Origin of the sequence: Streptomyces sp. NPDC005576 (assembly GCF_042871745.1) — a bacterium.
Classification (GTDB): Bacteria; Actinomycetota; Actinomycetes; order Streptomycetales; family Streptomycetaceae; genus Streptomyces.
Genome location: NZ_JBIAJC010000016.1, coordinates 114,664 through 172,334, shown reverse-complemented (window position 1 = coordinate 172,334; position 57,671 = coordinate 114,664). Strand labels below are relative to the sequence as shown.

The 57,671-nt window shown below is 73.6% G+C and carries 32 protein-coding genes and 1 pseudogene (2 of these 33 only partly in view); 22 read left to right on the top strand and 11 right to left on the bottom strand.

The genetic code is table 11. The features are described from left to right. Window positions 1-371 carry the 3' portion of a BadF/BadG/BcrA/BcrD ATPase family protein gene (locus ACFYPN_RS27075; RefSeq protein ID WP_389301746.1) on the top strand. Its footprint begins 697 nt before the window's first position, so only the last 371 of its 1,068 coding nucleotides appear in the window; its start codon lies beyond the left edge, outside the window; it ends in the stop codon at window positions 369-371. Between the two features lie 133 nt (window positions 372-504). Further along, window positions 505-1,428: a hypothetical protein gene (locus ACFYPN_RS27070; RefSeq protein WP_358761219.1), complete on the top strand. Its 924-nt coding sequence runs from the start codon at window positions 505-507 to the stop codon at window positions 1,426-1,428. Between the two features lie 65 nt (window positions 1,429-1,493). On the opposite strand, the gene ACFYPN_RS27065 is transcribed toward ACFYPN_RS27070, so the two are convergent. Further along, complete coding sequence (locus ACFYPN_RS27065; RefSeq protein WP_389301743.1) at window positions 1,494-2,549, bottom strand: lactonase family protein; 1,056 nt, start codon at window positions 2,547-2,549, stop codon at window positions 1,494-1,496. Between the two features lie 247 nt (window positions 2,550-2,796). Continuing rightward, window positions 2,797-4,269 carry an FUSC family protein gene (locus ACFYPN_RS27060; RefSeq protein WP_389301794.1) on the bottom strand — a complete coding sequence of 491 codons (1,473 nt, stop codon included), beginning with the start codon at window positions 4,267-4,269 and terminating at the stop codon, window positions 2,797-2,799. A gap of 944 nt (window positions 4,270-5,213) precedes the next feature. Here ACFYPN_RS27060 and ACFYPN_RS27055 point away from each other — a divergent pair. From ACFYPN_RS27055 to ACFYPN_RS27035, 5 genes are all read left to right on the top strand, one after another. After that, window positions 5,214-6,230: a zinc-dependent alcohol dehydrogenase family protein gene (locus tag ACFYPN_RS27055; protein WP_389301741.1), complete on the top strand. Its 1,017-nt coding sequence runs from the start codon at window positions 5,214-5,216 to the stop codon at window positions 6,228-6,230. Window positions 6,231-6,299: 69 nt separating this feature from the next. After that, the gene (locus ACFYPN_RS27050; RefSeq protein WP_389301738.1) at window positions 6,300-6,707 is read left to right on the top strand and encodes a cupin domain-containing protein; all 408 of its coding nucleotides are present in this window, start codon (window positions 6,300-6,302) and stop codon (window positions 6,705-6,707) included. A 45-nt stretch (window positions 6,708-6,752) separates the two neighbouring features. Further along, window positions 6,753-7,793, top strand: a complete 1,041-nt coding sequence (locus ACFYPN_RS27045) for an NAD(P)-dependent alcohol dehydrogenase (RefSeq protein WP_358761215.1) — start codon at window positions 6,753-6,755, stop codon at window positions 7,791-7,793. 134 nt (window positions 7,794-7,927) lie between these two features. Next, a complete protein-coding gene (locus tag ACFYPN_RS27040) occupies window positions 7,928-8,410 on the top strand; it encodes an Lrp/AsnC family transcriptional regulator (RefSeq protein ID WP_358761214.1) in 483 nt (160 codons plus the stop codon). A 347-nt stretch (window positions 8,411-8,757) separates the two neighbouring features. Continuing rightward, the gene (locus tag ACFYPN_RS27035; RefSeq protein WP_389301791.1) at window positions 8,758-10,014 is read left to right on the top strand and encodes a serine/threonine-protein kinase; all 1,257 of its coding nucleotides are present in this window, start codon (window positions 8,758-8,760) and stop codon (window positions 10,012-10,014) included. A 33-nt stretch (window positions 10,015-10,047) separates the two neighbouring features. On the opposite strand, the gene ACFYPN_RS27030 is transcribed toward ACFYPN_RS27035, so the two are convergent. Further along, window positions 10,048-11,040, bottom strand: a complete 993-nt coding sequence (locus ACFYPN_RS27030) for an aldo/keto reductase (RefSeq protein WP_358761213.1) — start codon at window positions 11,038-11,040, stop codon at window positions 10,048-10,050. Window positions 11,041-11,173: 133 nt separating this feature from the next. Between ACFYPN_RS27030 and ACFYPN_RS27025 the strand changes: the two genes are divergently transcribed. Both ACFYPN_RS27025 and ACFYPN_RS27020 read left to right on the top strand, forming a co-directional pair. Beyond that, window positions 11,174-11,743 carry a DNA polymerase ligase N-terminal domain-containing protein gene (locus ACFYPN_RS27025; protein ID WP_358761212.1) on the top strand — a complete coding sequence of 190 codons (570 nt, stop codon included), beginning with the start codon at window positions 11,174-11,176 and terminating at the stop codon, window positions 11,741-11,743. Window positions 11,744-11,886: 143 nt separating this feature from the next. Next, window positions 11,887-12,846 (top strand): alpha/beta hydrolase fold domain-containing protein, encoded by a 960-nt coding sequence (locus tag ACFYPN_RS27020; protein ID WP_389301733.1) that lies wholly within the window; start codon window positions 11,887-11,889, stop codon window positions 12,844-12,846. Between the two features lie 43 nt (window positions 12,847-12,889). Here the strand turns inward: ACFYPN_RS27020 and ACFYPN_RS27015 are convergent, their stop codons facing one another. Then, a complete protein-coding gene (locus ACFYPN_RS27015) occupies window positions 12,890-14,707 on the bottom strand; it encodes an SLC13 family permease (RefSeq protein ID WP_358761210.1) in 1,818 nt (605 codons plus the stop codon). A 259-nt stretch (window positions 14,708-14,966) separates the two neighbouring features. Between ACFYPN_RS27015 and ACFYPN_RS27010 the strand changes: the two genes are divergently transcribed. Together ACFYPN_RS27010 and ACFYPN_RS27005 are read left to right on the top strand one after the other, a co-directional pair. Next, on the top strand, window positions 14,967-15,137 hold the full coding sequence (locus ACFYPN_RS27010) for a hypothetical protein (RefSeq protein WP_358761209.1): 171 nt from the start codon (window positions 14,967-14,969) through the stop codon (window positions 15,135-15,137). Between the two features lie 199 nt (window positions 15,138-15,336). Continuing rightward, window positions 15,337-15,990, top strand: a complete 654-nt coding sequence (locus ACFYPN_RS27005) for a DNA starvation/stationary phase protection protein (RefSeq protein WP_358761208.1) — start codon at window positions 15,337-15,339, stop codon at window positions 15,988-15,990. Between the two features lie 207 nt (window positions 15,991-16,197). Here ACFYPN_RS27005 and ACFYPN_RS27000 read toward each other — a convergent pair whose 3' ends face one another. Next, complete coding sequence (locus tag ACFYPN_RS27000; protein WP_358761207.1) at window positions 16,198-16,461, bottom strand: hypothetical protein; 264 nt, start codon at window positions 16,459-16,461, stop codon at window positions 16,198-16,200. A gap of 1,051 nt (window positions 16,462-17,512) precedes the next feature. Here ACFYPN_RS27000 and ACFYPN_RS26995 point away from each other — a divergent pair. From ACFYPN_RS26995 to ACFYPN_RS26965, 7 genes are all read left to right on the top strand, one after another. Beyond that, complete coding sequence (locus tag ACFYPN_RS26995; RefSeq protein WP_389301729.1) at window positions 17,513-18,682, top strand: acyl-CoA dehydrogenase family protein; 1,170 nt, start codon at window positions 17,513-17,515, stop codon at window positions 18,680-18,682. A gap of 76 nt (window positions 18,683-18,758) precedes the next feature. Further along, window positions 18,759-20,420 (top strand): ABC transporter substrate-binding protein, encoded by a 1,662-nt coding sequence (locus ACFYPN_RS26990; RefSeq protein WP_389301727.1) that lies wholly within the window; start codon window positions 18,759-18,761, stop codon window positions 20,418-20,420. After that, a complete protein-coding gene (locus ACFYPN_RS26985; protein ID WP_389301724.1) occupies window positions 20,417-21,361 on the top strand; it encodes an ABC transporter permease in 945 nt (314 codons plus the stop codon). The genes ACFYPN_RS26990 and ACFYPN_RS26985 overlap by 4 nt, the downstream gene beginning before the upstream one ends. Window positions 21,362-21,364: 3 nt before the next feature. Next, window positions 21,365-22,270 (top strand): ABC transporter permease, encoded by a 906-nt coding sequence (locus tag ACFYPN_RS26980; protein WP_358761203.1) that lies wholly within the window; start codon window positions 21,365-21,367, stop codon window positions 22,268-22,270. Next, window positions 22,267-24,162, top strand: coding sequence for a dipeptide ABC transporter ATP-binding protein (locus ACFYPN_RS26975; RefSeq protein WP_389301722.1), 1,896 nt, complete (start codon window positions 22,267-22,269; stop codon window positions 24,160-24,162). The genes ACFYPN_RS26980 and ACFYPN_RS26975 overlap by 4 nt, the downstream gene beginning before the upstream one ends. Then, window positions 24,159-24,935 carry a thioesterase II family protein gene (locus ACFYPN_RS26970; RefSeq protein WP_389301719.1) on the top strand — a complete coding sequence of 259 codons (777 nt, stop codon included), beginning with the start codon at window positions 24,159-24,161 and terminating at the stop codon, window positions 24,933-24,935. Before ACFYPN_RS26975 ends, ACFYPN_RS26970 begins: the two co-directional genes overlap by 4 nt. 80 nt (window positions 24,936-25,015) lie before the next feature. Next, the gene (locus ACFYPN_RS26965) at window positions 25,016-27,958 is read left to right on the top strand and encodes an AAA family ATPase (protein ID WP_389301717.1); all 2,943 of its coding nucleotides are present in this window, start codon (window positions 25,016-25,018) and stop codon (window positions 27,956-27,958) included. On the opposite strand, the gene ACFYPN_RS26960 is transcribed toward ACFYPN_RS26965, so the two are convergent. The 4 genes from ACFYPN_RS26960 to ACFYPN_RS26945 all read right to left on the bottom strand — a co-directional run bounded on the left by ACFYPN_RS26960 (window position 27,892) and on the right by ACFYPN_RS26945 (window position 50,563). Beyond that, a complete protein-coding gene (locus tag ACFYPN_RS26960) occupies window positions 27,892-29,055 on the bottom strand; it encodes an LLM class flavin-dependent oxidoreductase (protein WP_389301714.1) in 1,164 nt (387 codons plus the stop codon). The genes ACFYPN_RS26965 and ACFYPN_RS26960 overlap by 67 nt on opposite strands. A gap of 130 nt (window positions 29,056-29,185) precedes the next feature. After that, complete coding sequence (locus ACFYPN_RS26955) at window positions 29,186-33,196, bottom strand: type I polyketide synthase (protein ID WP_389301712.1); 4,011 nt, start codon at window positions 33,194-33,196, stop codon at window positions 29,186-29,188. An 87-nt stretch (window positions 33,197-33,283) separates the two neighbouring features. Continuing rightward, window positions 33,284-42,061 carry a type I polyketide synthase gene (locus ACFYPN_RS26950; protein WP_389301709.1) on the bottom strand — a complete coding sequence of 2,926 codons (8,778 nt, stop codon included), beginning with the start codon at window positions 42,059-42,061 and terminating at the stop codon, window positions 33,284-33,286. A 168-nt stretch (window positions 42,062-42,229) separates the two neighbouring features. Further along, a complete protein-coding gene (locus tag ACFYPN_RS26945; RefSeq protein WP_389301706.1) occupies window positions 42,230-50,563 on the bottom strand; it encodes a type I polyketide synthase in 8,334 nt (2,777 codons plus the stop codon). A 626-nt stretch (window positions 50,564-51,189) separates the two neighbouring features. Here ACFYPN_RS26945 and ccrA point away from each other — a divergent pair. The 3 genes from ccrA to ACFYPN_RS26930 all read left to right on the top strand — a co-directional run bounded on the left by ccrA (window position 51,190) and on the right by ACFYPN_RS26930 (window position 55,762). After that, the gene (gene ccrA, locus ACFYPN_RS26940; protein WP_389301703.1) at window positions 51,190-52,545 is read left to right on the top strand and encodes a crotonyl-CoA carboxylase/reductase; all 1,356 of its coding nucleotides are present in this window, start codon (window positions 51,190-51,192) and stop codon (window positions 52,543-52,545) included. A gap of 191 nt (window positions 52,546-52,736) precedes the next feature. Then, a complete protein-coding gene (locus tag ACFYPN_RS26935; protein ID WP_389301699.1) occupies window positions 52,737-54,611 on the top strand; it encodes a fatty acyl-AMP ligase in 1,875 nt (624 codons plus the stop codon). Window positions 54,612-54,727: 116 nt separating this feature from the next. After that, the gene (locus ACFYPN_RS26930; RefSeq protein ID WP_358761194.1) at window positions 54,728-55,762 is read left to right on the top strand and encodes a beta-ketoacyl-ACP synthase 3; all 1,035 of its coding nucleotides are present in this window, start codon (window positions 54,728-54,730) and stop codon (window positions 55,760-55,762) included. A 50-nt stretch (window positions 55,763-55,812) separates the two neighbouring features. Here ACFYPN_RS26930 and ACFYPN_RS26925 read toward each other — a convergent pair whose 3' ends face one another. Together ACFYPN_RS26925 and ACFYPN_RS26920 are read right to left on the bottom strand one after the other, a co-directional pair. Continuing rightward, window positions 55,813-56,658 (bottom strand): SDR family NAD(P)-dependent oxidoreductase, encoded by an 846-nt coding sequence (locus ACFYPN_RS26925; RefSeq protein ID WP_358761193.1) that lies wholly within the window; start codon window positions 56,656-56,658, stop codon window positions 55,813-55,815. A 210-nt stretch (window positions 56,659-56,868) separates the two neighbouring features. Next, window positions 56,869-57,366: pseudogene (locus tag ACFYPN_RS26920) on the bottom strand (GNAT family N-acetyltransferase); the annotation flags it as partial. 226 nt (window positions 57,367-57,592) lie between these two features. On the opposite strand from ACFYPN_RS26920, the gene ACFYPN_RS26915 reads away from it, so the two are divergent. Then, on the top strand, window positions 57,593-57,671 hold the 5' end (the start) of the coding sequence (locus tag ACFYPN_RS26915; protein WP_389301694.1) for a maleylpyruvate isomerase family mycothiol-dependent enzyme. It continues 743 nt past the right edge of the window; only the first 79 of its 822 coding nucleotides appear in the window; it begins with the start codon at window positions 57,593-57,595; its stop codon lies beyond the right edge, outside the window.

Sequence of the window (57,671 nt, the reverse complement as noted above, 5' to 3'; positions counted from 1 at the left end):
CCGCGTGCGCGGAGGAGGACGCCGTAGCCAGGTCGATCCTGCGCCGAGCGGCCGCGCACATCGCCGAAGCGGCCGCGGCCGTGTGCCCCGGCGCGGTAATTCCTGGAACCGGGGAACATACCACTGCCTCCGGCGGGGAGACCGTCGAAGTAGCTCTTACGGGTGGCCTGTTCCGCATGGGTGAACCGCTCCTCGGGCCACTGCGCGAGGAGTTGCGGGAGCAGCTGCCGCACGCCGCCCTCGTGTCCGCCGCGGGAGACCCGCTCGCCGGTGCACTCCTCCTCGCACGGGCGCTGGCCTGGTCGGACCTTCGGCTGCCCCACCATCCGACCCTGCTGCACATCGTCGGCGAGGGTTCGGGGGCCGGCTGAGGGGCACGCGTGGAGGGGAGACAGAGCGGGGCAGTTGACGGGTACGTCACTCATCGGACATAAGGGGACAGATAACGCCCAGCTGTACCCTCCCTGAACGAGGGGGCAACCAAAACCAGTAGCATGCGGCGCCATGAGCACCCCCACTGGGCCCGCTTCCGGCCTGCCTGTACGAATGCCGCGACCTCGCCAGTCCGGACGGCACCGCCGCCCGGAGCCCGTGGTCGCACCCGAGGGCGCTGCCGCGCTCGTCCTCGCCGTTCCCGGTACCCCTTCCCCGACCGCCCGCAGCGTGGCCGAGGAAGTCATCAGCATCGCCCGTTCCGAGCTGCCCGGCCTCAACGCGGTCATCGGTTACCTCGAAGGCGATGACGCCGAGTTCCCGGCGCTCTCCTCCGTGCTCGCCCAGTGCGCCGCCGAGCGCGTCGCGGCGTACGAGCGGGCCACCGCCGTCGGGCGCGCGGTTCCGGTTCCCGAGGGGCCGTCCGCCGTGGTGGTCCCCCTGCTCGCGGGACCCGACAGCGCCCTGGTCCGCCGGATACGGCAGGCGGTCATGGAGAGCGGTACGCAGGTCGAGCTGACCGAGGTGCTGGGCCCGCACCCGCTGTTGGCCGAGGCGCTGCACGTGCGTCTTGCGGAGGCTGGTCTGGCGCGGGCCGACCGTGCCCGGCTGTTCACCGTCGCGACCGCCGCCGACGGCATCGTGCTGGCCACGGTGGGCGGCGACGAGGCCGTGAAGGCCGCCGGGATCACCGGCATGCTGCTGGCCGCCCGGCTGGCCGTGCCCGTGATGGCGGCGGCGCTGGACGTGGAGGGTTCGGTGTCCTCGATCGCGGACCAGCTGAAGAACTCCGGCTCCGCCCAGCTCGCGCTGGCGCCCTACCTGGTGGGACCCGAGGTCGACACGGGCCTGCTGGACGCGGCGGCGAAGGAGGCGGGGTGCGCGACGGCGGAGCCGCTCGGCGCCTACCCGGCGATCGGCAAGCTCGTGCTGTCCCTTTACGCCTCGGCTCTGGGCATCTCGCCCGCGATGGCCCAGGGCGTTCCGGCGCTCTGATCACGCGCCCGCACCTGTGCGGTGCGTACCCGCTCCCGGGCGGGTACGCGCCGCTCAGGCGTGTGTCAGACCAGGAGGACGCAGGAGGCGGCCGGTGCGTCGATCGAGCCCGCGTGGCGCGGTACACCGGTCTCCTGGTCCACGGCGAACCAGCTGACGTTCCCGGAGCGCTCGTTGGCCGCGTACAGCCACTGACCGGTGGGGTCGAGCGTCAGATCGCGCGGCCAGTTACCGCCGCAGGGGACGGATGCGACCAGCTGTGCCTTACGGCCCGTCTCGTCCAGGGTGAGCACGGAGATGCTGTCGTGGCCCCGGTTGGCGGTCCAGACGAACCTGCCGTCGACGGAGACGACGACTTCCGACGGGTACGTGCGGTCCGGGTCTCCGGCTGCCTCGTCGGGGAGCACCGGAACCTCGTGGAGCGGTTCCAGCACGCCCGCGGCCGCGTCCCACCGGCAGACGGTGAGGGTCGGCTCCAGCTCGTTCAGTACGTACGCGTGACCGCCCGCCGGGTGGAAGGCCAGGTGGCGGGGGCCCGAACCGGGGCGCAACGCGGTCTCCCCGTGCGGACGCAGTTCGCCGGTGACCGGGTCGACGGCGCCGATGTACACCGAGTCGGTGCCGAGGTCCACGCTGAGCAGCCACTCGCCCGACGGGTCGGGCAGGACCTGGTGTGCGTGCGGCTCCGTCTGGCGTTCGACGTCGGGGCCGCTGCCCTCGTGCTGTTCGACGCAGACGGCGGCACGCAGCGACCCGTCCTCCCGGAGCGGCAGCACGGTGACGCTGCCGGAGCCGTAGTTAGCGGTGACCAGGTGGTTCGCCGCGAGGGTGAGGTGGGTCGGTCCGTCGCCGTTCACCGCGCGCAGGCAACCGCCGATGAGCCGGGGCACCTCTCCCCCGATGTCGAGCGCGGCAGCCGCACCGTCGGAGGCCTCGCTGACGGCGTAGAGGATCGTGCCGTCGGCCGATGCCACGAGGAATGACGGATCGGGGACGGTGTCGGTCGAGCCGACCACCGTGAGCGCGCCGGTCTCGCGGTCCACCTCTGCGACGGTGATGCCCTGGCCGCCGTTGGTGGTGAAAGACCCTATGAACGCCCGCCCGGCGCTGTTGCCGCTCATCGCGCTACCCCTTTTATGCCCGTACCTGGTGTTTAGGTGCGGGCCGTGCGGTCCGCACGGCCGACGGTAGCAGGCGCTCCCGGCCCGGCAGGGCCTGGCACGGGCCGATGGTGCCGCAGGGGCGGGATGACGGAGAGCGCGGCGGGCACCGCCGGAGGAGTCCGGCGGGCCGGCTCCGGACCCGAGGGCCGCCTCGGCGCCGTGTCTCCCCGGGCCGGGGTCGCCGCCCGGCCCGTTCGGGTACCGCTCAGGCGCTCGCCGGCGCCGGCTCGGCCCTCCGGAGCGGCACGGCCAGGTCGAGGAGTGCCTGCTCCAGCGCGTGGAGATGGGCGAAGACCGGTTCGGTGTGTACCGGCGCCGGGGTGGGGTGCGGAGCGTGCCCACGGCGGCGGACCAGAACCGGCGGATCGGTGAGCGCCTCCACGGCGGCCTCCACGCGCCAGCAGGCGGCGGCGAGCCGTGCGTCGTGCGATGCCTCCGGGTCGGCGGCGACGGAGGCGAGTCCGCGCACCTCGCGGGCGCAGCCGTCGAGGAGGGAGAGCACCTGGTGCGCCCGCCTCTTGCGCGCCCTCATCGGGCTCAGTGGATGGACGAGCGGTGCCAGCGAGAGCCGTACGCGGCCGAGGATGGCCTCCAGTTCGGCCACCAGGGGCGCCGGGTCGGCGTCGGCGCCACCGGCGAGCCGGGCCGTGGCCTCGGCGGTGCAGGCGTGCACACAGCGCAGCGCCCGTGCCACCCATGCCTCGGTCACGGAGTGCGTGGTCACCGGCAGGACCAGCAGAACCGCCAGGACGGCGCCCACTGCGCCGATCGCCGTCTCGCCCGCCCGCAGGACGAGCAGCGCCGGGTCGAGCACGCCGAGCAGCCCGTACAGCATGCTCGCCATGACGGTCACCGCGAGCATCATCCAGGTGTACGAGACGGCCGCGGTGTAGAAGATGCCGAAGACGCTCAGCGCGATGACCACCGCTGCCGCGACCGGCCGGTCGTGCAGCGGTACGGCGACGGCGAAGCCGATCCCGATGCCGATCACCGTCCCCAGGACCCGCCTGAAGCTCCGCACCACCGTCTCCCCGCGCGAGGTGGTGGCGACGAACACCCACCAGGTGGCGCCGACGGCCCAGTACCACCTCTGGTCCGACAGCACCTGTCCGGCCGCGAGCGCGAATCCGGCACCGGTGGCCGCCTGTACGGCCTGCCGTGTGGTGATCCGCGCGAGCCCCTTCCCGCCGGCCGGGGCGGGCACCGGCGCCGCTACCGGCATCCGCCGCTCGTAGCACCACGCCCCGAACCGGACGGCCGACGAGGCGGCCACCGAGAGCAGCACGGCTCCGGACAGTTCCGGGACCCGGCTCGGCGCGACGTGCAGGAACTGCGCCATGAAGCAGGTCATGAAGGCGAACACCCCGAGCGAGTGACCGCGCGGCCCCCACCGTCGCGCGTACACCCCGCCCCCCACGGCGGCGAGGAACACCAGGTCCCGGGCGATCGGCACATCGTGCAGGACGGCGGCGAGCACCAGCACCGGCAGGCCGACGACGGGGAGCAGCGCGGTCGTCAATGCCTGCCCGCGCACCGTGGGATCGCCGACCGTGAAGAGTGCGAGCAACGCGGACAGCCCGCCCGCGACGGTGGCGTTCAACGAATGTCCGGTGACCCCGCACACCACGACGGCCAGCCCGATGCCGAGCACGGCCCGGCTCGCGAACCGCAGCCGCATCCGCCCGGGATCCGGTGCCACGAACGCCCTCCTCAGCACGGTGCCCCACCCTTCCGTCTCCACTTGCATGAGCCAGGTCTGCGCGAAGCCGTACGGGGCCGTTCGAGCCTGTACGCGCGCACGAGAAAGGCGCCGCGGTCCCCCTACCGGAGTCCCGCAGCGCCATCGCTCCACTCATTCCACCATTCACCTGACCGACGGTTCAATCGGCGACGGAGTGAGTGGTCCAACGGCTTACCTTTTCGCGGATGTGCTGGGCCATGACAGAGCCAACGGTTCACCACGGGGACGCGGCCAGTCCGGTCGGCCCTGCGGGCGGCGGCATGGCCCTCAGCCGGCGGACGGCCTTCCGCGCGCAGCGGTTCTCTGCGTGGCGGACCGGGACGTGGCGGCCCGGGCCGGTCTGGAGGTGCCCATTCGGCCGGTATGGCCCGAATTCTGACCCGTTACAGCCCTCGCACGAACTGGGGACCTTGGCGTGACCCTGCCCAAACAGGACCGGTTCATCGGGGTGGACAGTGCCCTCAACGCCCGGAAAAGGTCTTGACCACTGGATCGCTGACGGCCGCCCCGCCCGCGCCCGGATCCCGGACCTCTGGGAACTCGCGGTGGCGGATTCTGACCGGTGGGCGGTTCCCGCACACCGCGCGGGAGCCGCGAGGGCCTTGGTCATGTGCCGCAGACCGGTTGCCGACCGCCACGACGTCGGCGGCGACGGTGAGGTGGGGGGTGTACTGCCGGTACACCCCCCACCGGTAACTCGCTCGCCGCGCGGAAAGCGGGTTACCTGGAAAGCGGGGCACTTCCCGGCCGCGGCGCGACGGCGCGGCGGCCGGGTTTCCCCCCATGGACATCGGCGGCGAGAGCGAAGGCGCCGCCGGCGCCCCCCCGGCACGTCGTACGGGCACCAGCGGCCCGTCCCCCCAGCATCTAAGGAATTCCTCATGCGCGGCGCAGTGATTCACGCTCCCGGTGATGTCCGGTTCGAGACCTTGGCCGATCCGGAGATCCTCCACCCCACCGACGCGATCATCCGTACCGCCGTCTCCTGCGTGTGCGGCTCCGACCTGTGGGCATGGCGTGGTCTGGAGCCGATCGGTGCCCCGCATCCGATGGGGCACGAGTACGTCGGTCTCGTGGAGGAGGTCGGCAGCGGGGTCACCTCGGTCAAGCCGGGGCAGTTCGTGGTCGGTTCCTTCGCGACCTCGGACAACACCTGTGCGAACTGCCGCAACGGGTACCAGTCGAACTGCCTGCACCGCGAGTTCATGAGCACCTGCCAGGCCGACTACGTACGCATCCCGAACGCCCAGGGCACTCTCGTCGCCACCGACGAGATCCCGGACGAGAAGTACTGGCCCGGTCTGCTGGCCGTGTCCGACGTCATGGGCACCGGCTGGTGGGCCGCCGAGGCCGCCGAGGTCGAGCCCGGTTCGACCGCCGTCGTCGTCGGGGACGGCGCCGTCGGCCTCTCCGCCGTCATCGCCGCCAGGGAGATGGGCGCCGAGCGCATCATCGCCATGAGCCGCCACGAGAGCCGTCAGAAGCTCGCCCTGGCATTCGGCGCCACCGACATCGTCACCGAACGCGGCGACGAGGGCATCGCGCGCGTCAAGGACCTCACCGGCGGCATCGGCGCCGACAGCGTCCTCGAGTGCGTGGGTACCGCCCAGGCCATGCGCCAGGCCCTGCACTCCGCCCGCCCCGGCGGCAACGTCGGCTTCGTCGGCGTCCCCCACGACGTCACCGTCGACGGCCAGGAACTCTTCTTCTCCCACGTCGGCCTCCGCGGCGGCCCCGCTCCCGTCCGCCGCTACCTCCCCGACCTCATCGAGCGCGTCCTCACCGACCGCATCGACCCCGGCAGGGTCTTCGACCTCGCCCTCCCCCTCGACCAGGTCGCCGAGGGCTACCGGGCCATGGACGAACGCCGCGCCATCAAGGCACTCCTCAAGCCCTGACGGCCCCGGGAGGGCCGAAAGCGAACGCACGGGCCGCACGCACGCGGGCAGTACGGAAAGGGAACGACCATGCAGATCACCCGGAGCTCGATCACCACTGCCAAGGGTCCCGCCGAATGGTTCACCGGTGATGTCTACATCGACGCCGTCGCGGCGGCGCCTGCGCCCTCCCGGGTCACCGCGAACCTGGTGCACTTCATGCCGGGCGCGCGCACCCACTGGCACGTCCACCCGCTGGGCCAGACCGTCTTCGTCACCGAGGGCGTCGGCCTGTGCCAGCGGCGGGGCGGACCCGTCGAAGTCATCCGTCCGGGTGACCGCGTACTGTTCGAAGCGGGCGAGGAGCACTGGCACGGTGCCGCACCCGACCGTCTGATGGTCCACGTGGCCATCAACGAGGGCGACGCCGAACACGCCGTCGTGCACTGGCTGACTCCCGTCACCGACGAGGAGTACACCGCCACCCCGGCCGGCTGACCCGCCCCGAGCCGGCCTACCGCCACCGCAGGACAGGAACACCTCATGCGCGTCAACGCCTACGCCGCCCCCGCCGTCGGGGAGCCGCTGGTGCCCACCACCGTCGAACGGCGTGCCGTCGGGCCCGGCGACGTACTCATCGCCATCCAGTACGCCGGTGTCTGCCACTCCGACATCCACACCGTCAACGGCGACTGGGGCCCCCAGCCCTACCCCGTCGTTCCCGGTCACGAGATCGTCGGAACCGTGGTCGAGGCCGGCACCGGAGTCACCCGCCACCGGGTCGGCGACCGGGTCGGCGTCGGTTGCATGGTCGGTTCCTGCGGCAAGTGCGCCAACTGCCGTGCCGGTGACGAGCAGTACTGCCAGGACGGCATGATCCCGACCTACGCGGGAACCGACCGTGACGGCTCCACGACCCAGGGCGGCTACTCCACCCACGTCGTCGTGGACGCCGACTACGTGCTGTCCGTGCCCGAGAGCCTGGACCCGGCGTCCGCCGCTCCGCTGCTGTGCGCGGGCATCACCACGTACGCCCCGCTGCGTCGCTGGGGCGCGGGACCGGGCAAGAAGGTCGCCGTCGTGGGCCTCGGCGGCCTCGGCCACATGGCGGTCAAGCTCGCGCACGCCCTGGGCGCCGAGGTCACGGTGCTGTCGCAGTCACTGAAGAAGCAGGAGGACGGCCTGCGGCTCGGGGCCGACCACTACTACGCGACCAGCGACCCGGAGACCTTCTCCCTGCTCGCCGGCCGGTTCGACCTCATCGTCAACACCGTCAGCGCCGACGTCGACATCAACGCCTACCTCGGTCTGCTGACGCTCGACGGCACCCTGGCCAACGTCGGCGCGGCCCCGGGCCCCTTCACCGTGCACGGGTTCCTCCTCGGCAGCGCCCGGCGCAACCTCACGGGTTCCATGATCGGCGGCATCGCCCTGACCCAGGAGATGCTCGACTTCTGCGCCGAGCACGGTATCGGCAGTGAGATCGAAGTGATCTCCGTCGACCAGGTCAACGAGGCCTACGCACGCGTCCTCGCCTCCGACGTCCGCTACCGCTTCGTCATCGACACCGCCACCCTCGCCTGATCCACGGGGACGTCCCCACCGAGCGCTGCGCCACCGGCACAGCGCTCGGTGGCTTTTCCGGGCCCGTCCGGTGCACGGGGGCCGGGATAGGCTCGGGGCACCCCCACACACCTCCGAGAAGAGGCAGGCGCACCATGGCGGTGGATGCTCTCGACACCCGTATCCTGCGGCTCCTCATCGAGCAGCCGCGTACCAGCGCGCGGGAGCACGCCCGCATCCTGGGGGTGGCCCGGGGCACGCTCCAGGCCCGGATGGACCGGCTGGAGCGGGACGGCGTGATCACCGGTACGGGTCCCGTCCTCTCCCCCGCCGCCCTGGGCCACCCCGTGCTCGCCTTCGTCCACCTGGAGGTCACCCAGGGGCACCTGGACGAGGTCGGAGACGCGCTGGCGGAGGTCGCGGAGATCATCGAGGCGTTCTCGACCACCGGGGGCGGGGATCTGCTGACCCGGGTCGTGGCGCGGGACAACGGCCATCTGGAAGATGTGATCCAGCGGCTCATCCAGTTGCCCGGCGTGGTGCGGACCCGGACCGAGGTGGCGCTGCGCGAGCGGGTACCGCACCGGGTGCTGCCGCTGGTGGAGTCGCTGGGACGAACGGCCGCCGTACGCGGCTGAGCACCGGCCCGCCGGGTACTGCCCCCCGGGTGCACCGGCCCACCACCGGTCCCGCGCCGAACGGGGGCCGGATGCCGGTCACTTGTCGCCGGTCGTGCCGCCCGAGGCGTCGCGCTCCCGGCCTCTGCCTCGGCGGGCGCCCCGACGGGTACCGGAACTGACCGGCCGTAACATCGGGTCCGCCGGACAGATATCCTGATCATCGCCGCGAGCCCCGCCCCGTCCCGCTCCTCGTGAGCACGACCGTGCGTCGCCCCGGCTGACGCAACGGGCCACAATTCGAGATAGGTGTACAGGTGCTGGTAGCTGATCGGTACCGGTTGGTGTCCCCCATCGGGCGTGGCGGCATGGGTGAGGTGTGGCGGGCGACGGACGAGGTCCTCGGCCGCTCGGTCGCCGTCAAGCTGCTGCTGGGGGACCGGGCCGACTCCTCTTCCACCGCACGGTTCCGGCTGGAGGCGCAGACGGCCGCCCGGCTGAGCCACCCGCACCTGGTGGCGGTCTTCGACTTCGGTACCTGGGAGGACCGCCTCTATCTCGTGATGGAACTGGTCGAAGGGCGCAGTCTCGGCGATCTGCTGACCGCCCAGGAGAGCGTCCACCCCGAGCAGGTGGCGCGCATCGCGGGCGACGCCGCGGCCGGACTCGCCGCCGCCCACCGCCAGGGGGTGGTGCACCGCGACATCAAGCCGGGCAACCTCATGCTGGACGCCGAAGGCTCCGTGAAGATCGGCGACTTCGGGATAGCCCAGTTCGTCGACGATCCCTCGACGGCGCTGACGACGGCCGGTCAGATCGTGGGGACGAGCCTGTATCTGGCGCCGGAGCGGGCGCTCGGCCGGACGGCGGGCGCGGACTCCGACATGTACTCGCTGGGTTGCGTCATCTACCACCTGCTGCTGGGCCGCCCGCCGTTCCGCTCGGACACCGCGGCCGCCACGCTTTATCAGCATGTCGACACGCCTCCGGTACCGCTGCGGGACCAGGGTGTCGACATCTCACCGGCCTTCGACGCCTATCTGCTGGGCCTGCTCGCCAAGAAGCCCGAGCAGCGGCCGACCGCGCAGGAGGCGGCCGACTGGTTCCGTACGGCGGCGTGGCGCGGGAGCCGCGCTCCGCTGGGAGCGGCAGGCGGCGGGGCGCACTCGGCCGTACCGACGGGCGCTCCGGGGGGCGCGGGCGCTCCGGGGCACCGGACGGGGCAGTCCGGGGGGCGGCGACGGGCGGCGCCACCGGTGAATCGGGCGGCCCCCCGGGCGGGGAGCCGCTCCGGCAGCCGTGCGGCGGGCCGGGGTGGAGCGAGTTCCGGCGGTCGCCGACTCACCGCGGGCGAGGCCATCCGGCGGCGCCCCCGGGTGGCCAGCGCGGTGGCGGGCTCGATCGCGTTCGTGGTGGCCGTCTATCTGGGCACAGTGATCTTCGGCCACGACTCCGACCCCGTCGTGACGCCGGGCACCGGTGCGTCGCAGGGGGTCACCCCTCAGGGTGAGGGCTCCCCCGCCCCCGCCGCGTCCGACGCCCAGCACGGTGGGCAGCGGGGCTCGGGCGGCGAGGACGGCAGCGGGGACGGCGACGGGAACGGGAACGGGAACGGGGACGACTGAGCGGTCGTCCCGTCCCCCCAGCCGGACCGCTTTCTACCAGCGGTCGTGCACGCTCGCGCGGATGCGGCGGTCGTAGAGGTCGCGCACCGCGTCCAGGGTGGGCTGCGGCAGCGGGGCGAGCGCGGCCGCGGCGGCGTTGGCACGCGCCTGCTCGACGGAGCGCGCGCCGGGGATGACGCTGGTGACGCCGGGCTGCTGGATGATCCATCGCAGCGCGGTCTGGGCGGGGGTGGCGCCCTCGGGCGCCAGTGCGGAGAACTCGGCGGCGGCCTCGATCCCGGTCGCGTAGTCGATGCCGGAGAAGGTCTCGCCCTGGTCGAACGCCTCGCCGTGGCGGTTGAACGTCCGGTGGTCCTCCGGGGCGAAGACGGTCTCGGCCGTGTAGCGGCCGGAGAGCAGACCAGAGGCGAGCGGCACCCGGGCGATGATGCTGACGCCGGCGGCGACGGCGGCGGGGAGGACCTTCTCCAGCGGCTTCAGCCGGAACGGATTCAGGATGATCTGCACGCTCGCCACGCCGGGGCGGGCGATCGCGGTGAGGGCTTCCTCGCAGGTCTCGACGCTGACCCCGTAGGCGGCGATGCGCTGCTCCGCGACGAGGGTGTCGAGCGCGTCGAAGACGGCGTCGCTGGAGTAGACGCTGGTGGGCGGGCAGTGGAGCTGGACCAGGTCCAGGGTGTCGACGCCCAGGTTCGCCCGCGAACGGTCGTTCCACGCGCGGAAGTTGTCGAGTACGTAATTCTCCGGGACCTGGGCCTCGCGGCGGCCCATCTTGGTGGCGACGAAGACGCCGGCGTCCGGCCGGTCCTTGAGATAGCGGCCGATGAGCTGTTCGCTGCGGCCGTCGCCGTAGACGTCCGCGGTGTCGAAGAAGGTGACGCCCGAGTCGACCGCCGCGTCGAGCACCCCGAACGCGTCCTGCTCGCGTACCTCCCCCCAGTCCCCTCCGAGCTGCCATGTTCCCTGTCCGACGACCGATACGTCACGGCCGGTCCTGCCGAGAGTGCGCTGTTCCATGGAGCTCATGTTATTGCCCGCCGCCGGGGACGGGTCCGGCACGGGGGGCACGGGGGGCACGGCCCGCCATGCGGCCGTGGGGACGGGGCGGCACAGTGGAGGGAGGAGTGGAACGGCCCGGGGGCGACGGAGGGAGTTCAGCATGCAGGACGAATCCGTACCGTCACTGCCGCGCTTCGTCGTGCAGATCCACGCCGCACGGCGCATGCACTTCGACTTCCGGCTGGAGGTCGACGGCGTACTGCGGTCATGGGCGGTGCCGCAGGGGCCCTCGGACAACCCCAGCGACCGGCGACTGGCGGTCCCCACGGAGGACCACGCGCTGGAGTACCGCGAGTTCGAAGGGGTGATCCCGCCGGGCGAGTACGGCAGCGGCACCGTGATCGTCTGGGACCAGGGCACCTATGTGCCGCTCGGCCACGACGAGCAGGGGGTGCGGGTGCCGTTCGCGGAGTCCCTGGAACGCGGCCACGCCACCTTCCGGCTCTACGGCGAGAAGCTTCGGGGCGAGTTCGCGCTGATCAGGTTCCGGACGGGCCAGGAGGACGCGCGCGGTCAGGAGGCGTGGCTGCTGATCAAGGCCAAGGACGAGCAGGCGGTGCGCGACCGGCCCGGCACCCCCGACCCGTACCACGCACGCTCCGCCCGGACCGGGCGTACCCTGCACCAGGTGTCGGCCGCGGAGGCCGGGCAGGGCCCCGCCCCGGGTTGAGCCTCCGGGCACCGCCCGACCGGCGCGGGTACGGCGACGACTACTGTGGGACACGCCCGGCGGCCCGGGGCGCACGCCTCGTCGAACGGCCGGCCGGCAACCTGCCCCGCCGTCCCGGCCGATCACCCGAGGAAGACCGAACCGTGCCCACGCCCTTCCCCTTCGAGCTCCTCGCGCCGCCGAACCCGCTGACCCTGCCGCTGCCGCCGGCGGCTCACCCGTCCCCCGGTGTCCGCCTGGTGCGCGGAGTGCCGTACGGAGTGATCGACGGGGCCCGGCCGCTGGAGCTGGATCTCTGGCTGCCCGAGAACGCCCCCGGTCCGTGCCCGGTGATCGTGTTCGTCCACGGCGGGGCCTGGCGGCAAGGCCTCCGCGACGACATGGGCCCTCTCCTGAGGGACGCCGTGCAGGACCCCTTCGCCCGATTGGTGGCGGCCGGTTTCGCCGTGGCGTGCGCGGACTACCGGCTCAGCGGTGAAGCCGTCTACCCCGCCCAGCTCGACGATCTGCGCACCGCCCTCGGCTGGCTGCACGCCCGGTCCCGCGAACTTGGCACGGACTCCTCGCGCACCGTCCTGTGGGGGGCGTCGGCGGGAGGTCATCTCGCGGCCCTCACCGCACTCGCGGGTCCGGCGGGCACCGCCGTCCCCCCGGTGCGGGGGTGCGTGGTGTGGTACGCCCCCACCGACCTCGCCGCGCTGGTGGAGGACTGTCCGCCGGGCCGCTTCGACCCCGGGTCCACCGCCTCCTTCGAAGCGCTGTTGATCGGGTCGGCCCTGGACGCGGCACCCGACCTCGTCGCGGCCGCCGGCCCGGCGAAGCGGGTCACGCCGGACGCGCCGCCCTTCCTCGTCCTGCACGGTACGGAGGACACGCTCGTACCTGTCGCCCAGGGGCGTCGGCTGGCCGCCGCGCTGCGCGAGGCCGGGGTGCCGGTCGACTTCCGGGCGATCGACGGCGCAGACCACCTGTGGGTGGGCCTCGACGGGGACCGGATCGAGGAGTGCTTCCTGACGTCCCTGCGTTTCGCACGGTCGGTGACGGTCCAGCAGACCAACGGCGCTGAGGAGAACGGCCCGGACCGGGCGCCCCGAGCAGGCTGAGCCCGCGTCCCCTCACCCGTGGCACCCACCGCGCGCCCTGCCGTCACAGCGGCCACACCCGGGGCACCACCGTCAGTGCCACCACCAGGAACCAGAGGACGACCGGCAGGCCGAAGCGCCAGTAATCGCCGAACCGGTAGCCCCCCGGCTCGTACACCATGAGATTGGCGGCGGTGGCCACCGGGGTGAGCATCGCGGCCGCGGCGGCCACCGCGACCACCATGAGGACGGGAAGCACGGAGACCCCGACCTCCTGGGCGGCGGCGGTCGCTACGGGAATGACGATCAGTGCGGTGGCGGTGTTGCTGACGAACTGTCCGAGCACGAGCGTGACGAGGAAGAGGCCGCCCAGCAGGGCGTACCGGCTACTGCCCGCCATGTCCACGATGAGGCGGGCGACGGAGTCCGCGGCACCCGATTTCATGATCGCGGTGGAGAGCGGGAACATCGCTCCGACCATCACCACGGTCGGCCAGGACACTCCCCCGTACGCCTCGTGCACCGAGACGACCTTGAGGAGGATCATCGCCACGGCCGCGAGCAGGGCGGCGACGGCCGGCGAAACCAGCCCGGAGGCGAGCAGGATCACCATCGCGGTCATCACGGCGAGGGCGCGCCGTCCGGCCGGCCCCACGGGGGTGTTCTGGCGCCGGACCGCCGCGGGTGAGTCGACCAGCAGCAGGTCGTCGGAGTAGGTCGCCGCGGTGCCGCTGAGCGCCGGCCAGGACCCGTGCAGGAGAAGGGTGTCGCCCGCGCGCAGCGTGACGCTGCCCGGGTCGGCGTTCTGTCCGTCCCGGTGGACGGCGAGCACCACGATGTCCCGGGCCTCCGTCAGCAGGCCGGGGAAGACCCGCGCGCCGACCAGGGCCGAGCGCGGTGAGATCAGCACCTCCGCCAGCCCGACCTCCCGGTTGACCAGCGCACCGGCCCGCTGCTCGCCCAGCCGGGCCCGCTGCGGGACAAGACCGTGGATCTCCGCGAAGGCGTTCAGTTCCTCCGGCGTTCCGCGCACCACGATCTGGTCCCCCGCGGCGAGGGCGTCGGTGGTCCGCAGTTCCTGGTCGTCCGAGCCCCCGCGCAGCGCCCCCAGCACGACGAGGTCACCGCCCCCGGTGTCGAGCGAGGGAAACGTCTTCCCGACGCACGACGATCGTGGGGACACCACCAGGCCGCCGAGGTGGTCACCGAGTCCGTAGTGCGCGACGAGGGTGAGGGTGTGGTTGCTCAGATCCGGCGGAAGCGCGGCCGGGCGCCGGGAGGGCAGCAGCCGGTCACCGAGGAAGACGGCCGCCACGACCGTACCGGCGACCAGCGGGACCCCCACCCAGAGAAAGGAGAAGAAGCCGAAGCCCCGGCCGCTCGCTTCCTTCGCCGCGTCGGAGACCAGCACGTTGATCGGGGTGCCGGTCAGCACCAGCATCGATCCGGCGTGTGCGGCGAACGCCAGCGGCATCACGAGTTTGGACGGCGGCATGCCCACCCGGACCGCCAGCATCACGACGACCGGCAGCAACGCGGCGACCGCGCCGTTCATGGTGATCAGCGCCGACAGGGCGGCGACGGAGACCAGCGTCAGCGCGACCAGCCGCCGGCGGCTCCTCCCGGTGCGGGCTGCGAGCAACTGCCCCGCCCTGGCCGTCACCCCGGTCACTTCGAGGCCCGCGCTCACCACGAAGAGCGCCGCCACGAAACCCACCACCGGGTCGCCGAATCCACTGAAGATCTGGGCGGGCGTCAGCACTCCGATGCCCACGAGGGCCAGCGCGGAGCCGAGTGCGACCGCTTCGACAGGCAGCCGGTTCAACGAGAACAGCACGATCACGGCCGCCAGTACCGACAGCACCAGCGAGGAATCGCTCATCGGCGAGTAAACCAGTAGATATCGGCCACGAGGCGAACGTACTGCACGAGGTTCTCCCCTCGCACCGAGCGGCGGGGCGCGGCCCGCCGTGGGCGGCGCGAACGGGGCGGCGCGGCTCCCCGGCCCCGACGGCGCCGTGAAGGTGAAGTGGCCTGTCTGAGAACGGCGTCAGGGGGCACTAGAGGTCGTGTCCCGCCCGGAGAGGGCGGGCTTCCGCGGACCCGGCCCCGCCGCCGTCCCCTTCCGAGAGGAACCTTCCATGCTCGCCATCATCGCAGCGGTCCTGTTCTTCATCTCCTTCCTGATCAACGCCGCGGACATCGCCACGAACGACGTCTTCTCGTCCGGCAACGTCATGCTGCTCGGCCTGGTCGCCCTCGCCCTGCACGTCGCGGGGATCGGCGCCGGCTGGTCCGCCCGCCGCCGCTGATCCCCCACGGCACCCCCCGCGCAGGACGGGCGCTCCCGCCGGCCCCGCGGGGCGCCCGCCGGTCCGCCGGGCCCGGGCCTGGGCCGACCGATACCGTCTTCGGGGCCCAGTCCAGTGGAACAGTGCCGCGAGGGGAGTGAGAGGCGGGAATGCGGGGGCAGACGTGAGGCCGTAGACCGTCCGGCGAACCAGGAGCGACATGCCGTCCAAGACCCCTTCCCCCGAGTACACCGTCCCCGGCCTCAGCACCGCGGAGGGCGCAGAGGTGATCGACGCGCTGAAGCTGCGGCTGCACGCGCTCAACGACTTGGCCCTCACCCTCAAGCACATCCACTGGAACGTGGTGGGCCCGCACTTCATCGCGGTCCACGAGATGCTCGACCCGCAGACCGTCGCCGTACGCGAGATGGCCGACTCGGCGGCGGAGCGCATCTCGGCTCTCGGGGGTGAGCCGCAGGGAACACCGGGCGTGCTCGTCGCCGAGCGCACCTGGGACGACTACAGCATCGGCCGGGCCGATGCGATCGCCCACCTCGGTGCCCTGGATCTCGTCTACACCGGGATCATCGAGAGCCACCGGGAGGCGGTGGAGAAGGTGGGTTCCATCGACCCGGTCACCGAGGACCTTTTGATCGAGCACCTGCGCGGACTGGAGCAGTTCCAGTGGTTCGTCCGTGCCCACCTCGAAACCAGCGCCGGCACCCTCAGCACCGGCGGTGCGTCCACCGAGAAGGAGGCCGCCCGCGGGACCGGTGCGGCGAAGCGGGTGCCGGCCGCCAAGACGGCGACCGCCAAGCCCGCGCCCGCCAAGCGCACCACCAAGAAGGCCGCACCGGCCAAGCGCGCTCGCTGACCGCACGCGTACGAGCCCGGCACGCCGACGCCGCCCCGCCCTCAGTCTTCCGGCGGGGCGGCGTCGGCGTTCCCCGCGCGAAACCCGCGCCCAGAAGGGCCGGCTCGGGCAGCGGGCGCCATGCCGGAGCGGCCGGCGCCCGCGCCCGTGAACGCGGACGGGGCCCGCCCCCGTCATGGGAGCGGACCCCGTCCTGTGCGGTACGGATCAGTCGTTGTCCAGGTACTCGGCCCAGAAGAAGCCGCCCTCGACCGAGGCGGCCTCGCGCTCCTCCGAGGCGTAGGTGATGCCGTACGGGCCACCGAGGTTGAGGTACTCGGCGTTCTCACGAGAAGCATCGGCCTGGAAGTAGCCCGCGGCGACCTCGACGGACTCACCGCCGTTGTCGTTGCCGTGGGCGGCGGCAGGACCTGCGGCCATCAGCCCGGCAGCGGCGACGGTAGCCACGGTGATCGCGATACGGCGAAGCATGTGTACTCCTGTGGGGGTCGTGACGAGTGGTGCGTTCACCGCATAATCACCCTTTTCGAACACCACCGAAAGCTGTCGCGCGGGGTATGCACCTGAACGGATGGCGGCCTTGATCCACATGCGCGCACCCTGCCCCTGATCGGCCCAGCGCGCGCCGGTTCACCCACCCCGCACGGAGGTGGGGAGCAGCCGCGCGTCGAGAGCATCGCGGGCGTGGGGCACGGCGATGCGCCTCGGGGGTGGTCCGGCGGATCAAGGCGGGGCGCCTTACCGGCCCCTGCCCGCCGCCCCCGCCCACCGGACGGCTCCGCCACTCGCAGGAGACCGCTCCGCCGCGGTCCGGGCCCCCACCCGGAACCAGCCAGGAGGCACGAGCTCCCGTCCGCGCCGTACGCACCACCACGCCGGACGGCCGGGGCGGGGAGAGGGTCTGTCCCGGTCGGTATTCGTGCCGTACCGTTCCGCCCGCCCACCCCTGCCGGGCCTGCGGAAACAGCGGTGGCGGCGGAGGCACGACACCGGCTCCCACTCGGCGGGCCCGAGCGGATCGTCATCGATAAGTGCACACGATCGGTCCCGATCAGTATTCGGCATTGGACGCAGAGTGCACTGTTCCTGCATGCTCAGTGCCATGTTCAGGCCTGAGATGGTGAGCGATTCCAGCCGGTACCCGGCCGGCGCTGCCGCATGCCATCACGGTCTCAGCGAACACCTGACGCCACGTCTGACCCAGTGCCGAGTCGTGGACTTCGGAAAGGTCTGGTCGACCAGCTGTCGCTGAGCCGACGCGTGGGTCCTGCCGGACTCCGGTGAACACCACCTCCTCCCGCACGACCGCGCGCCTTCGCGTGCCCCTCCTGATCACGCTTTCACCCCCCCATGGCCGCCGTACGCCCGGGTCCCTCGCGGCCCGGCGGTAGCGCGCGCCCCGGAGCACCGTCACGCCCCTTGCCCGCCGCGCCGCCCCACGTGGCCGGACAACTCCCCGACCCACGACCAAGGACACACCCATGGCCTGCGAACTCTCCCTCCGCGCCACGCTGGAGGGCCGATGAGTCACGCCACCGAGAGCCGGCCGATACCCGCCGCCCTCGACCGACTGGACGAGGTGACCGCCTCGCTCGCGGCCACCGCCGCCGAGTACGACCGCACCGGGGCCTTCCCCCAGAAGCCGATTCAACTACTGCATGAGAAGGGGCTTCTGACCGCCGGAGTCGATGCGTGCTACGGCGGGTCCGGGGCTACCTTCACCGAGGTCGCGAAGATCCTGCTGGCGGTGGGCCGCGGTGATCCGTCGACGGCGCTCATCGCCGGCATGACCATCGTCCCCCACCTGCTCCAGACGCGGAGCCCGTGGCCCGAGGAGCTCTACGCCCGGGTGCTGGCGGAGTCCGCGGAGCGTCCGACACTGCTCAACCACGCCCGGGCCGAACCGGACTTGGGGTCGTCCACCCACGGTCTGCCGTCGACCGTCGCACGGCGGACGGCGGACGGCTGGTCGCTCAGCGGACGCAAGCGGTTCGTCACCGGCGCGGAGGGCCTCAGCTACTTCCTGGTCTGGGCGGTGACCGACGAACCCTCCCCCCGGGTGGGCAATTTCATCGTTCCTGGCGGTACACCCGGCATCGAGATCGTGCCCACCTGGTTCCAGTTGGGGATGCGCGCGACAGGCAGCCACGAGGTGGAGTTCCGGGACGTCGAGATCCCCGCGGAGTACGTGCACGAGCTGGAGCACCCCGGAACGCCCCCGGCCCCCGGCACGCTGCCGGGCAGCATCACCATGCTGCTCTCGTCCTCCCTCTACCTGGGGGTGGCACGGGCCGCGCAGAGCTTCACCACCGCCTGGGGCCACGAGCGGGTGCCCGCAGCGCTCGGCCGTCCGCTGGCCACGACGGACCGCTTCCGTCACGCCGCCGGCGAGATCGAGACCCTCCTCTCCACCGCCGAGCAACTGATCTTCGCGACGGCCGACCGGGTGGACCGGGGCCTGCCGGTATCGGGCGCCGACGCCCTGGCGTCGAAGGTCCTGGTCGTGCGCCATGTCACCACCGCAGTCCAGACCGCGGTGCGCCTGCTCGGCAACCCGGGGCTCGCCCAGGGAAATCCGCTGGAGCGGCACTTCCGCGACATCCAGTCCGTCGGGGTGCACGCCCCCGGCGAGGACGCCTCCCTGCAGATCGTGGGCGCCTCCGCCCTCGCCGCGGGAGCCCGGCGTGACTGAGCCGACGCCTTCCCCGTCCCACGCTTCCCTCCTAACCTCCCGCCCCCGCGCGGGCATCCACTCCAGGAGTTTCGCCATGCGCCCCGCCCTGTCCGGACTCGGCCGCACCCTCGCGGTGGGGGTGAGCGGTCTCCTTCTCCTCTCCGCCTGCTCGTCCGGGGGTGACATCACCGCCAAGGCGGCGGGCTCCGACAAGCCGGTGCCGGGCGGAACGCTCACCACCGCCGTCGACACCGAACCCGTCTCCTGGGACATCCACGCCAGCACCCAGGACGTCACCGCGGAGATCGCGCGCGGGGTGTTCGACTCGCTGGTCTCGCAGAGCTCCGACGGCACGTTCCATCCGTGGCTCGCCACCAAGTGGGAGGTGGCGGACGACTTCAAGAGCTACACCTTCCACTTGCGCGACGACGTCACCTTCACCGACGGATCAAAGTTCGACGCCTCGGTCGTGAAGGCCAACTTCGACCACATCGTGGCCAAGGAGACCAAGTCGCTGTACGCGGCGAACCTGCTCGGCCCCTACACCGGCACCGACGTCATCGATCCGCAGACGGTGAAGGTCCACTTCTCCAAGGCATTCGCCCCCTTCCTACAGGCGGCCAGCACCACCTACCTGGGCTTCTACTCCCCCGAGGCGCTCAAGGCGGGCGCCGGCAAACTCGCCGCCGGCGGTCCCGCCGACGTGGGCAGCGGGCCCTTCGTCTTCAGCGCCTACACCAAGGGCCAGTCGGCGACTCTCACCCGCAACCCCGACTACGCCTGGGCCCCGGAAACGGCGACGCACACCGGTGCCGCCTACCTCGACAAGGTGGTCGTCCGGTTCCTGCCCACCGCCTCCGTGCGTGCGGGCGCCCTGACGAGTGGCCAGGTGCAGGTGGCCAAGGCGATTCCGCCGCAGAACGTCACCGCGCTCAAGGCCACCCCCGGTCTCCAGCTCATCTCCCGCGCCAACCCGGGCGGCAACTACAACCTCTGGCTCAACGGTTCGCTCGCACCGCTCGACGACGTCCGCGTGCGCAAGGCCATCCAGCGCGGGATCGACGTCGAGCAGGACGTGAAGACCGTGACCTTCGGCCAGTACCCCCGGGCCTGGAGCCCCATCAGCCCCACCACGCCGAACTACGACAAGTCCCTCGAAGGGAGCTGGCCCTTCGACCCGAAGCTCTCCGCCAAGCTCCTCGACGAGGCCGGCTGGACCGGCAAGGACGCCCAGGGGTACCGCACCAAGGCAGGCAAGCGGCTGACCGTGGAGTGGCCGCAGCTGTCCATCCAGGCGACCCGCGAGGGGCGTGACGTCCTCGGACAGGCCGTGCAGGCGGACCTCAAGAAGATCGGCGTCGAGGTCGAGCGGCCGAACGTCGACATCGGTACGTACAACGCACAGGTCTACGGCGGCAAGGCGAACATCATCGACCTCAGCTGGCCCCGGTTCGACCCGGACGTGCTGTGGCTCTTCTTCAACTCCGGCAGCGCGCCCGCCAAGGGCGGCATCAACGCCACCTTCCTCACCGACCCCTCCTTCGACAAGTGGACCGACCAGGGCCGGGCGACGCTGGACGCGAAGACCCGTGCCGACGTCTACCCGAAGGTGCAGCAGCGGGGCATCGATCTCGCGGTCGTCGTCCCCCTGTACACACAGGTCTCCCTCGTCGGGCAGTCCGACCGGGTGAAGGGGCTCACGTTCAACGCGAGCAACTGGCTGACCTATTACGACGCCTGGCTGGCCGAGAAGTGACGGCGTCGGCGACGGCCCTGGCCGGCGGGATCGCCCGACGGCTGGGCTCGGCAGCGGCCGTGCTGCTGGGGGCCGCGACCCTGGCGTTCCTCATTCTCCAGCTCATCCCCGGCGACCCCGTCTCCGTCCTGCTCGGCCCCTCCAACGCGGGCTCCCCCGAGGTGCGGGCGGAGATCGCCCGGGAGTACGGATTCGACCGGCCCGTCGCCGACCAGTACCTGCGCTATCTGGTGCGTCTCCTCCAGGGCGACCTGGGGCAGTCGTACCAACTCCAGCGGCCGGTCGGTTCGCTGCTGGGGGACCAGCTCTGGCCGACCGTCCAGCTGGCCCTCTCCGGACTGGTCCTGGCCGTCGTCCTCGCGGTGGTGTCCGCGGTGACGACGGCCGGGCGCCGGCCCGCCTTCCGCGTGATCGCCTCGGTCGGGGAGCTGGTCTCCGCCTCCACCCCGTCCTACTGGGTCGGCATCGTGCTGCTGACGGTCTTCTCCTTCCGGTTCCACGTCTTCCCGGTGGCCGGGGCGGAGGGCTTCGCCTCGCTGGTACTGCCCGCCGTCACCCTGGCGCTCCCTCTCACGGGGGTGCTGGCCCAGGTACTGCGTGAGGGGCTCGAAGCCGCCCTGGAGCAGCCGTTCGTGGTCACCGCCCGCTCGCGCGGGGTGGGCAGGACCGCGGTACGGCTCCGGCACGCGCTGCGTCACTGCGCGGTGCCTCTGCTCACCCTCACGGGGTGGCTCACCGGGTCCCTGATCGGGGGCGCGGTGCTGGTGGAGACGGTGTTCGGCAGGCCCGGAATCGGCTCGCTCGTCCTCCAGGCGGTGAGCGCCAAGGACATGCCGGTGGTGATCGGTGTGGTGCTCCTCTCGGCCTGCGTCTTCGTCGTGATCTCCACCGTGGTGGACCTGCTCCACCCCGTCATCGACCCGCGGCTCAGGAGCGCCTGACCCATGCCACCTACCCTCGTCCCCGAACCCACCGCCGCCGGTCCCGCCGCCGTCGTCTCCGCGCCGCCGCGAACGCGGGGGCGCCGGGCCGGAGCGTTCCTGTCCGTTCCGCCGACCGTGGTGCTGGCGGGTGCCCTGTTGCTGCTCGTCGTGGTGATCGCGGCGGCACCCGGCCTGTTCACCGATGTCCCGCCCTCCGCGATCGATCCGCTCGACGCCCTGAAGGGACCGAGTGCGGCGCACTGGCTGGGGACCGACCAGTTGGGCCGGGACCTGTTCTCGCGCGTCCTCCACGGTGCCCGGCCGTCCTTGCTGCTGGGCTTCGGCTCGACGGTCGTCTCGGTCGCCGGTGGGGCCCTGACCGGTCTCGCGGCGGCACTGGGCGGCCGGGCGGCGGACGGAATCCTGATGCGGCTGGCGGACATCCTGCTGGCCCTGCCCGGACTCCTGCTGGCGCTGCTGGTGGTGACGGTGCTGGGCACCGGCACGGTCAACGTCATGCTGGCCATCGGCATCGCCTTCGTCCCCGGCTACGCCCGGCTCGTCCGCGCGGAGGCGCTGGTGGTCCGCGGCTCCGGTTACATCGAGTCGGCCGTCGCCCTCGGCCTGCCGCGCCGGCAGATCGTGCTGCGGCACATCCTGCCGAACGCCCTGGCGCCCCTGCTGACCCTCGCGACGGTGGGGTTCGGCACCGCGCTGATCTCCGCCTCCGGGCTCAGCTTCCTGGGTCTCGGCCCCGCCGCCCCCTCGCCCGAGTGGGGGGCCCTGCTCTCCGCGGGGCGCGACTTCCTCCAGACGGCCTGGTGGATCGGCGTGTTCCCCGGCGCGGCCGTCACGACGACGGTGATCGCCGTCAATGTCGTCGGCCGTTACGCCCAGCAGCGCTTCACCCGGAGGTCCGCCCGATGAGGCCCACCGTGTCTCCGCTGCTGACCGTCGAAGGGCTGGACGTCACCTTCCGCCGGGACGGGGAGGTGCGCGCCGTCCGTGACGTGTCCCTCACGCTGGACCGGGGTGAGTGCCTCGCCGTGGTCGGTGAGTCGGGGTCGGGCAAGAGTGTGACCGCCCGCACGCTGCTCGGCCTCACCGGGGCCCACGCCTCGGTCTCGGCCCGGCGCCTCGCATTCGACGGCACCGACCTCACCTCCCTCTCCGAGCGCCAGTGGCGTGCGCTACGGGGGCGGCGCATCGGCCTGGTGCTCCAGGACGCGCTGGTCTCGCTCGACCCGCTGCGTACGGTGGGCGCCGAGGTGGACGAGACGCTGCGCGAGCACTCCCTCGCCGCAGGTCCCGGGGTACGGGAGCGGACGCTCGCGCTGCTGTCGCAGGCGGGCATCCCCGACCCGGAGCGGCGGGCGGCGGAGTATCCGCACCAGCTCTCCGGCGGACTGCGCCAGCGTGCCCTGATCGCCTCCGCGCTGTCGGGTGCCCCGGAGCTGCTGGTGGCGGACGAGCCGACGACGGCGCTGGACGTGACCGTGCAGGCCCAGGTGCTCGACCTGCTGGGCAGACTGGTCGGTGAGGGAACCGCGCTCCTGCTGATCAGCCACGACCTGTCGGTGGTGGCCAGGCTCGCGGACCGGGTCGCGGTGATGTACGGCGGCCTCGTGGTCGAGCAGGGGCGGGCCGCCGAGGTGCTGGAGGAGCCCCGGCACCCGTACACCAGGGCCCTGCTGGCGGCGGTGCCGACGATCGGTTCCAAGGGGCGCGCGCTCTCCGTGGCCGCCGCGCGGCAGCCCGCCGCCGGACCGGACGGCTGCCCGTACGCGGCGCGCTGCCTCCTGGCCGACGAACGGTGCCGTGCCGGGCTCCCCGCGGCGACGGCCGACGGAGACGGGCACCTCACACTCTGCTGGCACCCCGGTGGGGCACCGCCCGCGAGACCGGCCGCCTCACGGCCGCGGGCGACGGCGGCGACGGTGTCGACGGCAATCGCCACGGCGACGGATGTGGTCCCGGCGGGCGAGGACGACCCCGCGGCGGGCACGGGTCCGGCGCTGCTGGAGGTGGCGGGCGTCTCCAAGAGCTTCCGGGCGCCCGGCGGCGGCTCCTGGACCGCGGTGAGGGACGTCTCGTTCCGCATCGGCGCCGGGGAGACCCTGGGGCTGGTCGGCGAGTCGGGCTCCGGCAAGACGACGACGGCCCGCATCGTGCTGGGTCTGGTGGAGCCGGACGAGGGCTCCGTACGGTTCGGGGGAGATGCCTGGAGCGGCTTGCCCGAACGGGCTCGCCGCGATCGGCGGCGCCATCTCCAGGTGGTCCATCAGGACCCGCTCGGCTCCTTCGACCCGAGGCACACAGTGCGGCGGATCGTCGCCGAGGCCGCGGCCAGAGCGGGTGTGCCGCGTGGGCGGACCCGCTCGGCGCGGGTCTCGGAGCTCCTGGGACAGGTGGGTCTGCCGGCGGCCGTCGCCGACAGGCGTCCGCTGCAACTCTCCGGCGGTCAGCGTCAACGCGTCGCCATCGCACGGGCATTGGCCACCGAGCCCCGGCTGATCGTCTGCGACGAACCGGGCTCCGCGCTGGACGTGTCCATCCAGGCGCAGGTGCTCGATCTACTGGCCGAACTCCAGAGGGAGTTGGGTCTCGCCCTGCTGTTCATCTCGCACGATCTCGGTGTCGTCCACCATGTGAGCGACCGGGTGATCGTGATGAAGGACGGTGAGCTGGTCGAGTCGGGGCACGTGGAGCAGATCTTCGACCGTCCCGTGCACCCGTACACCCGCGAACTGCTCGCCGCACTGCCCCGGCCCGGCCGGGACCGGGCACGCGAGCGCGACCAGGAAGAGGTACGGGCATGACGACCGGGTTCGGCACCGGACTCTGGATCCGGCGCTTCCACCCGTCCCCCGGCGCCGCCGGCCGCCTGGTGTGCTTCCCGCACGCCGGCGGGTCCGCGGGCTTCTGGTTCGCGCTCTCCGCACTGCTCCACCCGCGGGTGGAGGTGCTGGCCGTGCAGTACCCGGGGCGCCAGGAGCGCCGGGCGGAGCCGCCGGCCGAGAACCTCGGAGACCTGGCGGACGCACTCGCCCGGGTACTGGAGCCCTGGTGGGACGCGCCGCCCGCGTTCCTCGGGCACAGCATGGGTGCGGTGGTGGCGTACGAGACGGCCCGCCGGCTGTCGACGGCCACCGGGAGGGGGCCCGCCGCGCTCTTCGTCTCCGGGCGCCGCGCGCCGTCCACCCACCGCGAGGAGAAGCTCCATCTCGCCGACGACCGGGAGTTGCTGGCGGAGATCGTGCGGCAGGGCGGCACCCCCGCGGCCCTGCTGGAGGAGCCGGAGCTGGTGGAGATGATCCTGCCGGCGCTCCGCGGTGACTACCGGGCGATCGAGCGCTACCGGTACCACCCCGGCCCCCTCCTCGAAGCCCCGGTCACCGTGCTGACCGGCAGCGAGGACCCCAAGGTGACACCCGAGGAGGCGCGGGCCTGGGAGGACCACACCACCGGCGCCACGGAGGTGCTGACCTTCACCGGCGGCCACTTCTTCCCCCTCCAGCACCAGGACCGGATCAAAGCGCTGATCGAGGAACGGCTGCTGCCGGGGGCCGCGCCCCCGCGGCCCCGGTCCTGACGTGCTCGCCGGTCCCCACCCGAGAGCAGATGTCCGAGATTCGAGCGACGCGACCGCGTCGCCGAGATGTGGAGCTTGTTGTGGTTTTTGTCGAGCGTGAGAACCAGTTGACGCGACTTCGAGAGCTGCTGGCCGACTGTCTCGGCGGACGCGGGAGTGTCGTCGCCATCAGCGGCCCGGTTGCCGCCGGAAAGACCGAACTGCTCCACGTCTTCGGCGAGATCGCGGCCGACGAGGGGGCGGTGGTGCTGCACGCGGCGGCCAGGTGCTCCGAACAGGACGTGCCGCTGGGCGTGGTGGGCCAGCTTTTCGGGCGCGAGCACTTCGCGCCCGAGGAGCGCGCCCGGGTGCTGCGCCTGCCCCGGGGCGGCGGGGCGGCGACCTGCGACGCGGACCTCCTGTCCGCCGGCCCGACGCCGTCGCTCGCCGGACAGACCCACTGGGAGTCGATCCGCGCGCTGTCGGAGCGCGAGCCGGTGGTGGTGGCGGTCGACGATCTGCACTTCGCCGACCCCGCGTCGCTGAACTCCCTGATCCACATGGGCGGTCTGCTCCGTGCCTCCCGGGTGCTGATCGTGGTGACCGAGTCCGATCCGCCGACCGACGGGGACGCGACGGAGCGCGCCTGGCGCACGCCGCTGCTGCGCCAGCGGCATTTCAGCCGTGTACGGGTCCGGCCGCTCAGTCTTCCGGCGACCGGGCGGATGCTCGCGGAACTGTCGGGAGGCATCCTCGTGCCGGATGCCACCGCCGCTTCCTGGCACCGGCTCAGCGGCGGGAACCCGCTGCTGCTGCGGGCGCTCGCGGAGGACTGGTACGAGGGAGCCGGCAGCCCGGCGGCCGTGCCGGAGCCGCGTGCGGGAGCGGAGTTCGGCCGAGCGGTGGATGCCTGCGTGCGCAGGGCGGGGCGCCGCTTCCGTGACGCGGCCCGCGCGCTCGCTGCGCTGGACGCCTCCGGCTCGCACCACCGCCTGGCGCGGCTGCTCGGCCTGCCGCAGTCCGAGGTGGCCGAGACCCTGGGGGCGATGGACGCCATCGGCGTCCTGGACGGGGGCCGCTACCGCCACCCCGCCGCGGGCGCCGCCGTGCTGGCGGGCATGCCGGCCGCCGACCGCTCGGCGCTGCACCGGGAGGCCGCCCGGCTGCTGCACGGAGCGGGGGACCCCGCGTCCGCCGTCGCCGTCCATCTGCTGGCGGCCGGGGACGGCGACGAGCCCTTCGCCCTCCCGGTCCTGCTGGAAGCGGCCCGCGAGGCCCTGCGCCGGGACGACACGGGATTCGCGGAGGCGTGCCTCGACCTCGCGGCGCAGGCCTGCACGGACGAGGAGCAGCGGGTGACGGTCACCCTGCTGCGGAGCCTCGTCGATTCCCGGAGCGACCCGGACACGGCCTGCCGGAGGCTGCGGCCGCTGCTGGACGCGCTGCGGGAGGGCCGTCTGACCGGCTGCCAGAGCGTGTCCCTCCTCGGGCGGCTACTCCGCAACGGGAGCGGGGAGGAGATCACTCTCGCGCTCGGCCGGCTCGAACGGTTCGCGGACACCCTGGACGAGGGCTCGGCGGGCGAATACCTCGCCGCCCGGGAGTGGCTGCGCGCATCGCATCCGGCGCTGCTGCGGGGAACCGACTCCCGGTTCCGTTCCGTACGGCCGCCCGCGCGGAACGTCCGGGGCGCACGGGGCGGGAGGGCCGAGGCGGCCCGGACGCCGGACGGGACGCCGAGACCGATTGCCGCCGTGCTGAACGGGGTGCTGCGTTCCGGCCCCGATCAGGACAGCGTGCGGAGCGCGGAGCTCGTCCTGCAGTCCACCCCGCTGGACGACGAGGGCTTCGACGCGTTGCACCTCGCCCTGTCCGTACTGGTGTACGCGGACCGCCCGGACCTGGCTGTGGGATGGTGCGACGCGCTGTTGCGGGAGGCGGCCGAGCGGGACGCGCCGGCGTGGCAGGCGCTGTTCGCGGCGGTCCGGGCGGAGATCGCCGTCCGGCAGGGCGACGCACGGCTCGCGCAGCGCAGTGCCCGGAGGGCGATGTCGCTGATGTCGACCGGGAGCTGGGGCGTACTGATCGGTTCCCCGCTCTCCAGTCTGCTGCTCGCCGCCAGCGCGACGGGCACGGTGCCGGAGACCGGGGTCCCGCGCACGTGGACCCTGCCCGAGCAGTTGTTCCAGACGCGCTTCGGGGTCCAGTACCTGCACGCGCGCGGCCGGCAGCGGCTCTCGCTCGATCTGCTGCACGCGGCACTGGACGATCTCGTGCGGTGCGGACGGCTCCTGCGGGAGTGGGACATCGACCGGCCCGCGTTCGTTCCGTGGCGGAGCGACGCGGTGACGGCGCTGCTGCGGCTCGGCAGGACCGACGAGGCGCGCCGTCTCGCGTCCGAGCAACTGGCCCTGGTCTCGCCCGAGCAGCCCCGGGCCCGGGGAATGGCTTTGCGGACGGTCGCGGCCGTGTCGGACCCGAGGCGGCGCGCGGTGCTGCTGCGGGAGTCGGCGGACCTGCTGGGCGCCGCGGGTGACCGGCTGGAGTTGGCGCGTGCTCTCGCCGACCTGAGCGCGGTCCACACCCGGGCGGGCCAGACCGGCAGGGCCCGGATGGTCGCCCGGCAGGCCCGGGAGATCGCCGAGGAGGGCGGCTTCGCCCCGCTGGCCCGGCAGCTCGCCGCGCAGGAGTCCCGGGCGGTGAAGGACGAGTCGGACACGGGTGTCACCCTGCTCAGCGGCTCGGAGTCACAGGTGGCGGCGCTCGCGGTGGCCGGCCACTCGAACCGGGAGATCGCCGAGAAGCTGTTCATCACCGTCAGCACGGTCGAGCAGCACCTGACGCACGCCTACCGCAAACTCCGGGTGAAGGGCCGGGCCGGTCTTCCGAGTTCACTGCGGGAGCCCGGCCGGCCGGAGCAGCCGGCCGGCCGGCCCACAGGTGGCCGGGCGAGTGAGCACACGCGCCCGGCCGGGGGTCAGGGCGCTGCCGGGGCGGGCGGTACCGGCAGTCCGAGCAGCCCGCGCAGTGTGTCCGCCTCGTAGGAGGTCCGGAACGCGCCGCGGGCCTGCAGTTCGGGTACGAGTTCCCGGGTGATGGCGTTGAGGTCGTGGGGCAGGGCGCCGGGTCGCAGGCGGAACCCGGAGAGCCCTGCCTCCTGCCATTGGAGGAGGAGGTCGGCGACTTCCGCGGGGGTTCCGGCGACGATCTCGGCGTCGGAGGCGTAGGTGCTGCCGTGCGCCTCGTCCAGACGGGCCAGCCGCTCGGCCGCGCGGCCGGGGGCGCTGTCGAGGAAGACCACGAGTTCGCCGAAGACGTGCACCTTCTGGTCCGCGCGCCCCGCCGCCGCCTGCTCGGCGCGGACCTCCTCCACGGTCGCCCGCGCCTCCTCGACGCTGTGCGGGGTCACCGACACGACGTCGGCCGAGCGTGCCCCGTACCGGTACGGCAGGGTGATGTGGGCGACGGTGAAGACGACCGGGTGGCCCTGGGGGGCGCGGGGGGCGAGGGACGGCGAGTCGATGGTGATCCAGTCGCCGGCCGCGCCGCCGAGGGGCTCGATCTCGGTGAAGCTGCCGTGCGGGTCCGGGTCGGCGGGGGCGAACCTGCCGGGCGCGGCGGTGTCCCGCAGCGCCTTCTCGTCGTCCACCCCGTCCCAGAGGGCGCGCACGACGCGCACCAGGTCGGCGGCGCGTTCGAAGAGGGCGGCCATCGGCGTCTGCACCTCGGGGGTGAAGATGTCGGCTATCACGATCGGCCGCGCGGGGGTGACCGGGGTGCGCCAGCCGGCCCGCCCGTCGCTGAGGTGGTCGAGGGTGGCGATCGCCTTCGCGACGTTCGTCGGCTGGGCGTGGTCGGTCACGATGCTCGGTATCAGCCCGATGCGCTCGGTCGTGGCGGCCAGCGCCGAGGCGACGAGGACGGCGTCCAGGCGGTGGTTCACGTGCCCGGCGGGGCGCTTCGGCGGGTCCTCGACCGTGACGAAGTCCAGGAGTCCGCGTTCGGCCTCCTGGGCGAGGGCGGTCCAGTGCGCCAGGCTGAAGAGGTTTCCGTCCGGGGCGTCGGGCCCCGCGCCGGCCGCCGGGTGCCAGCCGACGTTGTCCAGTGCTACGGCGAGGTGCAGCGGCTGTGGTGCGGTCATCGGGTTCTTCTCTCTCGTGTCCTGCGGGGTGCGGGTGGCGTCCGCCGGCGGACGGCCGCATGAGCGGCAGTGCGTGGCGGTGGTCGGGGGCCGGTCGTGCCGGTCCGGGAGCGGGGGCATGGGGGCGGCTTCAGCCCAGGGTGTTCAGCCATGCCTCGACGGCGGCGGCGGTGGTCGCCGAGTGCTCCTCCAGTACGGAGAAGTGGTCGCCCGGCACATCGGTGGTGGCGTGCGGCAGCCGCCAGAAGGCGCGGGTGTCACCTGCTGGGTCGTCCGGAGTCCCGGGGAGGGGCGCCTCGGCGCGGAGCAGCAGCGTGGGGGTGGTGACCGCCCGTGGCTGCCATCCGCCGAAGGTACGTAGGTAACTGCCCATCGTGGTAATGCCGTTGTCGGTGAGTCCGAGGTCGAAGGCGTCGAACCGGTCGACCATTCCGTTGATCATGGCGGGCATCCACCACTCCATTCCGGGCAGGGTCGCGGTGTCCATCGGGTAGGTGTCCACCATCGCCAGGCCGGTCGGCGGAGTGCCGCGCCGTTCGAGTTCGGCGGTCACCGCGTGGGCGACGCAGCCACCCAGGGATCGCCCCAGCACCGCGAACGGCTCCTCCCCCACCAGGCGCTGCACCGCGTCGGCCTGCATCGCCACGAAGGTCTCCGCCGAGTCGGGCAGCGCGCTGCCTTCCGGGTAGCCGGGCGCGGGGACGGCGAGGACGTCACGTACGCCGTGCAGTGCCTGGCCGAAACGGGCGTACTCATGGGGTCCGGACAAGGCGGTGAGAGCGGGGAAGCAGACCAGCGCGGTCCGCGCGTCGCCCTGGGCCAGCACCACCGGCTCGGTGGTGTGGCGCGCACGCTCCGCCGATCCGAAGGTTCTCCTCAACCGGGACGAGGCGACGGCGACTTCGGTGGCCGCGGCGATCTCCTGGGCGGCGCACAGCCGCAGGTAGAGCGTGGTGAGGGGCCCCTCGACCGGCGCGGAAGGCTGCTTCCGCGCTTGCAGGAGTTCGCTCAAGTGCCGGGCGAGCGAGAGCGGTTCGGGGTATCGGATGGTCAGCGCTCCCGCGAGGGTCAGGCCGGTGCGGGCGGCGAGACGGGTTCGCAGTTCGACGGCGGAGAGCGAGTCCAGGCCCACCTCGACGAAGGCCCGGTCGGGCGCGACCGCGTCGGCCGTCGCGTGCCCGAGGACGGCCGAGACCTCCGCCGTGACGAGGTCGAGCAGCGCGTTGTCGAGCGCCGGCCCGGACAGCTCCGCGTACCGGACGGCCCCGCTGGGTTCTTGCGCTTCGGACTCGGCCGCGGGGAGCGGGGACACGCCGGTGGCGCCGCGGGTCACGGTGGCGTCGAGCCAGTGGCGGCGGCGCTGGAAGGGGTAGGTGGGCAGGTCGACCGTACGGGGCCGGTGGCCCTCGAAGACGGCCCGCCAGTCGACCGGCACCCCGTCGGCATGGAGGCGGGCCAGCGCCGTCAGCAGGGTCGCCGCCTCGGGCCGGCCGCCCCGCAGCAGCGGGGCGAGGACGGCGGGTGCCGGCGCGTCCGGACCCTGGGCGGCGTCCTGGGCGGTCAGGATCTCGGCGGTCAGCCCGGTGAGGACGGCGTCCGGTCCGATCTCGACGAACCGGGTCACTCCCGAACCACGCAACTCCCGCACCACGTCGAGGAAGCGGACCGGCCGCCGGGCGTGTTCGGTCCAGTGGTCGGCGGTGCCGAGCTCTCCCTCCAGGGCGGTGGCACCGGTCAGGTCGGAGACCACGGGAATGCCGGGCTCCTCGTACCGGAGCGCCTTGGCCGCACGGTGGAAGTCGTCCAGCATCGGGTCCATGCGGGGCGAGTGGAAGGCGTGGCTCACCCGCAGCCGGGACGTCCGGCGGCCGCGCGCCCTGAAGTCGGCCGTCACGGCGAGGACGGGTTCCTCGTCGCCGGAGACGACGACCGAGCGGGGGCCGTTGACCGCGGCGATCGCGGCCGGCTCCCCCCGTGCGGCGAGCGCGTCGGCGACTTCCTCCTCGGTCGCCTCGACCGCCGCCATCGCGCCTCCGGGCGGCAGCGCCTGCATCAGCCGGCCGCGGGCCGCGACCAGGGCCGCGGCGTCCTCCAGAGTGAGCACCCCGGCCACCTGCGCGGCGGCCAGGCCGCCGATCGAGTGCCCCGCGACGACGTCGGGCCGCACCCCCCAGGTGCCGAGCAACCGGAAGAGCGCCACCTCCACGGCGAAGAGGGCGGGCTGAGCGTACTCCGTGCGGTCGAGCAGTTCGCCGTGGGCGGCGGACAGGACGACGCCTCGCACCGAATGGGTGAGGTGGCCCGCGCAGTGGCGGTCGAGGGCGGCGGTCACCTCGTCGAAGGCGCGGGCGTAGGCGGGGAACCGTTCGTGCAACTCCCTTCCCATGGCAGCCCGTTGACTGCCCTGCCCGGTGAAGAGGAAGGCGGTGCGGCCGGCGCGTGCGGCGCGGGGAAGGTCTTCCCCGGCGGTGACGACGGCGGCCGAGGAGTGCCCGTCGGCCAGTGCCCGCAGACCGGCGAGGAGCTCGCCGCGGTCCCCGGCGACCACGGTGGCGCGGTGCGGGTGTGCGGTGCGGGCGGTGGCCAGCGACCAGGACACGTCGAGCGGGTCGAGTCCGGGACGGGACTCCAGCAGCTCCGCCAGCCGGGCCGCCTGGTCCCGCAGCGCCCGGGCCGACCTGGCGGAGAGCGGCCAGGGGAGCAGGCCGGTCCGGGGACCGGGATCGGCGCTTGCGGGCGCGGGACGCTCGGGCGTGCCCGGGGCCTCCTCGACGATCACGTGGGCGTTCGTCCCGCTCACGCCGAAGGCGGAGACGCCCGCCCGGCGGGGGTGTCCGGTCTCCGGCCACGGCCGGGCCTCGTCGAGCAGCCGCACTCCGCCGCCCTCCCACTCGACGTGCGGGGTGGGCGTGGCGGTGTGCAGGGACTGCGGGAGGACGCCGTGCCGGATCGACTCCACCGCCTTGATGAGTCCGGCCACTCCGGCCGCGGCGGCCGTGTGCCCGATGTTGGACTTGAGGGAGCCGAGCCAGAGCGGGGCGTCCTCGGGCCGGCCGCTTCCGTAGACTTCCTGGAGCGCCTGGGCCTCGATCGGGTCGCCGAGGGTGGTGCCGGTGCCGTGCCCCTCCACCAGGTCGATGTCGTGCGGGGCGAGATCGGCGGCGGCCAGTGCCTGCCGGATGACGCGCTGCTGGGCGGGGCCGTTCGGCGCGGTCAGACCGTTCGACGCGCCGTCCTGGTTCACCGCGGAGCCGCGTACCACCGCGAGCACCCGGTGACCGAGCCGCCGCGCGTCGGACAAGCGCTCCACCAGCAGCAGCCCGACGCCCTCCGCCCAGCCGGTGCCGTCCGCCCCGGCACCGTACGCGCGGCACCGGCCGTCCGGCGACAGCCCGCGCTGACGGGAGAACTCCACGAAACCGGCGGGGGTGGACATCACGGTCGCCCCGCCCGCGAGGGCGAGGTCGCACTCCCCCGCCCGCAGCGCCTGCGCTGCGAGGTGGAGCGCCACGAGCGAGGAGGAGCACGCCGTGTCCACCGTCACGGCCGGACCCTCGAACCCGTACGTGTAGGAGATGCGCCCCGACGCGACGCTGGCGAGGTTGCCGATACCGAGGTACCCCTCCAGTTCGGCCGGTACCTCGGTGAGGCGGTGGTGGTAGTCCTGTGCGGTCAGGCCGACGAAGACGCCGGTACGGCTGCCGCGCAGGGAGTCCGGCGCGATACCGGCCCGCTCGAACGCCTCCCAGGACGACTCCAGCAGCAACCGCTGCTGCGGATCGGTGGCGAGCGCCTCGCGGGGTGACATCCCGAAGAACTCCGCGTCGAAGTCGGCCGCGTCGTGGAGGAATCCGCCGTGCCGGGCGTAACTGGTGCCGGGGTGGCCGGGATCGGGGTCGTAGAGGGCTTCGAGGTCCCAGCCCCGGTCGTCGGGCCAGGGCACGATGGCGTCGCCGCCGGCGGCCACCAGGTCCCACAGTGCGTCGGGCGAGTCCACCCCGCCCGGGAGCCGGCAGCTCATACCGACGATGGCGATCGGCTCCCGCAGGCCGGACTCGACCTCCCGCAGGCGTTTCTGCGCCTCCCGGTTCTCCGCGAGCGCACGCTTGAGGTAGCTGCGCAGCTTCTCCTCATCGGCCACGACCGGCCACCTCCTCCGTGATGCGCGGACCTGCGCCGAAATGCTGTTCTTCAGAGTCGAGTTGCTCGCCGGTGGAGCGGTCCTGGTTCATCGCGCCTCGCTGTCCATCAGCTCGAAGAGCTCTTCGTCGGTGGCCCCGTCGAGGTCGATCTCCTCGGCGTCCCCCTGGCCGGGCACGGGCCGGCCGGTGTCCCAGCGGGCCACCAACGCGCGGAGCCGGGAGAGCAGTTCGGCTCCGTCCGGGTCGAGGGGACCGGCGCCGGGAACGGCCTGTTCCAGCAGGGCGAGGGCGTCCGCCGCGGCGCCCGCGCCCGGCCCCGCCACCGCGGAAGGGCCGTCGGGCAGCAGGCCGGCGAGGTGCGCGGCGACGGCGGCGGGCGTCGGGTGGTCGAAGACCAGGGTCGCCGGCAGCCGTACGCCGATCGCGGCGGCCAGCCGGTTGCGCAGATCGACGGCGGTCAGCGATTCGAGGCCGAGCCCCTTGAACGCGTGGTCCGGGCCGATCTCCCCGGCGTCCTCGTGTCCCAGCACCTCGGCCGTCTGGCGTACCACCAGGTCGAGCAGGGCCCCGGTACGGGCGGCGGCCGGCAGGGCGGCGAACCGTGCCGCCGGGCCTGTCTCCACCTGATCTCCGTCCTGGCCCGGTGCGGGGCCGGACGCACCGTTCGAGGCGCCCGCGAGCGGGCCGGCGGCAGCCGTACCGGCGTCCAGCCAGTAACGCCGGCGCTGGAAGGCGTACGTGGGCAGCTCCACCCGCTCCGCCCGCGAGGACCGCCTGCCGTCGAACGCCGGGGACCAGTCCACCCCCACGCCGCGGGCGTGGACGGCCGCAACGGAGGTGAGGAAACGGTCGAGTCCGCCGTGGTCCCGCCGCAGCGTCTCGGTGACCACGACGCCGATGCCCTCCGTCTCGTCCACGGTGTCCTGGATGCTGCCGGTGAGCACCGGATGCGGACTGACCTCGATGAAGACGGTGTACCTGTCGGCGAGCAGGTCCCGGACGACGGGGGCGAATCGCACCGTCTGCCGGATATTGCGGTACCAGTACTCCGCGTCGAGTTCGCCGGGTCCGGCGGGCGCGGCGGTGACCGTGGACCAGAGGGGTGTCTCCCCCGTGCGGGGCGTGACGAACGCGAGCCGTTCGAGGAGTTCGTCCCTCACCCCGTCGATCACCGGGGAGTGTCCGGCGACGGTGGCCGCCCTGATCCGCCGGGCCCGTTCGCCCCGTGCCTCGCACGCGGCGAGCAGTTCGTCCAGGGCGGCCTCGTCCCCGGCGACCACGACGGCCGAGGGGCCGTTGACCGTCGCGACCGAGAGCCGCCCCGGCCAGGCCGCGATCCGGTTCTCCACCTCGGCGAGGGGCAGCGCCAGGGAGGCCATGCCGCCCTTCCCGACGAGCCCGGCCAGGATCCGGCTGCGCTCGACGACTATGCGGGCGCCGTCCCCCAGCGAGAGGATGCCTGCCACGCAGGCGGCGGCGACCTCGCCCTGGCTGTGCCCGACCACCGCGTCCGGCCGTACGCCGTAGGACTGCCACTGGGCGGCGAGCGCCACCAGCACGGCCCACAGGGCGGGTTGGGCCACGTCCACCCGGTCCAGGGTGGGTGCGCCCGGGGTCTCCCGCAGGACGTCGACGAGTGACCAGTCGACGAGGGGCTCCAGTGCCCGGGCGCACTCCTCGACGCGCTCGGCGAAGGCGGGTGCGGTATCGAGCAGTCCCCGGGCCATCCCGCTCCACTGCGAGCCGTGGCCGGGGAACACGAAGACCGTGCGGGCGCCCTCGGCCGCGGTTCCCCGGACGAGGTTCCCGGCGGGTTCGCCCCTTACGAGTGCGCCCAGCCCGTCGGCGAGGCCGTCACGGCCGGCGGCGACCACGACCGCCCGGTGGTCGAAGTGCGAGCGGTCGGTGAGGAGCGCGTGAGCGGTCTCCACCGTGGCCGGGGCCGGGGCCGGGCGGTCCAGCAGCTCCAGGAGACGCGCGGCCTGGTCGGACACGGCCTGCGGGGTCCGGCCGGAGATCACCCAGGGCAGCGGGGAGCCGTCCTCGGCCGGAGCGGTTTCGGTTTTGGGGGTGGTTCGGGCGGTCGCGGGCTCCGGGGACTCTCCGGAGTCGGGTTCTTCGAGGATGACGTGTGCGTTGGTGCCGCTCACGCCGAAGGAGGAGACGCCGGCGCGCAGCGGCCGTCCGTCCGCCTGCCAGGACCGCTCCTCGGTGAGGAGGCGCACTCCGCCCGCGGTCCAGTCCACGTCGGGCGAGGGGGCGTCGACGTGCAGCGTCCGGGGCAGCACGCCGTGCCGCATGGCCTGCACCATCTTGATGATGCCGGCCACTCCGGCGGCGGCCTGGGTGTGGCCGATGTTGGACTTGAGCGAGCCGAGCCAGAGCGGCCGGTCCTCGGGCCGCCCGGTGCCGTACGCGGCCACCAGCGCCTGGGCCTCGATCGGGTCGCCGAGGGTGGTGCCGGTGCCGTGCCCCTCCACCGCGTCCACGTCGTGCGGGGCGAGGCCCGCGACGGCCAGTGCCTGCCGGATGACGCGCTGCTGGGCGGGACCGTTCGGCGCGGTCAGACCGTTCGACGCGCCGTCCTGGTTCACCGCGGAGCCGCGTACCACCGCGAGCACCCGGTGACCGAGCCGCCGCGCGTCGGACAAGCGCTCCACCAGCAGCAGCCCGACGCCCTCCGCCCAGCTCGTACCGTCCGCGGAGGCCGCGTAGGCCTTGACGTGGCCGTCGGGGGCGAAGGCACGGTGCCGGGAGGTGGCGACCATCCCGGACGGCGAGGCCATCACGGCGACCCCGCCCGCGAGCGCCAGGTCGCACTCCCCCGCCCGCAGTGCCTGCGCTGCGAGGTGGAGCGCCACCAGCGAGGAGGAGCACGCCGTGTCCACCGTCACGGCCGGACCCTCGAACCCGTACGTGTAGGAGATGCGCCCCGACGCGACGCTGGCGGCGCTGCCGTTGTGCAGGTAGCCCTCCAGCTCCGCAGGGAGTTCCCGCAGCCGGGAGGCGTAGTCGTTGTACATCACGCCGACGAAGACGCCGGTACGGCTGCCGCGCAGGGTGTCGGGGGCGATGCCCGCGTGCTCGAACGCCTCCCAGGACGACTCCAGCAGCAACCGCTGCTGCGGGTCCGTCGCCAGCGCCTCACGCGGCGAGATACCGAAGAAGCCCGCGTCGAACTCGGCCGCGTCGTGCAGGAATCCGCCGTGCTGGGTGTAGGTGCGGCCCGGCTCGTCGGGGTCCTCGTCGAAGAGACCCTCATGGTCCCAGCCACGGTCGGTGGGCCACGGGGTGATGGCGTCCCCGCCCTGGGAGACCAGGTCCCACAGGTCGTCGGGCGAGGCCACCCCGCCCGGCAGCCGGCAGCTCATGCCGACGATGACGACCGGGTCGTCCGCGTCCGCGACCGGGGTGGCCACGGGCGCGGGGGCCGCCGCACCGGGATCTTCGCCGAGCAGTTCGGTGAGGAGGAAACGGGCCAGGGAGTGCGGGGTGGGGTGGTCGAAGACGAGCGTGGGCGACAGCCGCAGCCCGCTCGCCGCGCCCAGCCGGTTGCGGAGGTCCACGGCGGTCAGCGAGTCGAATCCGAGATCCTTGAACGCCCGGCCGGAGGCGATCGAGTCGCGGTCGGCGCGCCCGAGCACGGTCGCCGCCTCCGCGCGGACCAGATCGGCCAGGAGTTCCTCGCGTTCGGCCGCGCCGAGCGGCAGCAGTCGCGCCGCGAGAGTGGAGCCCGATGTCCCGGCGGCCCGGCGCGCGACCGGCCTGCGGGTCGTCGTGACGACGTCACGGAGGACCGGCGGGATCTGCCCGGCCTCCGCGCCGTCCCGCAGGGCGACCGGCACGAGGAGCGGGTGGTCGGCCGATCCGGCCGCGTCGAGGAGCGCGAGTCCCTCGGGGGTGGTGAGGGCGCGGGTGCCGTGGCGGGCGTTGCGCCGGTGGGCGGTGTCGTCCAGATGTCCGGTCAGCTCGCTGCTCTCCTCCCACAGGCCCCAGGCGAGGGACGTCCCGACCAGGCCGTGAGCCCTGCGGTACGCCACCAGGGCGTCGAGGAAGGTGTTGGCCGCGGCGTAGTTGCCCTGGCCGGGGACACCGAGGACGCCCGCCGCCGAGGAGAACACCACGAACGCGGAGAGGGGGGCGTCCCGGGTGAGCACGTGGAGGTTCCACGCGGCGTCGGCCTTGGGGCGCAGCACGGTGTCCAGCCGGTCGGGGGTGAGCGAGCCCACGACGCCGTCGTCCAGGGTTCCGGCAGCGTGCACGACGCCGGTGAGGGGGTGATGTGCCGGGATGCCGTCCAGTACGGCCCGCAGGGCCTCCGGGTCGGACGCGTCGGCGGCGGCCACGGTGACGCGGGCGCCGAGGGCGGTGAGTTCGGCCACGAACTCGGCGGCGCCCGGAGCGGCGGGGCCGCGTCGGCCGGTCAGCAGCAGGTGCCGTACGCCGTGTTCCGTGACGAGGTGGCGGGCCACCAGCTTGCCGAGGAGTCCCAGGCCGCCGGTGACGAGGACGGTGCCCTCGGGCGGCCCGAAGCGCCATCCGCCTCCGGCGCGACCGGGGTCGGGCTCGACGGGGACGAGCCGGGGGACGTGGACGGTGCCGGCGCGGAGCGCGAGCTGGGGCTCGCCCGTGTCGACGGCCGTCGCGAGTACCGCGCCGAGGCCGGATGTCCCTGGTGCGCCGCCCTGTTCGTCCCGGTCGGTGTCGACGAGCAGGAAGCGGCCGGGGTGTTCGGACTGGGCCGAGCGCAGCAGGCCCCAGACGCCCGCGGTGGTAAGGTCCGGCGACTCCCCGTCGGTGCTGACCGCGCCCGTGGTCACCAACGCCAGGGGTACGCCGTCCAGTTCGGGGTGGGAGAGCCAGTCCTGCACGAGGGCGAGCACACGTTCCAGGGTGGTCCGTGCCCGCGCCGGCGGTGGTGTTCCGTCCTCCGGACGGACGTCGGGCGGCACTTCGTACAGGACCGGTCCGGGCACGCTCCCGTCCGCGCGGACGGCGGCGGCCACGTCGGCGGGATCGCCGAAGCGGACCGTGGTGTCCGGGTCGGTGTGCCGGGACTCGGCGCCCTCCGGCAGAAGGACCGCGAGCGGCCCGGACGCGGGGGCGGTACGGGGCAGCGGATTCCAGCCGAGCCGGTACAGCGGCGCTCCGGTCCCGGGACCGGAGATGAGCCGGGCCGCCGCCACCGGGCGGTACACCAGGGAGTCGACGGTGACGACGGGAGTGCCCGACGGGTCGGTGGCGTCGAGGGAGAGTCCGCCGTCCGCCGTGGGGGTGAGCCGTACGCGCAGCGCCGTCGCGCCCGAGGCGTGCAGCCGCACTCCGTTCCAGGCGAACGGGAGCAGAACTTCTTCCGGTCCGGCCTGCTGCGAGGTGCCGAGGGCCGCCGCGTGGAAGGAGGCGTCGAGCAGGGCCGGGTGCACCCCGAACTCTCCTGCGGCCGGCTCCTCCGCACCGTCGAGGGCGACCTCAGCGAAGATCTCCTCACCGAGCCGCCAGGCCGCGCGCAGTCCCTGGAAGCGGGGCCCGTACGCCACTCCGGATTCCGCGAGCCGTTCGTAGAGGCCCTCCATCGGGAGCGCGACGGCCCCCGGCGGCGGCCAACTGCCCGGCGCGGACTTCGACGGCGCGGGACCGGCCGTACGGGAGAGGTATCCGGTCGCGTGCCGGGTCCAGCCCTCGCCGTCCGCCGCGTCCTGCGGGCGGGAGTGGACGGTCACCGTGCGGCGGCGGTCCTCGGCGGGAGCGGCCACGGCCACCTGGATCTGGAGGGCGTCGTCGGCCGGCAGGACGAGGGGCGCCTCGATCACCAGCTCCTCGACCGTGTCGCGGCCCGCTTCGTCGGCTGCCCGTACCGCCAGCTCCACCAGGGCCGTGCCGGGGACGAGGATGCGGTCGAGCACCGTGTGGTCGGCGAGCCAGGGGTGGGTCCGGACGGAGAGGCGCCCCGTCAGGAGCAGCCCGTCGCCCTCGGCCGGCCGCAGCGACGCGCCGAGCAGCGGGTGTCCGGCGGCGCGCAGGCCGAGACCGGGGGCGTCGGCTGCCTGGGCGGCCGTGCTCTCCAGCCAGAACCGCTGCCGCTGGAAGGGATACGTCGGCAGGCCGGCCAAGTCGGCCAGGCCGGCCGGGTCGTAGGGGCCGTCCGTGGCATCCCCCGGTCCTGCGAGCGCCGGGCTCCAGTCGACGTCGACCCCGTGGACCTGCGTTTCGGCCAGCGAGGTGAGGAAGCGGACCCGGCCGCCCTCGCCCCTGCGCAGCGAGCCGGTGACGACGGCTTCCGCCTGTGCCGCCTCGGCGGTCTCCTGCACGGCGGAGGTCAGCACCGGGTGCGGGCTGGTCTCGATGAAGACGTCGTGACCTTCGGCGAGCAGCTTGCGGACGGCCGGTTCGAAGAGGACGGTCCGCCGGAGGTTGGTGTACCAGTACGTCGCGTCCATCGCGGTCGTGTCGAGCCAGTCGCCGGTGACCGTGGAGAGGAGGGGGATGGTCGCGGCACGCGGGGTGACCGGCGCGAGAGCGGTCAGCAACTCCTCGCGGACCGTCTCGACCTGCGCCGAGTGGGAGGCGTAGTCGACCGGGACCCTGCGGACGCGGACGCCCTCCCGCTCGGCGGCCGCGGTGAACTCGTCCAGTGCGGCGGGTTCACCGGCGACCACCACGGCGGAGGGGCCGTTGACCGTCGCCACCGAGACGCGCCCCGCCCAGGGGGCGATCGCGGTCTCGGCCTCGGACAGGGGCAGCGCCACGGAGACCATGCCGCCGCCGCCCGAGAGCGCGCCGATGGCCCGGCTGCGCAGGGCGACCACCCGGGCCGCGTCCTGGAGCGTGAGGGCTCCGGCGACGTACGCGGCGGCGATCTCGCCCTGGCTGTGGCCGATCACTGCGTCGGGACGTACTCCGTAGGACTGCCACAGCTCGGCGAGGGAGACCATGACCGCCCAGAGCGCGGGCTGCACGACGTCCACCCGGTCGTGGTCGGGAGCACCCTCCGCCCCGCGCAGTACGTCGGTCAGGGACCAGTCCGTCCAGGGCTCCAGCGCACCGGCGCAGGCGTCGATGCTGTCGGCGAACACCGGTGAGGTGGTGAGGAGTTCGCGGGCCATTCCGATCCACTGGGAGCCCTGTCCGGGGAAGACGAACACCGTGCGGCGCTCACCCCCGGACCTTCCCCGCACGAGTCCGGGCGCGGACTCCCCCGCGGCGAGTGCGTCGAGCCCTGCGAGCAACTCCCCTCCGGCGGAGCCGACGACGACGGCACGCTCCTCGAACGCGGTGCGCCCCACGACGAGTTCACGGGCGACGGCGGCCACGTCCGGCCCAGTACGGAGGTACGCGGCGAGGCCGGCGGCCCGTGCGGCGAGGGCGGCGGGGGTACGGGCGGAGAGCAGCAGGGGTACGGCGGCGGGAGCGGCCGGGACAGCCCCGGCTCCTCCGCCCGGCACTCCCGGTCCGTCCGCCACTTCCGCCTCGGCGCGTGCGGATTCGGGGGCCTGCTCCAGGATGATGTGGGTGTTGGTGCCGCTCATGCCGAAGGCGGACACGCCCGCGCGGCGCGGTGCCCCGGTCTCGGGCCACGGCTGGTGGTCGGCGAGGAGGGACACGGCTCCCGAGGCCCAGTCGACGTGCGGGGACGGCTCGTCCACGTGCAGGGTCTTGGGGAGTATCCCGTGACGCATGGCCTGCACCATCTTGATGACGCCGGCCACCCCGGCCGCCGCCTGGGTGTGGGCGATGTTCGACTTCACCGAGCCGAGCCACAGGGGGGCTCCGTGGTCACGCTCCTGGCCGTAGGTGGCGAGCAGCGCCTGCGCCTCGATGGGGTCGCCGAGGGTGGTGCCGGTGCCGTGCGCCTCGACGGCGTCGACCTGCCCGGCGGTCAGGCGGGCGTCGGCCAGCGCCTGCCGGATGACGCGCTGCTGGGCGGGGCCGTTCGGTGCGGTCAGCCCGTGCGAGGCGCCGTCCTGGTTGGCCGCGGTGCCCCTGATGACGGCGAGCACCCGGTGGCCGAGGCGGCGCGCGTCGGAGAGCCGCTCGACGAGCAGCAGGCTGGCCCCCTCGGACCAGCCGGTTCCGTCGGCCGCGCCGGCGAAGGCCTTGCAGCGGCCGTCCGCCGCGAGGCCGTGCTGCCGGGAGAATTCCACGAAGGTGGAGGGCGTGGTCATGACGGTGACCCCGCCGGCGAGCGCGAGGTCGCACTCGCCGGAGCGCAGTGACCGTACGGCCAGGTGGAGGGCGACCGAGGAGGAGGAGCAGGCCGTGTCGACCGTGACGGCGGGGCCCTCGAACCCGAAGGTGTAGGAGATGCGGCCGGAGGCCACGCTCGCCGCGTTGCCGACGACGATGTAGCCCTCCAGGTCCTCGGGGACGGCTCCGACCGGAGGCGCGTAGTCGTTGCCGTTGCTGCCCACGAAGACGCCGGTGCTGCTCCCGCGCAGGGTGTCGGGCCGGATGCCGGCCCGCTCGAACGTCTCCCAGGCCGTCTCCAGGAGCAGCCGGTGCTGCGGGTCGGTGGCCAGCGCCTCGCGGGGGGAGATGCCGAAGAAGTCGGTGTCGAAGTCGCCGGGCGACGCGAGGAACGCGCCCCGCCGGGTGGAGGAGGTACCGGGGCGGTCCGGGTCCTCGTGGAAGAGGGCCGAGGTGTCCCAGCCCCGGTTGTCGGGGAAGTCGCCCACCACGTCGCCGCCTTCGGAGACCAGCCGCCACAGGTCCTCCGGGGAGTCGATCCCGCCGGGGAAGTGGCAGCCCATGCCGACGATGGCGACGGGCTCCTGGCCGCCTTCCTCGGCGTCGCGCAACTTCTTGCGGGTCTCGTGGAGTTCGGCGGTGACCCGTTCCAGGAGGTACCGCATCCGGCTGTCGTTCATGAATCCACCCTTCGTGCGGAGTGCCCGGTACAGGGAAGGCCGAGCGGATCAGGCAGTGGGCCGAGCGCCCGGGACCGGGCGGTCGGTGATGAGTCGTGGCGCCGTACGGGGAGCCGGCCGCCGGTCGGCAGGGTCGCGCCACCCCGGAGGCCGGCCGCCGGAGACGGTCTATGAGATGCCGAGTTCCTTGCCGATGAAATCCATCAGTTCGTCGTCGGTGGCCGAGGAGAGACCGGAGGCCGAAGAGAGACCGGAGGCCGAGGAGGGACCGGCGGCCCCCGCCGCGTACCGGTCGTCCGGCTCGGTCTGCCGGTGTTCCCCGTGGCCGCCCACCGCCAGCGTGGCCAGCCGGACCATCACCCCTTCGTGTCCGGGGGCGTCCGGCGGCAGCGCCGCGAGGAGGGCCTCCAACCGGTCCACGTGTGCCGCGAGTTCGCCGGCCGGGTCTTCCTCCGCCGGGTCCGCCGGGACGAGCCGTTCGTAGAGCAGTCCGGCGAGCGCGTGCGGGGTGGGGTGGTCGAACACCGCGGTGGTCGGCAGGCTCAGGCCGGTGCGCCGGTTGAGCCGGTTGCGCAGTTCCACGGTGGTGAGGGAGTCGAATCCCTGTTCCTTGAAGCCCCGGTGGACCTCGACCGATCCGGCCGGCCGGCCGCCCTGGACCTCGCCGACCTGTTCCGTCACGAAGCGGAGCAGCAGTCTGCGGCGCTCCTTCTCGCTCGCGGCTGCGGCCAACTCCGCAACCAGGCCACCCCGTTCCCCACTCTCCGGGGAGGGTGAGGTGGGCCCGGCGTCGGCCGGGCCGCCCGTCAGCTCCGCCAGCAGCGGGTGGGAGCGGGCCGCAGACAGGGTCTGCCAGTCGGCACGGCAGACCACCAGGTGGGTCTCGTCCCGGTCGAGGGCCTGTTCGAGTACGGAGACGGCGAGTTCGGGGGCCATCGGAAGCAGTCCGTTCCGCGCGTTGCGGTGCGCTCCGTCGTCGCCGGCGATGCCGTCGCCCGCCCACTGGCCCCAGGAGATCGAGGTGGCGGGGAGCCCGGCGGCGCGGCGGGTGTGGGCGAGGGCGTCGAGGTAGGCGTTGCCCGGGGCGTAGTTGCCCTGTCCGGGGGTGCCGGCGATCCCGGTGACGGAGGAGAAGAGCACGAACGCCGACAGCGGGGTTTCGCGGGTGAGTTCGTCCAGGTGACGCGCGCCGAGCGCCTTGACCCGCAGCACCCGGTCGGCCTGCTCGGGGGTGAGGTCGTCGAGCAGGGCGTCGTCGAGGACGGCGGCGGTGTGCACGACCGCTGTCAGCGGGTGTGCGGCGGGCACCGCGGCCAGTACACCGGCGAGCGCGTCGCGGTCGGAGACGTCACAGGCGGCGAAGGTCACCGCGGCTCCCAGCGCGGTGAGTTCGTCGCGCAGGGCGTCCGCACCGGGCGCGTCGCCACCCCTCCTGCTGACCAGCAGCAGATGGGGAGCGCCCTTGCGGGCCAGCCAGGCGGCGGTGTGCCGGGCCAGCGCCCCGCTGCCTCCGGTGACGAGGACCGTACCGGTGGGGGTCCAGCCGGTGGTGCCGCCGGCCGGGACGGGTTCCAGTGGGGCGGGTACGAGGCGGCGGGCGAGCAGGCCCTCGGGGCGGACGGCCAGTTCGGCTTCCCGGTGGTCCCCGGTGAGAGCGGTGAGCACCCGGCGGGCGGCCCGGGCGTCGGCGCGCCCGGGCAGATCGACGACCCCGCCCCAACGGGGGCTCTCCACGGCGGCGATCACGCCGAGCCCCCAGACGAGCGCACCGGCGGGATCGGCCGTCCGGTCACCGGTGCCGGTGCTCACCGCACTCCGGGTGAGCACCCAGAGCCTGGCTCCCTTTGCGGCACTCCCCAGTGCCGGCGCCGGCGCCTGGAGGAGCGTGGTGGTGGCGGCCGTGCCGTGCGGGAGGGCCGGCCGGTCCGGGTCGGTGTCGTGGTCGAGGGAGAGCAGGGACAGCACTCCGGTCACCGGTTCGCCCGGGGCCCGTCCGGCGGCCTCCGCGAGGAGTGCGGCGAAGGTGTCGCGGTCCGCCCGCGCGTCCGCCACCCGGACCCGGTCGACGCGGGCGCCGCTGCCGGTGAGGGCCTTCTCCAGGAGCGGTGCCCAGGCGTCGTACGGGCGCTCGCCGCCGGCGGGCCGGGCCGGTACGAGGAGCAGCCAGCGGGCCGGTCCGGTCGGGGGTGCGGGCTGGTCCGGCACGGGCTGCCAGCGCACCCTGTACCGCAGGCTGTCTGCCTCGGCCGCCCGTCCGCGCGCGCTCCGCCAGGAGGCGAGCCGGGGCAGGACGACGTCGAGCGCCTCGCGGTGTGCCGGTTCGAGGATGCCGAGCGTGTCGGCGAGGGCCGCGAGGTCCTGGCGCTCCACGGGCTCCCAGAAGCGGTCGTCGCCGGAGGGTGCGGCGGACGGAGCCCGGCGCCCGGGCGCTTCGGCCCAGTGGCGGCTGCGCTGGAACGGGTAGGTGGGCAGGTCCACCCGGCTCGGTCCGGTCAGGCCGAGGACGGCGCTCCAGTCGACTCGGGTGCCCCGGGTGTGGGCGGCGCCGAGCGCGGTCAGCAGGGATTCCGGCTCGGGGCGGCCCCGGCGCAGCACCGGGGCGAGAACGGGCGGCGGGGTGCCTTCGGGGCGGCCGTCGAGCAGGGCCTCCTGGGTCAGTGCCGTGAGGACGGCGTCGGGGCCCAGTTCCAGGAAGGTGGTGACCCCGTCGCGTTCCAGGCGCCGTGCGACGTCGAGGAAGCGGACCGCGCCCCGGGCGTGCTCCGCCCAGTAGTCGGGCGTGAGCGGCCGTTCACGGGTGAAGTGCTCGCCGTCGAGAGCGCTCAACAGGGGCGTGCGGGGCGGGAGATGGGCCAGTCTCGTCGCCACCTCGCCGAGCTGGCCGGTCATCGGGTCCATGAGCGGGGAGTGGAAGGCGTGGCTGGTGCGCAGCCGGCTGGTGCGGCGGCCGCGCGCGCGGAAGCGCTCGGCGATCGCGAGAACAGCTTCTTCCTCGCCCGATATCACGGTGGAGGCGGGGCCGTTGACGGCTGCGATGCCCACGGCCGCGGCGTACTGTTCTCCGATTTCGGCCAGCACTTCGGTTTCGTCCGCCTCCACGGCGACCATGGCCCCGCCTCCGGGGAGCGCCTGCATCAGGCGGGCGCGGGCGGCGACGAGCTCGGCGGCGTCGGCGAGGTCGAGCACCCCGGCGACATGGGCGGCGGCGAGTTCGCCGACGGAGTGGCCGGCCACCACGTCGGGGCGTATCCCCCAGGACTCCAGCAGCCGGAAGAGCGCCACCTCCAGCGCGAAGAGCGCGGGCTGGGTGTACAGGGTGCGGTCCAGTTCACCGCCGGTACGCGCGTTGCCGTCGGCGGACACCCCGTCGTCGGATGCCCCGTCGGCAGGCGGATTTCCGAAGACGACGTCCCGCAGCGGGGTGGACGTGTGTCCGGCCAGGTGGGCGTCGAGCGCGGCGCAGTTCGCGTCGAAGGAGGCGGCGAAGACGGGATGTGCCGCGTACAACTCCCGTCCCATGCCGGTCCGCTGGCTGCCCTGCCCGGTGAAGAGGAACGCCACCCTGCCGGGGGACGCGGCGTGGCCGCGTACGGCACCCTCGGCCGACTCCCCCCGGGAGAGGGCTCGTACGGCGGCGCGCAGCGCGGCGGGGTCCCTGCCCACCAGCACAGCCCGGTGGTCGAAGGACGGCCTCCGGGCGAGCGCGTATCCCACTTCGGCGGCGTCGGTCGCGCGGGGGGCGTCCGCCGCCGCGGTGTCCCCCTCCCGGTCCCACAGAGCGGCCAGCCGGGCGGCCTGCTCCCGGAGTGCCCGGGGGGTACGGGCCGAGAGGACCCAGGGGACGGGGCGGCCCGGCTCGGCGGGGGTACGGGCGGGCTCCGGCGGGGCGGCGGGCGGCTCTTCGAGGATGAGGTGGGCGTTGGTGCCGCTGATGCCGAAGGCGGAGACGGCGGCGCGGCGCGGGCGGTCGACGGCCGGCCACGGCGTCTCGCGGGTGAGGAGTTCGACGGAACCCCGGCTCCAGTCGACGTGCGGAGTGGGTCGGTCGACGTGCAGGGTCCCGGGCAGCAGTCCGTGGTCCAACGCCTGGGTCATCTTGATGACCGACGCGACACCTGCCGCGGCCTGGGTGTGGCCGATGTTCGACTTGAGGGAGCCGAGGAGGAGCGGCCGCCCTTCGGGGCGGCTCTGTCCGTAGGTGTGGATCAGCGCCTGGGCCTCTATGGGGTCGCCGAGGGTGGTGCCGGTGCCGTGTGCCTCCACGGCGTCGACGTCCGCGGCGGTCAGCCCCGCCGATTCCAGGGCCTGCCGGATGACCCGCTCCTGGGCGGGGCCATTGGGGGCGGTCAGGCCGTTGCTGGCACCGTCCGAGTTCACCGCGCTCCCCCGGACCAGCGCGAGCACCCGGTGCCCGTGTCTGCGGGCGTCGGACAGGCGTTCCAGCAGGACCAGCCCCACCCCCTCCGACCAGGCGGTGCCGTCCGCCGCCGCCGCGAAGGGCTTGCAGAGCCCGTCCGGGGCCAGGCCGCGCTGCCTGCTGAACTCGGTGAACATGCCCGGTGCCGCCATCACGCTCACGCCGCCCGCCAGGGCGAGATCGCACTCGCCGGACCGCAGCGCACGTGCCGCGAGGTGGAGCGCCACGAGGGACGAGGAGCAGGCGGTGTCGACGGTGAGCGCCGGGCCCTCCAGGCCGAGGGCGTAGGCGATCCGGCCGGAGGCGACGCTGACGGTCGCGCCCGTCAGCCGGTACCCCGCCCCGTCGCCGGTGCTCTCGTGCAGCCGGGGGCCGTACTCCTGCTGGGTCGCGCCGACGAAGACCCCGGTACTGCTGCCGCGCAGTGCGGCGGGGTCCAACCCGGCCCGCTCCAGCAGCTCCCAGGACGTCTCCAGCAGCAACCGCTGCTGGGGGTCCATCGCTTCGGCCTCGCGGGGCGACAGGCCGAAGAAGTCGGCGTCGAACCGGTCGGCGTCGTGCAGGAAGCCGCCCCGTCCGACGTACGATCCGCCGGGCTGGTCGGGGTCCGCGTGGTGGAGGTCCTCGGGCCAGCCCCGGTTGACCGGAAAGCCACTGGTCGCGTCGGTGCCCGATATCAGCAGGTCCCAGAGCTCTTCGGGGGTGTCGGCGCCGCCGGGCCACCGGCCGGCAGTGGAGACGATGACGACAGGATCGACGTCCGCGCCACTGGACGCGCCGGTGGACACGTCGCTGGAGGCACCGGTGGACGCACCGCTGGATGCGTGGGTGTGCGCGCCGTCCGGCCCCTGCGGCGACGCGTCCCGCCGGGATTCCGTCTCCAGGTGACGGGCGAGAGCGAGGGGGGTGGGATGGTCGAAGGTCAGGGTGGGCGTCAGCCGGAGCCCGCTCGCGCGGGAGAGCCGGTCGGCGAACTCCACGGCTCCCAGTGAGTCCAGGCCGAGCGCCCTGAACGTGCGTTCCGCGTCCAGCCCGCCGTCCGTGGAGGTGTCCCCCAGGACCTCCGTGGCGGCGGCGATCACCAGGCGCAGGAAGTTTGGGCGGGCGGTGGTGCGCGGCATGTCGGCCCGGTCCGCCCCGCTGTGGATCTGCGGGAGGTCCCGGTCGGACGCGGGTGCCGGGGCCGCGGACCGCGCCGCTCGCGCGTCCGGAGCGGCGTCCGGTGCGGCCTCCGGCCCGGCACCCGGCACGGCGGTCCCGGCGGAGGTGGAGGTACCGAACCGGAACGGCCGGCGCTGGAAGGCGTACGTGGGCAGGGCGGCGCGCTCCCGGCGGCTGCCGCCCTCGAAGAAGCCGGACCAGTCCGTGTCCTCGCCGCTCGTGTGGAGTTCGGCGAGTCCGGTGAGGAAGGAGAACCGCTCGGGCGTCCCGGGGCGCAGCAGTGGCACCGTGGTCGCGGTGGTTTCCCCCTCCGCCGCCAGGATGGAACGGGTCAGCGCGGTGAGGACGTTGCCGGGTCCCAGCTCGGCGTAACCGGAGACTCCACGCGCCGTCAGCGTGCGCACGGCGTCGTGGAACCGGACGGGGCGCCGGAGGTGCTCGGCCCAGTAGTCGGGCGAGGTCAGCTCGTCCGGGCCGACCGGCGCTCCGGTCGCGTCGGAGATCACGGTGAGGGTCGGCGGGCGGAAGGTGAGGCCGGAGGCGATCCGGCGGAACTCGGCCACCGCGCCGTCCATGTGCGGGGAGTGGAAGGCGTGGCTGACCTTGAGGGCGCGGGTGCGGCGGCCCAGGGCGGCGAACCGGGCGGCGGCCTCCCCGGCCGCGTCGGCGTCTCCGGAGAGCACGACGGCCCGGGGGCCGTTGACGGCTGCCAGGGCCAGGCGTCCCTCGTGGTCGGCGAGGACGCCGGCCGTCTCCTCCTCGGTGGCCTCCACCGCGATCATCGCTCCGCCGGTGCGGGCCTCACCCATGAGGCGCCCGCGGGCCGCGACGAGGGCGGCGGCGTCGGCGAGCGGCAGCACCCCCGCGGCGTACGCGGCGGTGAGGCCTCCTACGGAGTGGCCGAGGACGAAGTCGGGCTGGGGTACGTACCGTTCGAGCGCCCGGTGGAGAGCGGCGCCGAGGGCGAAGAGTGCGGCCTGGGTGTATTCGGTGCGGTCGAGGAGGGCCGCTTCCGGGGTGCCGGGCTCGGCGAACAGAACCTCGTGCAGGGGCCGTTCGAGGTGGGTGTCGAGGTGGGCGCACACCTCGTCCAGCGCTCGGGCGAAGGCCGGTGTGGTGCGGTGGAGTCCGAGGCCGGCACCGGGACGCTGGCTTCCCTGGCCGGGAAAGAGGAATGCGAGGGGTCCGGCCGTGCGGGCGCGGCCGGTCACGGCGTCGGGGGTGTGGCGGCCCGCCGCGACGGCGTCCAGGGCGGCGAGCAGGCTCGTGCGGTCGGCGCCGAGGACCACCGCGCGGTGGTCGAACACGGCGCGGGTGGTGGCGAGAGCGTGCCCGATGCCGTCGGGGGTCGCGGCGGGGTCGGCCCGTACGTGGGCGGCGAGCCGTCGGGCCTGGGCCCGCAGGGCGACCGGGTCGGCGGCGGAGAGCGCCCAGGGCAGGACGGGCTCCGTGCGGGTGCCGGCGTCGCCGACGGTTCCCGGACGAGGGGTCGGGTGGACGGGCGAGGGCGGTTCGGCCAGCAGGACGTGGCAGTTGGTCCCGCCCATGCCGAACGCGCTCACTCCGGCGATCAGCCGACGGTCCGGCCTCGGCCAGGGGCCCAGATCGCGCTGGACCCGCAGGCGCAGGGTGTCGAGCGGGATACGCGGGTGGGGTGTCTCGTGGTTGAGGGACGCCGGTATCCGCCGGTTCTTCAGGCTCAGCACGGTCTTGAGGAAGCCGGCGATCCCGGCGGCGCCCTCCAGGTGGCCGATGTTGGTCTTCGCCGAGCCCACGACGAGCGGCTCACCCGGGGCGCGGCCGGCACCGTAGGCGGCGCCGAGCGCGGCGGCTTCGACCGGGTCGCCCACCGGTGTCCCGGTGCCGTGGAGTTCGACGTACTGGATCTCGTGCGGGTCGATCCCGGCTTCGTCCGCGACCCGCTGCAGCAGCTCCCGCTGGGCATCGGCGCTCGGCACGGTGAGGGCCTCGGTCGCGCCGTCGTTGTTGACCGCGCTGGCGAGGACCACGCCGTGGATCCGGTCACCGTCCGCGAGGGCCGCGTCCAGGGGCTTGAGGAGGACGAGACCGCCGCCCTCACCGCGTACGTACCCGTTGGCGCGGGAGTCGAAGGTGAACGACCGCCCGTCGGGGGAGAGTCCGCCGAAGCGGGCAGCGGCCGAGGTGCTGTCGGGCGCCAGGTTGAGGTTCACCCCGCCGGCCAGCGCGAGGTCGCAGTCACCGTCCCGGACCGCCCGGTGGGCCAGGTGGAGGGAGACGAGGGCGGAGGACTGGGCGGAGTCGACGGTCAGGCTGGGGCCGCGCAGCCCGAGGTGGTACGACACCCGGTTGGCGAGCAGGCCCCGGTTGAGGCCGGTCAGGGTGTGCCGGGTGAGGGGCTCGGCATCCTCGCGGTGGCGCAACAGCGCGTAGTCGTACGCCATCGCGCCCAGGTAGACACCGACCGGGGCTCCCGCGAGCGAGCCGGGGACGATCCCGGCCTCCTCCAGCGCCTCCCAGGCGAGTTCGAGGACCAGCCGCTGCTGGGGGTCCATCTCGGCGGCCTCGCGCGGGGACACTCCGAAGAACGCGTGGTCGAAGTGGTCGACCTCGGCCAGGAAGCCGCCGGGCAGATCCTCGTCACCGGGTGCCGGAACGTCGCCGCGGCTCCGGTCGGTGGCGCCCGGCGCTCCGCCGTTTCCCGGCCGGCCGGGGGCCGCCGGGCGGCGGTCCTCCGGAAGCGGGCGGATCGCGTCGGCCCCCTTGCTCAGCAGGTCCCAGAAGGAGTCGGGGTCGGGGGCTCCGGGCAGCCGGCACGCCAGTCCGATCACGGCGACGGCCCGGCCCCCACCGTGGCCGGTGCCGGCCGTGCGGTTGGCACCCTGACTGGTCATCGTCATCGCCGAGCCCTTCTCGTACGTCGCGCGGAGCGTTTCCGGCGGCATGGTCCGCTTTCCGCGGTCCGGCAATTCAGCATCGGGCGGACGGTAACGGGGAGTGCAATCTCCCCGAGCGCGATTTTCCCGAGCGCGATTATTCCGAGGCGGGTATTCCGGACCCGCACATACCGAGGCCGATTTTCTCGTGTCCCGCCCATCCGGGGCGAGCCATTCCGCAGCGGGCCGATGCGCAGCGTGCGTTCCGGGAGGCCCGCCGTCCGGACTCCCGGTCTCACCTCACACATCCTTGCCGCCAGGGTTTTCCGCGCCTACCCCTAGCCTCCCCCTATGCCCCCTGTCTCCCACCATGAGCTGCGCTTTCTTCGCCACCTCCCCGGGCCGTGCGGGGTTCTCGGAATCACCGCCAGGGGCTGCCCCGTCGTAGGCGGCGGATGCGCGACGACAGCCTCGGCACCTCGCCACGGCGTCGGAACGTCCGCACGCATCCAGCGTGCGGACACCCCTTCGCCGTGCGCTGCACCGCATCCGGCGCCGCACCCCGATCCACTACGAAATGCCGGCGCCCCCTAGGGGCACGGGAATAGGGGTTCCGTCCCGGAATCGGACCGCCGTAACGTCGAAGAGAATCAATTCGACACCTTCGCGATTCACCGATCCGAGAGGAATCAGCAATGGATTCTCTGAGCGAGGCCGTACTCCGGGGAGCGTCGGCCGAGGAGCTGGAGCGCGCTCCCGTCCCCACGGACTTCGTGGCCGCCCACATCCGGCAGGAGGACGTGGGCATCTTCGACGGCGTGGCCGACAAGGACGTGCGCCGTTCGCTGCGGGTGGACCGGGTTCCCATGCCCGAACTCGCCCCGGACGAGGTGCTGGTGGCGGTCATGGCGAGCTCCATCAACTACAACACCGTGTGGTCGGCGACCTTCCAGCCCGTCTCGACGTTCAACGCGCTCAAGCGCTATGCCCGCACCGGTGGTTACCACGCCCGCCACGACCAGCCCTTCCAGGTCGTCGGATCCGACGCGGCGGGCGTGATCGTGCGGACCGGTGCCGGGGTGCGGCGCTGGAAGGTGGGCGACCATGTGGCCGTCAACGCGGCGGTGGTGGACGACCAGGACCCGGTGACGCACTCCGACGGCATGCTCGGTGCCGACCAGAAGGCCTGGGGGTACGAGACCAACTTCGGTGGGCTCGCCCACTACACCGTCGTGCGGGCCAGCCAGCTGCTGCCCAAGCCGGCCCATCTGACCTGGGAGGAGGCGGCTTGCGTGCCGCTCTGCGGCGGGACCGCGTACCGCATGCTGGTCAGTGACCGGGGCGCCCGCATCAAGCAGGGCGACATCGTCCTCATCTGGGGCGCGACCGGCGGTCTCGGAGCGTTCGCCGTCCAACTGGTCAAGAACGGCGGTGGTATCCCGGTCGGGGTCGTCAACTCCGAAGCCAAGGCCAAGCAGTTGCGGAAGCTCGGCTGCGACGTGGTGATCAACCGCGAGGAGATCGGCATCGGCGGCGAGCCCGCAGCCGGTGCCGGGACGGTGGAACTGGCGAAGCGGCTCGGCCGGGCCATCCGGGCGGAGCTCGGCGAGGACCCGCACGTGGTGTTCGACCACGTCGGCCGGGCCACCTTCGGCATCTCGGTCATCGTCGCGCGGCGCGGTGGCACGGTCGTCACCTGCGGTTCGAGCACCGGTTACGACCACAGCTTCGACAACCGGTACTTCTGGATGAACCTCAAGCGCATCGTGGGCAGTCACGGGATGAACCTCCACGAGGCTGCGGAGATGATGCGACTGCTCAAGCTGGGCAGCATCGCGCCGGTCCTGTCCGAGGTGTACCCGCTGACGGAGGTCGGCGAAGCGGCCCGCCTGGTGCAGACGAACAGCCACACCGGCAAGGTCGGCGTCCTCGCCCTCGCCCCCGAGGCGGGACTCGGCGTGACGGACCCACAACTCCGGGCCCGGATCGGCGAGGAGCGGCTCAGCCCGCTGCGCTCCGCCCTCCTCCCGCAGCCCGCACTCGCCCGGTGAGCGCGTCGAGCGGAGCGCGTACCGCACCACCCTCACGCGTCCCGGGCACTCGGAGCCGGGCACGGACCGCCCTGCCCTCCGCCATGAACACCCAGAGCCGCGCCCGCACCGCACCACCCGCCACCGCCATGAGTGCCCCGAGCCGAACGCACCGGCGACCCACGCCGCAGCGACGAGAGGCCTGACACCCCATGACCGCCACCGCTTCCGCCCCCGCCCTCGCCCCCGTTCCCCCGGAGCGCCGCTCCGCCGCCCCGGACGCCACGACGAGCGAGCTGCCGAGCCTCCCCGAAGTGCTGCGCCTGCGGGCCCGGACCCGGCCCGACGACCTCGCCTATGTCTTCCTCCGGAACGGCGAGAGCCCGGAAGAGACGCTGACGTACCGGCAACTCGACCGCTCCGCGCGGTCCCGCGCCGCCACGCTCGACGCCGCTCAGCTGCGCAGACAGGCCGTCGTGCTGCTCTACCCGTCCGGCCTGGAGTTCATCTCGACGCTCCTGGCCTGCATGTACGCCGGTGTCGCGGGCGCTCCCGTCCAGGTGCCGACCCGCCTGCGCGGCCTGGAACGGCTGCGGCGCATCGCCGACGACGCGGGGACGAATACCGTGCTCACCACGGCTGCCGTCAAGAGTGATCTGGAGCAGCGCTTCGGCGGGACCCGGGAGCTGGCGGGGCTCACCCTGCTCGCCTCCGACACGTGGGACGTACCGGTGGACGGCGCGGCGGACGGACCGCGGGCCGTCGAGTGGTCCGGCCCGCCGGCCGGTCCGGACGACACCGCGCTGCTCCAGTACACCTCAGGCTCCACCGGAGACCCGAAGGGTGTCCGCGTTACCCACGCCAACTTCCGCAGCAATGTCGCCGAGACGGACCAGCTGTGGCCCTGCCGTGCGGACAGCGCCGTGGTCAACTGGCTGCCGCTCTTCCACGACATGGGGATGCTGTTCGGGGTCGTCCTGCCGCTGTGGGCGGGCATTCCGGCCTATCTGATGGCTCCGGAGGCGTTCATCCGGCGGCCGTCGCGCTGGCTGGAGGCGATCTCCCGGTTCCGGGGCAGCCACACCGCCGCGCCGAGCTTCGCGTACGAACTGTGCGTGCGGGACGCCACCGACAACGGCCTCCCCGAAGGACTGAATTTGTCCTCGCTCCGGGTGGCCGCGAACGGTGCCGAACCCGTGCGGTGGGACACGTTGCGCGCCTTCACCGGGACATTCGCCCCGGCCGGCTTCCGGTCGAGCGCGATGTGCCCCGGCTACGGCCTGGCGGAGAACACCTTGAAGGCCACCGGCAGCCGGGAGGACCGGGAACCCACGCTCCTCGTCCTCTCGGCCCGGGCGCTGCGCGAGGGCCGCGCCGAGCAGGCCGCCGCTGCGGCGTCCCCGGAGGCTCCGGAGGACCCGGCCTCGCCCTCCGCCCGCACGGTCTACGCGGTGGGCAGCGGCACCACGGTCGGCGCCACCTCGGTCCGGATCGCGGACCCGGAGAGGCTGACCGGCCTGCCGGACGGGTCGGTGGGCGAGATATGGGTCAACGGCCCCTGTGTCGCGGACGGTTACCACGGGCGGCCCCAGGAGAGCCTGCGGACCTTCGGGGCGCGGCTGGTGGGCGAGGAGGATCTGGGCACCTGGCTGCGCACCGGCGATCTCGGTTTCCTGCACGAGGGCGAGCTGTTCGTGACCGGCCGGTTGAAGGACGTGATCATCCGCAAGGGCCGCAACTACTATCCGCAGGACATCGAGGTCTCGGCGGAGAGCGCCGACCCCGCGCTCCAGCCGAACTGCGCGGCAGCGTTCTCCGTGGACGACGGTGCGGCCGAGCGGCTGGTGCTGGTGGTGGAGGCGGACGGCCGCGCTCAGCGCGACGGGGGCGCGGAGGGATTGCGCGCCCGCGTCCGGGCCGCCGTCCTCGACGGACAGCGGCTGGATACGGACGAGATCCTGCTGGTCCGGCGCGGCTCCCTGCCGAAGACGTCGAGCGGGAAGGTGCAGCGCCGAGAGACCCGACGCCGTTATCTGGACGGCGAGTTCGGCGCGCGTACGATCCCGTCGTCCGCGCCGGGGGCGTGATGAGCACCGGTGTGACGGACGCCCGCGCGACGGAGAACCGGGCGACGGAGAATGGGGCGACGGGAAACCGGGTGCCGAGGACTCGTACGACGAAGACATCCACGACAGAGGTCCCGGTGGGCGGGCCGGCTGGCGGAGCGACCACCCGCGCCGGCGGGAAACTCCGGACGGCAGCGGCCGTCCCGGGCGCCCGCGTACTCGGAGTCGGCGCCTACCGGCCCGCCCGGGTGGTGGGCAACGACGAGGTGGCGGGGCCGATCGATTCGAGCGACGAGTGGATCCGGCGCAGGTCGGGCATCGCCGCCCGGCGGTTCGCCGCCCCGGACGAGACGGTCGTCGGCATGGCTGCGGCCGCCTCGGTGAAGGCGCTGGCACAGGCGGGTGTCGCCCCTTCGAGCGTCGACACGGTCCTGCTGGCCTCCATGTCCCACCGGGAGCAGTCGCCGCCGGCCGCTCCCCGGGTCGCCCACCTGATGGGAGCGGCGGCCGCGGGCGCCATGGACGTGGGGGCGGCGTGCGCGGGGTTCTGCCACGCGCTCGCGGCGGCCGACTCGCTGATCAGGTCGGGGAGCAGCAGGTACGTCGTGGTGGTGGGCTCCGAGCGGATGTCCGACATCGTCGATCCGACGGATCGCGGGACCGCCTTCCTCTTCGGGGACGGCGCCGGTGCGGTGGTGGTCGGCCCGTCCGCGGAACCCGGGATCGGACCGGTGGTCTGGGGTTCCGAGGGCGGGCGCCAGGAGGCCATCGCCCACTCCTCGCCGTGGCCGGCCGTCGGGGCGGCCGCCGCCGCACCGCCCACCCTGCGGATGGACGGCCCCGCCGTCTTCCGGTGGGCGGTCGCGACGGTTCCGAGAACGGCGCGGGCCGCGCTGGACGCGGCCGGTCTGACCCCGGACGACCTGGCCGCCTTCGTACCGCACCAGGCCAATCTGCGGATCATCGACGGGGCAGCCGCCGCGCTGCGGCTGCCGCCCCATGTGGTGATCGCCCGGGACATCGTGCGGGCCGGCAACACCTCCGCGGCCTCCATTCCGCTCGCCATGGAGGAGTTGCTCGCCCGGGGCGCGGTGCCCCGGGGAGGCATGGCACTGCTGGTGGGCTTCGGCGCCGGTCTGGCACACGCGGCCCAGGTGGTGGCCCTTCCGTGAACGGAGAGGCATGACCGAGAGGCCCGGTAGGGGGCGGTCCGTGACGGAGGTCAGGACAGCCAGGGGGTGGTGAACGTCTGGACGGCGGAGCCGTCGACATCGGCCAGCTTGATCCCGGCGAGGTCCCGGGCGAGGTCCGAGGTCTGCACGCGGAACGCGGGCCGCTCGGCGGTGAGGGCGTCGACCACGGAGGCCGCCGCCCCGGCCGAACTCTGGGCCTGGTCGAAGAGGCCCTCCGTCGTCGCGAAGTACGCCTTGAACGCGGCCTCGTACGGTCCGGCGGCCTCGATCAGCCCCGGTACGGACGGGCCGAGGGAGGCGACGAACTCGCTCGCCACCGGACCCGGTTCGACCACGGACACCTGCACGCCGGTGCTCGCGGCGACCGGTGCGAGCGACTCCAGGAACCCTTCGACGGCGAACTTGGCTGCGCAGTATGCCTCGTTGAACGGCTGGCCTATCACTCCCCCGAGGCTGCTGACGGTGATGACCCGTCCGCCGCTCGCGCGCAGATGCGGAAGCGCCGCGAGTGTCACCTCCACGACCCCGAAGAAGTTCACCTCCATCACGGCGCGGAACGGCTCCACGCCGATCTGCTCGACGGTGCCGAGCTGCCCCACCCCGGCATTGTTGATCACCGCGTCGAGTCGCCCGTACTCGGTGACCGCCCCGGCGACGGCCTCGGCGACGGATGCCGGGTCCGTCACGTCGAGGCGCGCGACCCGCACGCGCTCCGCGACCCCGGCCGCCTCCGCGGCGGCTCGCAAGGCGCCGGCCCTGCCGGTGTCGCGGAGCGTCGCGACGACGTTCCAGCCGGCCGTGGCGGCGGCGACCGCGGTGGCCAGGCCGATGCCGGAGGACGTGCCGGTGATGAGGACGGTACGGCGGTCGGTCATGGGACCTCCTGCGAAGTGGGCTTCGGCGCACGCCGGTTCGGAAGTGCGCGGGAGCACGGGCGGGTGCGGGACGGCTCCGCCCCGCCGCGGACGTCGGGTCCGGTGCGGGGCGGGCTGTTCCTGGGATGCGGTCCACCGTGCCACTGGCACGGAAGGGGACCAACCCCTATTTCCGGTGCCCCCTACGGGAGGGCCTGCGACCTGCCCCGGTCACGGCCACGGGCCGTGGCACGCGGATCGGCCGAGGATCGGTTTGCGGTAGGGGACGTACTCGTTCAGGCGCCGGAACCCCACACTCCCGTAGAGGTCGTAGGACCGGTGCGGGTTGGCGGTCCCGGTGTACAACCGGGCGCTCTCCGCGCCGTGTTCGGCGAGGCGTCGCAACCCGTCCAGCAGCAGGGCCCGTCCGAGGCAGGGACGCCTCGACTCCACCCGGACGCTCAGCTCTTCGACTTCGCCCACCACGGGGTCCCGTCGGCTGAGGGAGCAGAGGGCGGCGCCTGCCGTACGTCCCCCGTGCCTCGCGGGCCGCCAGCAGGTCGGGTCGGTCGCGGCGACGAAGCTGTCGAACGTCCACCTCTCCGTGAAGTCTGCGTCCGCGTACGCATCGACGACCGCCTTCCATGCGTCGCGGTAACCGCTCGGATCGACGGCACCGATACGGATGCCGTCCGGCAGGGGCTCACTGCCGGGGAGTCGCCGCAGGTCGTGCCACCCGGTCGGCAGAAGTCGTTTTCGGCGGCACCCCGTCCACGGGAGGCGGGCCGGGGGAAGTCGGGCCCACGGAAGGCGCCGCCGAGAAGGCAACGACCGCGAAGGCTTGTCCCGCGTCCCCGAATCTGGTTGGGTACCGCGCAACCCACGCGACCTGCGCGGGGCCGGGACGAGAACGGACGGCGTGCGAGCGACGGTGCGACAGGACAGGAGCGGGCCGGTGCCCGAGGCGCTCCGGCAGGCGATACGCGGGACGGCCGACAACATCGCCACACTGTTGCGGAGCGCCCCCGACACCA

Coding starts and splice junctions, on each gene's coding strand:
- ACFYPN_RS27025 (WP_358761212.1), top strand. CDS start 11,174: ATGCAGGACGAATCCGTACCGTCACTGCCGCGCTTCGTCGTGCAGATC.
- ACFYPN_RS27065 (WP_389301743.1), bottom strand. CDS start 2,549: ATGAGCGGCAACAGCGCCGGGCGGGCGTTCATAGGGTCTTTCACCACC.
- ACFYPN_RS27005 (WP_358761208.1), top strand. CDS start 15,337: ATGCCGTCCAAGACCCCTTCCCCCGAGTACACCGTCCCCGGCCTCAGC.
- ACFYPN_RS26970 (WP_389301719.1), top strand. CDS start 24,159: ATGACGACCGGGTTCGGCACCGGACTCTGGATCCGGCGCTTCCACCCG.
- ACFYPN_RS27070 (WP_358761219.1), top strand. CDS start 505: ATGAGCACCCCCACTGGGCCCGCTTCCGGCCTGCCTGTACGAATGCCG.
- ACFYPN_RS26945 (WP_389301706.1), bottom strand. CDS start 50,563: ATGCCGCCGGAAACGCTCCGCGCGACGTACGAGAAGGGCTCGGCGATG.
- ACFYPN_RS26935 (WP_389301699.1), top strand. CDS start 52,737: ATGACCGCCACCGCTTCCGCCCCCGCCCTCGCCCCCGTTCCCCCGGAG.
- ACFYPN_RS27055 (WP_389301741.1), top strand. CDS start 5,214: ATGCGCGGCGCAGTGATTCACGCTCCCGGTGATGTCCGGTTCGAGACC.
- ACFYPN_RS27060 (WP_389301794.1), bottom strand. CDS start 4,269: ATGCGGCTGCGGTTCGCGAGCCGGGCCGTGCTCGGCATCGGGCTGGCC.
- ACFYPN_RS26925 (WP_358761193.1), bottom strand. CDS start 56,658: ATGACCGACCGCCGTACCGTCCTCATCACCGGCACGTCCTCCGGCATC.
- ACFYPN_RS27045 (WP_358761215.1), top strand. CDS start 6,753: ATGCGCGTCAACGCCTACGCCGCCCCCGCCGTCGGGGAGCCGCTGGTG.
- ACFYPN_RS26990 (WP_389301727.1), top strand. CDS start 18,759: ATGCGCCCCGCCCTGTCCGGACTCGGCCGCACCCTCGCGGTGGGGGTG.
- ACFYPN_RS27015 (WP_358761210.1), bottom strand. CDS start 14,707: ATGAGCGATTCCTCGCTGGTGCTGTCGGTACTGGCGGCCGTGATCGTG.
- ACFYPN_RS27030 (WP_358761213.1), bottom strand. CDS start 11,040: ATGAGCTCCATGGAACAGCGCACTCTCGGCAGGACCGGCCGTGACGTA.
- ACFYPN_RS26950 (WP_389301709.1), bottom strand. CDS start 42,061: ATGAACGACAGCCGGATGCGGTACCTCCTGGAACGGGTCACCGCCGAA.
- ACFYPN_RS26980 (WP_358761203.1), top strand. CDS start 21,365: ATGCCACCTACCCTCGTCCCCGAACCCACCGCCGCCGGTCCCGCCGCC.
- ACFYPN_RS27040 (WP_358761214.1), top strand. CDS start 7,928: ATGGCGGTGGATGCTCTCGACACCCGTATCCTGCGGCTCCTCATCGAG.
- ACFYPN_RS27000 (WP_358761207.1), bottom strand. CDS start 16,461: ATGCTTCGCCGTATCGCGATCACCGTGGCTACCGTCGCCGCTGCCGGG.
- ACFYPN_RS26960 (WP_389301714.1), bottom strand. CDS start 29,055: ATGACCGCACCACAGCCGCTGCACCTCGCCGTAGCACTGGACAACGTC.
- ACFYPN_RS26995 (WP_389301729.1), top strand. CDS start 17,513: ATGAGTCACGCCACCGAGAGCCGGCCGATACCCGCCGCCCTCGACCGA.
- ACFYPN_RS27010 (WP_358761209.1), top strand. CDS start 14,967: ATGCTCGCCATCATCGCAGCGGTCCTGTTCTTCATCTCCTTCCTGATC.
- ACFYPN_RS26975 (WP_389301722.1), top strand. CDS start 22,267: ATGAGGCCCACCGTGTCTCCGCTGCTGACCGTCGAAGGGCTGGACGTC.
- ccrA (WP_389301703.1), top strand. CDS start 51,190: ATGGATTCTCTGAGCGAGGCCGTACTCCGGGGAGCGTCGGCCGAGGAG.
- ACFYPN_RS27050 (WP_389301738.1), top strand. CDS start 6,300: ATGCAGATCACCCGGAGCTCGATCACCACTGCCAAGGGTCCCGCCGAA.
- ACFYPN_RS27035 (WP_389301791.1), top strand. CDS start 8,758: ATGGGTGAGGTGTGGCGGGCGACGGACGAGGTCCTCGGCCGCTCGGTC.